This is a genomic window from Bradyrhizobium sp. MOS003 (genome assembly GCF_003020125.1).
GTDB lineage: Bacteria > Pseudomonadota > Alphaproteobacteria > Rhizobiales > Xanthobacteraceae > Bradyrhizobium.
In genome coordinates, this window is record NZ_PYFW01000001.1 from 1066436 (window position 1) to 1122824 (window position 56389).

The window sequence follows — 56389 nt, forward strand, 5'->3', positions numbered from 1 at the left end:
CGAGTGTTCCGAAAGCTTCGTTGCGAATTCGAACGCGCCGATTTTCTCGACGGCAGCCTGACAATAGATCATCCCTGTCCTTTTTCAGGGACGTTGGATCTCAAGAAATCGAAAGGATCATTTCCTTTCGCGCATCAATTCGCAGAGCTTTTCGCGCAATGAGGTCTGCTTGATTCGGGCATTGCGAAGGGCCGGCTCGGGTTGAATTGTGGTGACCCCCGGGGTATTTCCCAGACCGGAAGCACGTTCCTCAAAAGAGAGCAGCAAGTTTGCAGATCTCGCCAAGGCGCTTTTCCGTGGCTCCCATGATGGACTGGACCGACCGCCATTGTCGGGTGTTCCACCGCCATCTGTCCCGGTCGGCGTTGCTCTATACGGAAATGCTCACGACCGGCGCCGTCATTCATGGCGATCGGGCGCGGCTGCTTGGGTTCGACCAGATCGAGCACCCGGTCGCGTTGCAGCTCGGCGGCTCGAATCCCAGCGACCTCGCGGAGGCAGCGCGGATCGGCGAGGGCTTCGGCTATGACGAGATCAATCTCAATGTCGGCTGTCCGTCCGATCGGGTGAAGGACGGCCGCTTCGGTGCCTGCCTGATGGCGGAGCCGCAAGTGGTGGCCGAGGGCGTCGCCGCGATGAAACGGGCGGTCGCCATTCCGGTCACGGTGAAATGCCGCATTGGGATCGACGACCAGGATCCTGAAGTCGCGCTGGATACGCTGGCCCGGGCAGTGGTCGCCGCTGGTTGCGATACGCTGATCGTGCATGCACGGAAAGCCTGGCTCAACGGCCTGTCGCCGAAGGAGAACCGTGACATCCCGCCGCTCGACTATGACCGCGTCTATCGTCTCAAGCGCGCAATGCCGGACGTGCCCATCATCATCAATGGCGGCATTTTGAGCATCGACGAGGCGAGAGCGCATTTGGCGCATGTCGACGGCGTGATGCTCGGCCGCGCGGCGTATCAGGAGCCGTGGCGGTTACTCTCGGTGGATGCCGACATCTTCGGCGAGGTGCCGCCTCACGAAACCATGCAGGATGCGCTCGAGGCGATGATACCCTATGTCGAGCGGCAGCTTTCACGCGGCACGCGGCTGCACGCGATCACGCGGCATTTCGTCGGCGCATTCCACGCGGTCCCCGGCGCGCGATCGTTCCGCCGACATCTTGCCGAGCAAGGGACCCGGCCAGGGGCAGACGTCAGCGTATTGAGAGACGCGATCGGCAAGCTGGGGTTCACGCAGGCTGCTTAGCCCGTCGTCAGTGGCCTGAAAAACTTCGCGCTTCGCCGGCTGTACTGTTGTCGCGATAACAGCCTGACCAGTCTGCCGGCCCGTGCGCCCGGCATCGATGATGCACTGGTGGAACCAGCGATAGCAGGGTGTGCAAGATCGGTCCGTCGAGCAGCCCGGTCGCAACTTGTTGCGCGGGCGGCCGCAACGGACCATTTCATTTCACATCGGCGAGGCAGGCGCCGCCCGTGTCGGAGGCATTCGCTTTCGCGGGCCTAGGGTAGGTGATCAGTCCTTGTACGGACAGACCATCGTCAGATAGAGCAGCGTCGGCTTGTCCGAGCCCCTCTTGTATTCCCATTCCAGCCGGATCTCGTGCCGGTGGGCATAGGCGTCGCTCGGCGCGTGGACGATGATGTTGGTCTTCATCGGGATCGGTGGCTCGGAGTTGAAGCATTTCCGGACGCAGGCATCGAGCAGATCGCACCGCGTCAGGGGAATCACGCCTGGCTCGTCCCTGGACAGCGGCACCGTGTTCGGCTGGGTGCTGAGGTCGAGGCGGGCCCGGCCCTTTTCCTTGTGCCAGTACTTGGCGCTTCCCTGTGGCCACCTCGATGGCGGGTTCAGGATCAAATGGTATTGGCCGTACTCCAGGGTCGGCAGGTCGATGTCGTCGGATGCCTTGAGCTTGGCCACGCTCTTTTTCATGTTTGCCAGGGGATAGTAATTGGCGTTCATCAAGTCTCGAAATGCCTTACCGCTATAAGTCCTTCCGCCCATCGTCTTGTCCTTCGAAACGATCTAATCAATCAGGGAATCGTGCAGCCCAGCAAAAGCTCGTCGGCCGTTATGAAAGCCTAGGCGCCCCACCAACGCGCGGCCCCATTTTCGCGCGACGATGAAGCTACCACCCGAAAATGCATTGCGTCCAGAGAGCCACCTTGGACGACACAGCTATGTTTCGCTGCAAGTTCGATTGCCATGCATGTCCCGATAGGTATTCTACGCGAGGCTCCGCCGCGAGCACCGGTCGGCATAGGATGCCGTCGTGACTTTTGAAGGCTCAGGAATGCATTGTGTCGCATGTCAGGCGACGATCGACCCGAGCGATAGCTGGTGCGCGAAATGCGGGCTGGCCGTGCGACGTTCCGATCCCGATAGCGAACGCCGGTTCGTCACCATTCTCCGTGCCGACGTCATAGATTCGACCGGGCTGGTGGCCGAGCTGGAGCCGGAGGAGGCGATCTCGCGCCTTGAGCCGGCCCTGGCCGCGATGAGAGGGGCGGTGCGTCAGTTCGGGGGCATTGTCAGCAAGGAGCTCGGTGATGGGATCGCCGCGGTGTTCGGCGCTCCCATCGCGGACGACAACCATGCCCCGCTGGCCTGCCATGCGGCGCTCGAACTCGTCCGGCGCGTCGGAAGCCTCGGCGATTCCAGCCTGCAGGTGCGGGTTGGCCTCCATTCCGGACATGTCGTCGCCTACATGGTCGCCAGCGAGTTTTCCAAGGTCTACGAGATCGGCGGGGCCGCCCAGCATCTGGCCGCGCGGCTGGAATCGGCGGCGGAAGCGAATCAGATCTATGTGTCGGAAGCCTGCCAGAAGCTTGCGGATGGGCATGTCCGTTTCGAATTCCTGGGCGACAGGACCCTGCGTGGCTTCAACCAGCCTCTGCCGGTCTATCGGATCGTCGGCGCCAGCGATCTTTCGAGTTGGCGGGTGCGGCGCGCGCGCAGCGTTTCGCGGTTCGTCGATCGTGTCACAGAGCGCGCGCTGCTCGGCCGCGCCGCAGCCAGCGTGGGTGCCAGCCGTCAGACGGTCCTGCTGCTGGGTGATGCGGGCATCGGCAAGTCGCGGCTGGCGCACGAGTTTGCCCAGGAACGCAAGGCCGAGGGCTGGCGCCTGGCCGATGCCGAATGCAGCCCGAACCTCCAGGGCGCTCCGTTCAGTACGCTGAAGCGCCTCTTGCTCTCGTTGCTTGAGGCGGCCGCGAAGGATCCGGATGGCTCCTGGGACCCGCGAAGCGATCTGCCACCGATCCAGCAAAGCGCCCTCGACGCCGTGCTGGACCTGCCGATCTCGAAGCCCGAGTGGAATGAGCTCGAGCCTCATGCGCGGGGGCGCGCGATTTCCGATGCGAGCTGCGCCGTCGTCGAGGGCCTCGCTCGCCGTCAGCGAGCGGTACTCTTGCTCGAGGATCTGCATTGGATCGACCGGGCCAGCGATACGGTCGTGGCCGCGATTGCTTCGTTGCAGGCGCCCGGTCTTCTCGTGCTCCTCACCTCCAGGCCGAACGGAATGCCGGTGTGGATCGCGCGCTGCCACGCCGAAATCGTGGCGATGCGGCCCCTCGATGACGATTCGGGGCTGGCTATGCTGGCAGATATGCTCGGTCCCTCTACCGCCAACGACGATCTCAAGAACCGGATCATCTCGCACACGGCCAATGTCCCTCTGTTCATCGAGGAGGTCTGCCGCGGGCTGAGGGATAGCGGAACGCTTCGCGGCCAATGGGGCGATCTCGCGCTCATGCGTCCCATCGACGAACTCGGCATCCCCTCGAGCATTCAGGGCGTGATCGCAGCACGCCTCGATCGCGTGTCGCGGCAGGAACGTTCCGTCTTGCAGATCGCGGCAGCGCTTGGGCCGCGATCGACCGTAGCCATGCTGCGCAAGCTCGTCGAGTTTCCCGAGGGGCGCGTCCAGGATTGCCTTTCCGCGCTCGATCGCGCCGAGCTGCTGGTCAGGATCGACAGCGAATTGGGCGATGAACTCGAATTTCGGCACGAGATGGTTCGCCAGGTCACATACGACTCGATGGTCGAAAAGGTACGCGAGGAGATTCACGCGCGCATTCTTCGGACGCTGGAGAGCGACGAAACCTGCGCAGATGAGCCCGATACGCTGTGCTATCACGCGGTGCGCGCCAAGGATTGGCACAAGGCCTTTGTCCACGGCAGAAGTGCCGGACGAAAATGTTTGAGCCGGTCGGCTTTTGCGGACGCGGCCAATTATTTCGAAATCGCGATGGGCTCGCTCGACAAGACGCCGATGAGGGTGTCGCGGGAGGCCGACGCGATCGATCTGCGGATGGAGGCGCGCTCGGCGTTCATCGCGTCCGGTCATGTCGCCGAATGGCTGGACTTGGGAAAGGAGGCCGAACGGCGGGCCGACGCGATCGATGATATCGGACGCAAGGTCGCCGCGATGACGGTCAGGGCCGGCGCGCAGAACTTCTATGGAGCGCCGGTCGAAGCGGTCGCGGTCAATGAAGAGGTCGTCCGCCTCGCGGAAGGGTGGGGCAATCTGGGTTGGCTCAATCTCGCAAGATATGGTCTCGGGCAAGCCTATTTCCTTGCCGGCCGTTACCACGAAGCAGAGCGGACGGTGGCATTGGCGCACGCTCAATTGGCGGGACCGGAAGCCAGCGCTCCGATAGGGACGACGCCAAGGTATTTGCTTCTCCTTTGCTGCATGATGAAGAGCTTTACCCACACGGTCATGGGCGAGTTCGACGCCGCCGAGCAGCTCCAGCGCGAGGCCGCCGCGATCGCGGCAGAGACCAATCGCCCATATGATCTTGCGGGAGCCGCCTATAGCGGCGGCTGGCTGATGCTCGGTCGGGGCGAACCGGCGGCGGCCGCCGCCATTCTCGAGGACGGTTTTGTCCTGGCGCAGAAGCACGGCATCCGCCTGTTCGTGCCGGTGCTCGCCTGCCACCTCGGCATGGCCTATCTGGAGCAAGGGCTGTTCGACCGGGCGCGCGGCGTGCTGGCCGAGGCGCGCGAGGAGGCCAAGGCGGTCGGCTATACCTCGGCGGTGCTGCGCAGCTCGATCTATCTTGCGCTCGCGACCTGCCGCCTCGGCGATGTCAGGGCCGCGCAGAACATGCTGCGCGAGGCCCGCAACACCGCCCGACAGCAGGGGTTTTCGGGCCTCGAGGCCGAGGCCCTGTTCGGCGAGGCCATCGTGACGCCGGCCTCCAGTGCGGAGAGCAGGGCGGCCATGCTCGCGTCCCTGCGCGCCGCCATCGCGATCGCCTCCGAGAGCGGCGCGCGGCCGCTCCAGCGCAAGGCCGAGGCGATGCTGACCGAGGTGCTCGGCCAGGGCAGCGAGCTCATCTGACGCCGCGTCCGATCGGGGCTGCGCCGCCGCGGACCGCACCGTCTAAAATGCCCAAAATGCCGAATAAATCTTATAGACAACACAAAGGGTTAGCTACTGTGCATGGGGTTGTTTTCGAAAATTTTGATCGGGCCCGTCGCCAGGCGGCTGCGACAGGCAGCCTCGCTCACCGCAGTGCCGAAGACCTTGCACCGAAGCCAAGGTCGGTTACCGTCGGTACCAGTCGCAAGGCCAGGTGACATTTAATGTGCATTTTTTAGCATCGCATTTTGCCGGCGCCGCCATGGCGCGACGCCCATCTGACGAGGCGGGGCCATGATCACACGGGACCAGTCAGCTTTGTTGGCGCCGGTCGAGCGCGACCTCAGGCTCGATCTCTTCCGCGGCATCGGTCTGTGGATGATCTTCCTCGACCACATCCCGCACGACGTCGTGGCCTGGTTGACGCTGCGCAATTACGGTTTCAGCGATGCCGCCGAATTCTTCGTCTTCATCTCCGGCTATCTGGTCGGCTGGATCTACGGCCCGATCGTCGCCGGCGGCTGGTTTGTCCCGGCCCTGAAGCGGCTGTGGCGGCGCGCGGCCGAGCTGTATGTCGCCCACATCATGCTGTTCCTGCTGTTCACCGCGCAGATCGCCCGCACCGCGCGCCGCTTCGATAATCCGATGTACCAACACGAGTTCAACGTGTTCAACTTCCTGTCGCATCCGGACGAGCTGATCGGGCAGGCGATCGTGCTGAAATACAAGCCGGTCAATCTCGACGTGCTGCCGCTCTACATCATGCTGGTGCTCGCCTCGCCCTTCGTAATCTGGTGCCTGGTGCGCCGGCCGAACCTGACGCTCGCCGCCTCCGTCGTGCTCTACGTGCTGTCGCGCTGGTTCAACTGGAACATCGCCTCCTATCCGCCTGGCACGACCTGGTACTTCAACCCGTTCTGCTGGCAGCTGATGTTCGTGTTCGCGGCCTGGTGCGGCGTCGGACAGATCGACAAGGTCGCCAGATGGGTGTGGTCGAGGGCCGCGATGGGGCTGGCCGCGGCCTGGCTGGTGTTCGCGCTGCTGATCGTGATGACCTGGCACGTCCCCGCGCTCGAGGCGCTGATCCCGAAATGGATGATCAAGGCGATCTACCCGATCGACAAGACCGACCTCGACATGCTGCGCTTCACGCACTTCCTAGCGCTGGCGATCTGGGTGACCCATTTCATCTCGCGCAAATGGCGGGTGCTGCACGGGGCCTGGCTGCGGCCCGTCATCCTCTGCGGCCAGCATTCGCTGCCGATCTTCTGCCTCGGCGTGTTCCTGTCGTTCTCGGCGCACTGGATCCTGACGCAATACACCAAGGGCGTCTGGGAGCAGCTCGCCGTCTCCATCGTCGGCATTGCCGTCATGATCGGCGCGGCCTGGCTGCTCGACCGCGCCAAGCGCGTGCCGGACCTGTTCGTGAAGGTGACCGAGGTCGAGGAGCCGGAGACCGTCGAGAGGGCGCAGGCCGCGACCGCCGGTGCGGCTCCCGCGAACCGCTGAAGCATCGTCCGCATGTCCTGGAGAGCACCATGTCCAAACGCTTGTTGACGATCGCCGGCACGCTGCTGTTTCTCGTCTGCGGTGCGTCGGCACAGGCGCCGCCGCCGGAGGCGATGAGCGCGGCGCGCAAGCTCGTCGTCACCTTGAAGGTCGCGGATCAGTACCGCGCATTGCTGCCGCAGCTCCTGCTCAAGCTTCGGCCCGTGGTTGCGCAGGACAGGCCGGAGATCGAGCGCGACTACGATGCGGTGACGGCACCCGGCTCCGAGATCTATGCTCCGTTCGTGGCGTCCATGGTCGAGCGGATCGCAATGGTCTATGCCCAAAGTTTCAGCGTGGACGAGCTACGCCAGATCGACGCCTTCTACGCCCAGCCGGCCGGGAAGAAGCTTTTGGAGAAGTCGGACGCGCTGGCGCAGGCGAGTGCGCAGATTGGACAGGACGCCAGCCAAAAGGCTGCCGACGAACTGAAGCAACGCCTGATCGAGGCGCTGCGCCAGAAGGGGCACAAGCTCTAAAGCCGAGGCCTAAGCCAGGAACGCGCGGAAGCGCCGCAGCGCGATCACGAAGAAGACGCCGCCGATCACGGCGAGCGCGACCAGTTGGGGCCACACGGCCTCGAGGCCCGCGCCACGGAACAGGATCGCCTGCGCGAGCATCACGAAATGCGTGTTGGGCGCCGCCAGCATGATGTCTTGGACGAATAGGGGCATGCTCTCCCGCGGCGTCATGCTGCCCGATAAGGTCTGCAACGGCAGCAGGATCATGATCAGCAGCAGCCCGAACTGCGGCATCGATCCGGCGACGGTGGCGAGAAAGATGCCCATGCTGGTGGTGGCAAACAGTTGAAGTGCCGTCCCCAGGAGAAACAGCGCCACCGAGCCGTCGATGGTAACCTCCAGCCAGCCCTTGACCACGAAGGCGATCGACAGAGCGGAGGCGACCAGCACCACGGCTCCCATCGACCAGACCTTGCTCACCATGATCTCCAGCGGCGTCACCGGCATCACCAGGAGGTGCTCGATCGTGCCATGCTCGCGCTCGCGGATCAGCGCCGCGCCGGTCAGGATGATCGAGAGCATCGTGATCGACATGATGAGGTGGTCGATCGCGCCGAACCAGGACCTCTTCAGTTCCGGATTGAAACGGACGCGCAACGCGAGGTCGATCTGCGGCTTCCGAGCTTCGCGGGCGCGCGCCAGGAACTCCGCGATCTCGGCATCGACGATCTGCTCGACATAACCGCCGCCGTTGAAAGCCTGCGAGATGCGCGTCGCGTCGACATTGAGCTGAATCGTCGGTGCCTTCCGCGCCAGAAGGTCGCTCTGAAAGTCCGGCGGGATGTCGAGGGCGAAAGTGTCGAGGCCGGCATCCATCCGTCGGTCCATCTCATATTGCGAGATGAGCCGAGGCGTGGAGAAGTAGGGGGCGATGAACGCCATCCCGATGCGCGTCGAGATCGGCGAATGGTCTTCGTCGACAACGGCGATCGCGGCGCGGTTCAAGGTCTCCGGCAGCGTGTTGGCACCCTCATAGACCGCAAACGTGAAGGAATACGCGATGAGCACGAGCAACACGGGGTCGCGCGCTAGGCCGCGCACTTCCTTGATTCCGAGCTGGAGCAAGTTGTCGAGACGCATGGTCAGCGAGCCTGTTTCTTCAGGAGCAGGGCACCCGCGGTCACGAGCACCGGTATCATGACAGCGAGCGCCAACAGCTCGTTGTGAAGCGTGGCAAATCCGAGCGCCTTCGAGAACGTTCCGCGCGAGATCGTCACGAAATAGCTGGTCGGATAGACAAGACCGATCATCTTGCCCGTCCCCTGCAACGAGGAGACCGGATCGATCAGGCCGGAATACTGGATCGCGGGAATCAACGTGATCAGCACGGTGCCGAACAACGCGGCGATCTGGCTCTTCATGAAGGCCGAGATCACGAGCCCGATGCCGGTGGTAGCCGTGACGTAGAGCAAAGCGGCAACCGCATAGGTCGGGAAGCTGCCGGTGAATGGCACGCGGAACACGGTGATCGCAAAGCCGACCAGCAGCAGGAAGTTGGCAAACGCCAGCACGACGTAGGGCAGCTGCGTGCCGAGCAGGAATTCAAGTCGCGTCACGGGGGTCACGTAGAAATTGACGATCGAGCCGAGCTCCTTCTCGCGCACGACGGCGAGTGCGGCGAGGACCGCGGGAATCATGATCAGAAGCAGCGGAATGATGCCGGGCGCCATGGCGACGACGCTTCGGACGTCGGGATTGTAGCGGTAGCGCAGCTGGAGCTGATAGGCGCCGGCGATCGCGGCTTCGCCATAGAGCTCGCGGCCCTTCTGCGCGAGCCAGGTGGCGTGGATAGCCTGGGCATAGGAGCGCAGCGTTTCGGCCCGCGTCGGATTGGCGCCGTCGACCCACGCGCCGATCTCGACATGCCGGCCGCGGCTGACGTCGCGGCCGAAACCGGTAGGCAGCTCGATGGCGAGGCCGATCTCGCCGGCGCGCATCCGGCTGTCGAGATCGGCATAGTCGATGATCGGGGATTTCTGGGTGAAATAGCGCGAGCCCGCGATCTGGAGGCTGTAGTCGCGGCTGATCGCGCTGTCGTCGCGGTCGAGCACGGCGAAGGTCAGGTTCTCGACGTCCATGCTGATGCCGTAGCCGAGCACGAACAGCAGCAGCACGCTGCCGAGGATCGCGAGCGTGGCGCGGATCGGATCGCGCCGCAGCTCGAGTGCTTCGCGCCGGGAATAGGCGAGCATGCGCGTTGGATTGAATGTCGCGCCGCGCTTGCGTAATGGCTCCGCCGTTGCGGCCGGCAGGGGCGAAGCGATCGAAGGTTGGCCGGCCGGCTCCGGCGTGTCCGCAATCGCTTCTTCCAGGCAGGCGATGAAGGCCTGTTCCAGCGTCGTGGTACCGCGCGCAGCCACGATCGCGGCGGGCGTGTCCGACGTCAAGACCTTGCCCGCATGCATCAGCGAGACCCGGTCGCAGCGTTCGGCCTCGTTCATGAAATGGGTCGAGACGAAGATGGTGACGTTGTCCTTGCGGGAGAGTTCGGCGAGGATTTGCCAGAAACGGTCGCGGGCGACCGGATCCACGCCCGAAGTCGGCTCGTCGAGGATGAGGATGTCGGGCGCATGGATCATGGCGACCGCCAGCGACAATCGCTGCCGCAGCCCGAGCGGCAGGGCATCGGGCAGGGCGTCGATGACGCCGGCGAGGTCGAACCGGGCGACCATCTCGTCGACACGCGCGGCGATGGCTTGCGCCGGCAGCTCGAACAGCCGCGCGTGCAGGTCGAGATTTTGCGCGACCGTGAGCTCCGAATAGAGCGAGAAGCCCTGCGACATGTAACCGATGCGCCGCCGCACCGACATGTCGCGGGCATCGATGGTGTTCCCGAACAGCCGCGCGGTGCCCTCGCTGACCGGCAACAGGCCGGTGAGCATCTTCATGGTCGTGGTCTTGCCGCATCCGTTCGAGCCGAGGAAGCCGAAGATCTCGCCCTTCCTGATACGAAAGCTGACGTCGTCGACGGCAACGAAGCCGTTGAACCGTCGGGTCAGGTGGTCGGCCTCGATCGCGATCTCATCGTGGTCGTCGTTCCGCGGCGGCATCACCACGGCGGTATGGTTGGCGCGATCCGAGTCGGGCAAGAGGCGGATGAAGGCCTCATCGAGCGTATCGGCCCCGGTCTGCTGCTTGAGCTCGGCGGGCGTTCCAGTCGCCAGCACGCGGCCTGCGTTCATCGCGACCAGGACGTCGAACTGCGCGGCCTCTTCCATGTAGGCGGTCGAGACGATCACGCTCATGCCGGGCCGCCCTTGCCGGATCGAGGCGATCAATTCCCAGAACTGCCGGCGCGACAGCGGATCGACACCGGTGGTCGGCTCGTCCAGGATCAGGAGCTCTGGATCATGGATCAGCGCGCAGCACAGGCCGAGCTTCTGCTTCATACCGCCGGAGAGATTTGCCGCCGGCCGGTCGGCGAAGGGTGCCAGCCCGGTGTCGCGCAGCAGGCCGGCAATCCGCCTGCTGCGCTCGACCTTGCCGTGTCCGAACAGGCGGCCGAAGAAGTCGATGTTCTCGAACACTGACAGCGTCGGATACAGATTCTTGCCGAGGCCCTGCGGCATGTAGGCGATGTCGGGGCACACGTTGCGGCGATGGCGCGAACTCGCCATATCGCCGCCGAGCACGTTGACACGTCCCTGCTGGATCGCGCGGGCCCCGGCGATCAGCGAGAGCAGGCTGGATTTGCCGACGCCATCGGGGCCGATCAGTCCGACCATGCAGCCTGACGGAAGGTCGAGCGTGATGGCATCGAGCGCCCGGGCCTTGCCATAGCTCAGGCCTAAGCCTTCCAGCTGCACCACGCTGCCGGTGGCAGCCGATGCATCGGCTGTGCCAGTCGCGCTCATCGGGTCAGCTTTATCTTGAGATTGTCCGGCCATGTCGCTGCCGGATCGAGCTGCACATAGGCCATGCCGGGCAGGCCGGTCTTCACATGCTCGATGTGCTGGCGCAGCAGCTCGGGTGCGATATGCGCCTTGATGCGGAACATCAGCTTCTGGCGTTCCTCCTCGGTCTCGACGGTTTTGGGCGTGAATTGCGCGACGTCGGCGACGAAGGTGGCCTTGGCGGGGATCACATATTGCGGGATGGCGTCGAGCACGAGGCGGACCTCGGCGCCGATCGCGACGCGGCCGGCATCGGCCGTCGGCAGGAAGAACGTCATGTAGACGTCGCCGAGATCGACCATGTTGAGGACGCGGCCGCCGGCGGCGAGCACTTCGCCCGGTTGCGACACGCGATATTGGACGCGGCCGTCACGCGGCGCCTTCAGCACGCTGTCATTGAGGTCGGCGTTGATGCTTTCGATTGCGGCCTTCGCGGCGTCGACTGCAGCGCCGGCATCGATCACCATGGCGCGGGAGGAGCTGATCGCGGCTTCCGATGCCGCGACCTGGGCGTGGGACGCGGCGAGCGCCGCCTTCGCCGTGGCGTTGGCGGCGCGGTCGTCATCCAGCACCTGCTGCGACACCGCACTCGTCTTGATCAATTGTTCGGAACGATCGAGCTTGCGGCTCGTGGTGTCGAGTTGGGCAATACGCTGGTCGACCACGGCCTCGGCGGCCTTGCGTTCGGCCTCGCGCTGGTTCACCAGGCTCTTCGCGGTCTCGACATTGATCGCCGCGCGCTGGAGCTGCGCCTCGGCTTGGCGGCGCTGAGCCTGCAATTGCTCGGTGTCCATGCGCGCCAGAACCTGGCCCGCACGCACGAAGTCGCCTTCGTTGACCAGGATCTCGCGAATCCGGCCCGGTGTCTTGGTGGCGATGTCGATCTCGACCGCTTCGATCCGGCCATTGCCGCGGGCGAAGCCTGCCGACAGTGTGTTGGTATCGCGGTGCTGCCAATAGTAATAGCCCCCGCCCGCAACGAGAACGGCGATCGCGGCGATGACGCGACCCGGAGTGAAGTTCATCTGTTCAAAACGCCGTGAAGCGGCGCCCACTGTTGAGACACGCGCGCCTAGCCGCTGATTTTGCGGAAGGGCGACCTCAACATTGCAGCCAAACTTTGCACCGCAACTTGATGCAGATCAGACGCCGGCGCGAAGCGTTCTTGCCTCTAATTTGAGCTACGTGTCGCCGTTGCAGCTCGTCCGCCCCGATGGGGTGAGCGGAAGAGCAAGGCTTACTGAACGGATTGCGATCGGCGCGATCGGGGCGGCTTCATTTCACCAAGGGGCAGCCGCCTTCCTTCAGGGGACGAAACGCCTGGTCGGCCGGTACCTCGGCGAGCAGCTTGTAATAATCCCACGGTCCCTTCGATTCTTCCGGCTTCTTCACCTGGAACAGGTACATGCTGTGCACCATGCGGCCGTCCTCGCGGAGTGTGCCGTTGTCGGTGAAGGCGTCCTTCACCGGCAGCTCGCGCATCTTCGCCATCACCGTCTTGGTGTCGCGGGTGCCGACGGCCCGCACGGCCTTGAGGTAATGCAGCGTCGCGCTGTAGGTGGCGGCCTGGTTCATCGTCGGCATCCGCTTGACGCGCTCCATGAAGCGCTTGCCGAAGGCGCGGGTCTTGTCGTTGAGATCCCAGTAATAGGCCTCGGTGATGATCAGGCCTTGCGCGAGCTTCAGGCCCAGGCTGTGCACGTCGGAGATGAACATCACGATCGCCGCCAGGTTCTGCCCGCCGGCGACGATGCCGAACTCGCCGGCCTGCTTGATCGCGTTGATGGTATCGCCGCCGCCGTTGGCGAGGCCGATGATCTTGGCCTTGGAAGCCTGGGCCTGGAGCAGGAACGAGGAGAAATCCGCGGTGTTGAGCGGATGCTTGACGCTGCCGAGTACCTTGCCGCCCGCGGCCTTCACGACATCGCCGGTGTCGCGCTCGATCGAGTGGCCGAACACGTAGTCGGCGGTCAGGAAGAACCAGCTGTCGCCACCGTTCTTGACGATGGCGCTGCCGACGGTGTGGGCGTTGGAGTAGGTGTCGTAGGTCCAGTGCGCGGTGTAGGGCGAGCAGGATTTTCCGGTGATGTCGGAGCTCGCCGCATCCGTCACGATCATGATCTTCTCGTACTGCTTCGACAGCTCCATCACCGCAAGCGCGGTCGCCGAGGTCGGCAGGTCGATGATCATGTCGACGCCCTCGGTCTCCCACCATTTGCGGGCGATGGTGGAGGCGACATCGGGTTTGTTGAGCACGTCGGCGCTGACCATATCGATCGGCTTGCCGAACATCTGACCGCCGAAATCCTCGATCGCCATCTTGGTAGCCTCGACATTTCCCATGCCGCCGATATCGGAATAGACCGACGAAAAGTCGGAGAGCACGCCAATCTTGAGTGGCGCCTGCTGGGCCGAAGCCGAACCGACCGAGGACGTCAACAGCAATCCAATCGCAACGGCAACGCCCGCATTCCGCTTCATGAACATTTCCCCCGTGCAATTATTGATGGCGCACACACCTAGATTCGCACGCTGATGTGCCAAGTCTTGCGTGATGGCGCCGGAGCGAGCCGATTTGACGCGGCCTGTTGCGGCCATTACGCTTTGCGAAGATCCAAAAGGGCGCACATGCCGAGGCTGCCCAAGCCGGCAGCTGCGTCGACAACAAAATTCCAGGGGAACGGAAATGTCGAGCGACACTGCAGCCACCATCGCGAAGGCGCGCGAGCATTCGATCGGCGATCTCCTGCGCCGTTCTGCAGGCCGCGAACCGGACAAGCTTGCGGTGAGCTGCGGTCGTGTCTGCTGGACCTTTGCCGAGATGGACGCGATCTGCAACCGGCTCGGCCGTGGTCTGCTCGGCCTCGGCGCCAGGAAGGGTGACCGCATCGCGGTGCTCTCGCGCAATTCGCATGCCTTCGCGGCGCTGCGCTTCGCGGTGGCACGGATCGGCGCGGTGCTGGTGCCGATCAACTTCATGCTCAATCCGGACGAGATCGGTTTCATCCTGAAGAGCTCCGGGGCGAAACTGCTCGCGACCGGCCCCGATTTCGTCGAGCCGGCGCGCGTAGCCAGCGCCAAGGATTGCGCGGTCGAGAAGATGATCTGGCTGCCGGGCGAGGATCCCGCGTCGGCGCCCGCGGGTCTCGTCACCTTCGACGATCTGCTTGATGCCGACGGTTCGTCCTTGGAAGCCTCGGTCGATAGCCGCGATCTCGCCCAGATCGTCTACACCAGCGGCACGGAATCCCTGCCCAAGGGCGCGATGCTGACCCATGAGGCCGTCATGTGGCAGTATGTCAGCTGCATCATTGACGGCGGCATGAGCGTGGACGACAAATTTCTCCACGCGCTGCCGCTCTATCATTGCGCTCAGCTGGACGTGTTCCTGGGGCCGCAGATCTATCTCGGCGCCTCCGGCGTCATCACCGGTAAACCGACCGCCGACAACATCCTAGCTCTCATCCAGGCCCACAAAATCACATCGTTCTTCGCGCCGCCGACGATCTGGATTGCGATGCTGCGCTCACCGAACTTCGACAAGACCGATCTGTCAACCTTGCAGAAGGGCTATTACGGCGCCTCGATCATGCCGGTGGAAGTCCTGCTCGAGCTTCAGCGCCGCCTGCCCAAGGTTAAATTCTGGAATTTCTACGGCCAGACCGAGATCGCGCCGCTCGCGACCGTGCTGCGGCCGGAGGACCAGCTGCGCAAGGCGGGCTCGGCCGGCAAGCCGGTGCTCAATGTCGAAACGCGTGTGGTCAACACGACGATGGAGGACGTCAAGGTTGGCGAGGTCGGCGAAATCGTGCACCGCTCGCCGCATCTGCTCTCCGGCTATTATAAGGACCCTGAAAAGACCGCGGCGGCCTTCACGGGCGGCTGGTTTCACTCCGGCGATCTCGCCACCGTCGATGACGAGGGCCACATCACCGTGGTCGATCGCGTCAAGGACATGATCAAGACCGGCGGCGAGAATGTCGCCAGCCGCGAGGTCGAGGAGATGGTTTATCGCATCCCAGAGGTCTCCGAGGTCGCCGTGGTCGGCCTGCCCGATCCGCGCTGGATCGAGGCGGTGACCGCGATCGTCGTCGTGAAGAGCGGCGAGAAGCTCGACGAGGAAGCTGTCATCAAGCACTGCGCCGGCCAGATGGCGCATTTCAAGGTGCCCAAGCGCGTCATCTTCGTGGATGCCTTGCCGAAGAACCCCAGCGGCAAGCTGCTCAAGCGCGAGCTGCGCCAACGCTTTGTCGGCGGCGAGACGCTGGACAAGGCGGTACAGAAGAGCTTTGGCACCTGAGAGGGAGCGCTTCCCATGAAAGCATGGCAGGTCGCGCGCGACTGGTCGATCGAGGGGATGGAACTGGCCGATCTGCCGGAGCCCGCGCCCGGACCGGGCCAGGTCGCGGTGCGGATGAAGGCGGCAGCGCTCAACTACCGCGATCTGCTTACGATCAGCGGCAAGGGCGGCGTCACCCGATTGCCGCTGATCCCGTTCTCGGACGGTGCGGGCGAGGTGGTCGCAATCGGCGAAGGCGTCACCCGCGTTGTGACAGGCGATCGCGTCTGTCCGATGTTCTTCCAGTCCTGGATCGACGGACAGGTTTCGGCGGCCAGCCGCCGTTACGCGCTCGGCGGCACGCGGCCCGGCGTGCTGCAGGAGGTGATGGTGCTCGATGCCGAGGGTGTCAGCCGCATGCCCTCCCATCTGTCGTTCCGGGAGGCCGCGACGCTGCCCTGCGCCGGGCTCACCGCCTGGCGTGCATTGTTCGAAGAAGCGCATGTCAAGCCTGGCGATACCGTGCTGGTGCAGGGCACCGGCGGCGTCTCGATCTTCGCGCTGCAGTTCGCGAAGCTCGCCGGCGCCAGCGTGATCGTGACGTCGTCGAGCGACGAGAAGCTCGAACGCGCCAGGGCGCTCGGTGCCGACCACACCATCAACTATCTTTCAGTGCCGGAATGGGGCAAGGCCGCGGCGGAATGGACCCGCGGAGGGGTCGATCACGTCGTCGAAGTCGGCGGCAAAGACACCTTCGCGCAATCGCTCGAGGCCGTGCGCGTCGGTGGCACGATCCTGGTGATCGGCGTGCTCACGGGCTTCTCGCAGCAGATCGCGATACCGAGCCTGTTCGCCAAGAACCTGCACGTCATCGGCCTCTCGGTCGGAAGCCGCCGGATGTTCGAGGGGATGACGGCCGCAATCAAACGCAACGGCATGAAGCCGGTGATCGACCACGTGTGCAGTTTCGATGCCGTGCCCGACGCGTTGCGCCTGATGCAGCAGGGTGGTCATTTCGGAAAGATCGTGGTGGAGTTTCCCTAAACGGTAATCGATGACGGTGGCGGCGAAAGCTCGTTCGCAATGTCATCCTGCGATCTTCCCACGGAGCTCCGGTCATGCCTCTCTGGACCTGCGAAACCTGCGGCGCGCAATTCCCGAATGTTGCAAATCCGCCCGCCTCCTGCGTAATCTGCGAGGACGAGCGGCAGTTCGTGAACTGGAAAGGGCAGACCTTCCTCACGCGCGAGGAGCTCGCGCGGGGACACCGGCTGGTGCGACGCGACGATCTCGGCCTCACCGGAATCGGCCTGGAGCCGAGCTTCGCCATCGGGCAGCGCGCACTGCTGGTGCCTCAAGGCGACGGCTGCGTGATGTGGGATTGCATTCCGCTCGCAACCGACGACGCCATCCCATACGTCGCAGCGCTCGGCGGCCTGAAGGCGATCGCGATCTCGCATCCGCACTACTACGGCGCGGCCGCCGACTGGAGTGACGCCTTTGGCGGCGTGCCGGTCTATCTGCATGCCGACGATCGCGCCTTCGTCACGCGGCCGCATCCTTCCATCGTGCACTGGACCGGTGAGAGCCTCCGCATCTCCGACGATGTACTGCTGCTGCGCACCGGCGGTCATTTCGCCGGCGCCACCATGCTGCACTCGGCGCGCAGTGCGGATGGCAGGGGCGCGCTGCTCACCGGCGACATTGCACAGGTGACGATGGACCGCCGCTTCGTCAGCTTCATGTATTCCTACCCCAACTACATGCCGCTCAATGCAGCCGCGGTGCGGCGGATCGCGGCCGCCGTCGAGCCGCTCGCCTTCGACCGCATCTATGGCGCCTGGTGGGGCCGCAACATCGCTGGCGGCGCCAAGGCCGCATTTGCGGTGTCGGTGGAGCGCTATCTGGCGGCCATCGCGTGAACGGGCCGGCGTTCGGATTTATCTTGCTGGCTGATTATAACTGTACTAAAAGTACAATTATTGAGCGTGGCGCAACGGCGCGTCCGCGGGGCCCGGCATGATCGATGCATTGCCGCGTCAGCGGCGTATTCTTTGGCTGCGGGCGGAGTTCGGTTCATGGCGGCGCACTACGAGATCTTCGAGGCTGGCGACGTCACCCTCCAGGCAGGGACCGCGTTCCCCTCGATGAAGCTCGCCTACAAGACCTACGGCACGCTGAGCCCGGCCAAAGACAATGTCATCCTCTATCCGACCTCGTTCAGTGCGCAGCACACCGATATCGAATGGCTGATCGGTCCGGACGGCGTGCTCGACCCCACGCGCTACTTCATCGTCATCCCGAACCTGTTCGGCAACGGCCTGTCGTCTTCGCCGTCGAATACCGCGGCGCGGTTTCCCGAGGTGAGTTATCACGATGCCATCGCGGTCCAGCACCGGCTCCTTACCGAGCGCTTCGGCATCACGAAGCTTGCTCTCGTCTATGGCTGGTCGATGGGCGGCATGCAGGCCTATCACTGGGCGGCGCTGCACCCCGATATGGTCGAGCGGGCAGCCGTGGTGTGCGGCAGCGCGCGTTGCGCGCCCTACAATTACGTCTTCCTGGAGAGCGTGAAGGCTGCGCTCACCGCCGATCCCGCCTTCCGCGACGGCCGCTTCGTGGAGAAGCCCGTCGCCGGCTATCGTGCCATGGGGCGGGTCTATGCCGGCTGGGCGATGTCGCACGGCTTCTATCGCGACGAACTCTGGCGCGAGGCCGGCTTCACCTCGCTGGAGGATTATCTCGTCCATGTCTGGGACGCGACATTCGCCCGCCGCGACGCCAATGACCTGCTGGCGCAGATCGGCATCTGGCAGAATGGCGACATCAGCCGCTGTGCGACCTTCGCCGGCGATTTCGATCGCGCGCTGGCAGCGATCAAGGCGCACATGCTGCTGATGCCGGGCGCGACCGACCGCTATTTCGACGTCCGCGACAACGAGGACGAGCTCGTCCGGCTGACTGGCGCGAGATCGGCGGTGCTGCATCCGATTCCGTCGCTGCATGGCCATCGCGCCGGCAACCCCATTGGCAATCCGCGCGACCAGGCATTTCTCAAGGCCGAGGTCGCGGCGCTTCTCGGCAAGTAAGGCAGGCATCGATCATGACCGACGCGACCGCTTCAGAGTCCGGCCACCGCCTGAAGCCGCTGACGCCGGCGATGCTGCGCGAGCTATCGGTCCGCTCCGATCTCAGGGGCGCAGCGCAGAGCCTCGGCCATTATGGCGTGATCGTCCTGATGGGGGTGCTGATCTGGAAGCTTTCGTCGACATGGGGCGTGCTCTGGGCGCTGCCGTTGATGGCGGTGCAGGGCTATGTCGTCGCCTTCCTGTTCATGGCGGTGCACGAGACCGCGCACAAGACGGCGTTCAGGAGCCGAAGCCTCAACCTCGTCGTCGGTTATCTCTCGGCCTTCCTCATCGGATTGCCTTACGAATATTACTGCCTGTTTCACTGGGACCATCACCGCTACACCCAGGATCCGGACAAGGATCCCGAACTGATCGTCGGGGTGAAGCCGGCATCCGACACGCAGCTCGCGATCGCCTATAGCGGTGTGCTCCAGGTCGCCGGCCGCCTCCGGCTGATGCTCGGCCATGCGATCACCGGAGAGGTCACCGTGCCCTGGATCCCCGAAAACAAGCGCGCGGTCATCGTGAGGGAGGCGCGTGTCTATGTCGCGCTCTACGTGCTGCTGCTCGCGCTCTCGCTGTGGTGCTCCTCGGCCTTGCTGCTCTGGGTCTGGGTCGTTCCGCTCGTCATCGGGCAGGTCTTCCTGCGGCCCTATCTCTATGCCGAGCATACCGGCTGCGAGCGCACCCGCAGCGCTTTCCAGAATACCCGGACCACCTACACCGGGGCGGTGGTCAAATGGTTTGCGTGGAACATGCCCTACCATGTCGAGCATCACGCCTATCCCTCGATCCCGTTTCACGCGCTGCCGAAGCTGAACGAGATCGTGGACGGCGAGATCGTCCATCGCGGCCGCGGTTACATCAGGACGACGCGTGAGACCTGGGCCTGGTTTCGCCGGCAGCGGCGGGCGGGCTAGTCGGGCGCACGCATTTGCCAGCTTCCGATAGAGAGCTTCACGACGCGTTCATTGCAATTGCGCATGGCGCGGAATATTCCGCTACCGTTGCGTCGAGCTTCACGAAAACACCATGAGAATCAATCGCTTGAAGCCCGCAAAAACGTGCCTAACGTTTCCTTCCGGATCTGGAAAGTTTTAGCCGTCTTGTATTCATGACCAGGCGAGGGCGCTGCCCTAGGTTGACGACATCAACGCCGCCGACGTGTGGAGAGATGGGTGATGAGTTCGACGAGAGGCCGTCTACTGGTGGTCGACGACGATCTGGTGCAACGCGTTTTGATCGGCAAGATCGGGGCGAAGCTCGGCTACGAGACGGTGGTTGCTTCCTCCTACGAGGCCGCAACCGAGCTGCTCGGCCGCGAAGCCTTCGAAATCATGGCGCTCGATCTGTCGCTCGGCGAGAGGGACGGAGTGGAGCTGCTGCGCTTCGTCGCGGAAGCCGGCTTGCGCGCCATGTCGATCGTGATCATCAGCGGCTGCGATGATCGCGTCATGAAGGCCACGCGACGGGTCGCAAACGGGCTGAAGCTGTCGGTTGGTGGATGCCTGACGAAGCCGCTCGATCTGAACCGCCTGCGCAGCGCACTGGAATTGCCGCACCGTGCGCCGCCGGCCCCGACGTCCGCCTCGCCGCAGGTCCGGATTACGCCGGAGAGGATTTTGCGAGGCCTCGCGGACGGCGAATTCTTCGCCGAGTTTCAGCCGAAGATCGCGCTTCAGACCGGCAGGGTCGTCGGCGCCGAAGCACTGGCGCGCTGGCGCACGGCCGAATTCGGAATGGTCTCGCCGATGGTCTTCATTCCGATCGCCGAGGTGGCCGGTCTGATGCGGGAGTTGACCGATTGCATCCTGTCGTCGGCGATGTCGCAGGGCCGCAAGCTGATCGAGCGCAATCCCGGTTTCACCGTCGCGGTCAACATCTCGGGCTCGCTGATGTCGGATCTGGCCCTGCCCGAGCGGATCGAGGAGATCCTGCGGCGCGAAAACGTCCCCCCGTCATCGCTGACGGTGGAGATCACCGAGACCTCGGCGATGGCCGACGTCGACCGCGCCAACGACATCCTGGTGCGGTTGCGGATCAAGAGGATCGGCACGGCCATCGACGATTTCGGCACCGGTTATTCGTCGCTGGCGGCCTTGGCGCGGCTTCCGTTCAGCGAATTGAAGATTGACCAGTCCTTCATCAAGGGCTGCGAATCCGACGACGACATGATGAAGATCGTCGATGCCTCCGTGGCGCTCGCGAAGGCGTTCAACATGAAAGTGGTGGCCGAAGGCGTCGAGAGCCCGGAGGCGCTCGAGATCGTCCGTCGGATCGGCTGTGACGTCGCACAGGGCTTCCTGTTTGCGCCCTCGCTGCGGCGCTCGCGGGCGGAACGATGGATCGCGGAACGCAATGCTCTCGCGGACGACCGGGCCGCATCCGCGACGCCGACGGCTCTCGCGAGCTGAAACGGCGAGCCCCGGTCGCGGAACGACCGGGGCTGCGTCAACCGATGCAGGCGGGCTCAGTAGATCCCGTAGGCGCAGACATTCACGACGCGCACGCGCAGGCCGTGGCGGGTCCGGACGAGGCGCTCCTGGTAGCAGTTGCTGACGCCGGTGTTGAGGTAGATGCCACCGCCGTAGCCCCAGCCGTGACCCCAGTGATGATGAGGATAGAAGCCGCCGGCCGACGCCGCGGTGGGCGCGAGAGCGGCGACGCCGAGCGAGCCGGCAGCGATCAGACCAAGAGCAAGCTTACGAAACATTTTCATTCTCCAGTGTGGCGCTAAGGCCGTTGTTGTGTCCCTGCATCTCGGTCGGGCCGAAACGCGAATGCGTTCACACGGCAAGGGGAGAATCGTGTTTCAGGACTGTTTCGTGGGCGTCGGCGAAATATGCCGGCGTCATGTTTTTCGCGCCGCGCGATATCGCGCAGCCATCACCTCCGTCATCTCGGCCATCTTGTCGCGGAGATCGACGGGCTCCAGCACCTCGACCTCGGAGCCGAGCCGCAGCAATTCGGACGCGGCGTGCCAGGACGTCTTGCCGACAGGCACGCGCGCAATGCGCCAGCCGTCCACGTCCGTCGTCTCCTCGAACTGCGTGCGCGCCTTGACGTAAGGCTGGCTCAGCGCGTCCAGAAGTTTGACGCCGAACGGCGACAGCCTGACGATCGCGATATTGGGGTGCATCTCCGCTTCGAGGCGGAGCGTCGCGGCCTGCCAATAGCCGGCGAGATCGAAATCGGCGGGACGATCGAAGCGGTCGTCGAGCGCGGTGCAGTCGAGCACGCGCGCGATGCGGTACGTGCGCACGCTGGTGTCGACTTGTCCGGCCAGATACCAGCTGCCGCCCTTCAGCACGAGGCCGAGCGGCGCGAGGCGACGCTGCTTCTCCGCGCGCCAGCTCTGATAGCGGATCTTGATCAGCGTCCCGCGCAGTACGGCGCCCGCAATCGTGCGTAAATGCTTCGGCTCTTCGGCCTCGCCGAACCAGCCCGGCGCGTCCAGATGAAAGCGTTCCTGCATCCCCCTGGCATCCTGGCGCAGGTGGACGGGCAGCGCCGCCATCAGCTTGTTCTGCGCGGCGATCATTGCCGCATCCAGCCCGAGCGCCGCCGCCGGGCCCGGCAAGCCCGCCAGGAACAGCGTCTCGGCCTCGCTCGGCGACAGGCCGTTCAGCCGCACGCGATAGCCGTCGAGCAGCCGATAGCCGCCCTCCGCGCCACGGTCGGCGTAAACGGGAACGCCGGACGCGGCGAGCGCGTCGATATCGCGATAGATCGTCCGGACCGAGACCTCGCAGGCCTCCGCGAGCTCAGGCGCGGTGACCTGCCCTCTGGCCTGGAGGGTGGTGAGGATCGACAACATCCGGCTCGCGCGCATGATTGTTTAAACCATACCTGACACAGGATGTCAGGTATGGCCCGCTACAAGCTGCGCCATCGCCAGCAGGCCAGATAGGATCCGCCATGACCGATTCGAACCGCGTTACCTTGTATTACTCGCCGCAAAGCCGCGCCACGGGCACGCGGGTGCTGCTGGAGGAGCTGGGCGCGCCCTACGATCTGCATGTCCTCAACATGAAGGCCGGCGAGCAGCGTCAGCCGGCTTATCTCGCCATCAATCCGCTCGGCAAGGTCCCGGCGATCAGCCACGGCGGTGCCCTGGTGACCGAGCAGGTAGCGATCGCCATCTATCTCGCCGACCTCTTCCCGCAGGCAGGTTTGACGCCCGCACTGAACGATTCCTTGCGCGGGCCCTATCTGCGCTGGATCGCCTATTACGGCTCATCCTTCGAGCCGGCGCTGATCGACAGGTTCATGCAGCGCGAGCCGGCGCCGATCACGCAGTCACCCTATGCCGACTACGACACCATGCTCGGCGCGCTGGAAGCGCAGCTGTCGAGGGGGCCGTATCTGCTCGGCGAGCGGATGACGGCCGCGGATGTGCTGTGGGGGGTGGCGTTCAACTGGACCATGATGTTCGGCATCGTGCCGAAGAAGGACGTGTTCGTTCGCTATGCCGAGCGCATGACCGCGCGGCCGGCATTCCAGCGCATCAATGCGGCGGACGAGGAGATGGCGGCGCAGCATGCCGCGGCTATTGGTGGTTGAATGATCCAGGGCTGCAGATGACGAAGCCGATGCACACGACCAACTGCTTCCATACCTTCATCCGGGTTGCCGAAGACTGTCCCGCGCGGGTTGGGGAGCAGCCGCCGCTGCGCGCGGGAAAGCCGACGGTCGCGTGCCTGCAATATGCTATGATCGCGAAGTCGCCCTACAAATACACCTCCGATGACGTGATCTTCGCGACGTCTGCGCCGGGACGCGAGCTCGATGCGAAGGCGACGAAGGCGGAGAAGCATGCGGCGCGTGAAGCGTTCTTCTCCCGGGGGCAGGCGTGCATGAGGGCGTCAAGCCTCGGCAAGCGCTTCGGCTGGGGCGTTCATGCCGATGGCGAGGGACGGATCGCGATCTACGCCGTCGAAAGCAAGCGTTACCAGGCGTTCTTGCGCGATCCCAAGCTCACGCAGGTGCGCGCGATGCGGTCGAAGCGGGGGTGATCAAAACCGCGGCGCTCGCTTCTCCGCGAACGCCTTGATGCCTTCCTTGATCTCGTCGCCGCGCATGCTGTCGCGGTGACGCTGGTCGGCGGCGGCTACATCGAGCTCGCCGCGGGCGAATTCGTTGATGGCGCGCTTCATTCCGCGCATCGCCTGGGGCGCGTTTCCGGCGAGGATGTTGGCGAGCCTGTCGACTTCCTCGTCGAGCGCCTCCTCGGGCACCATCGCGGTGAGATAACCGATGCGCAGCATCTCCGGCGCGCTGATCCTCTGCGCCGTCAGGAACAACTTCTTCGCATTGTCGACGCCGAGCCGGGACACGTAGCGCTTGATGCCGCTCCTGTAATAATGCAGCCCGAGCCGCGCCGCCGGCATGAACATCTCGGCGGTGTCGATGCCGATGCGGAAATCGCAGGCGAGTGCAAGATCGGTCGAGCCGCCATAGACGCCGCCGTTGAGCCGGCAGATCGTCGGCACGCCCAAATCCTCAAGACGGTTGACGACCACCTCGAAGGCGGAGCCCACGCTCGGTTGCGCGTTTGCGCTCACCGCGCGCTCGGCGACCGAATTGAGGTCGTAGCCGGCGGAGAAGGCGCGGCCGGTACCGGTCAGCACCAGCACGCGAATCGCAGGATCGGCCTCGACCTGGTCGAACAGCTTGACAAGCTCTACCAGATCCTCGGCTTGCAGGCGGTTGAGATGCTTGGGCCGGTTGAGGCGAATGGTGGCGCGTGCGCCGTCGCGTTCGAGCACGGGGCCGGTGGCAGCGTCGGTGATGTCCGACATTCTCGTCTCCTTTTACCTGTTTTCGAGTGCGCGCCGTTTCGCCTCGGCGTCGATGGTCTCGGCGAGATCGGGATGCCGTGCCATCAGCACGCGGAAGTCGACGAGGTCGAGCACCAGAAGCCGCGACACTTTCGTGGTCGAGACATTGGCGCCGCGCATGTTGTTGCCAAGCAGCGCCATCTCGCCGAAGAAGGAGCCTTCGCCGAGTTGCACCTTCTTGCCGGGCAGGTCGACCTCGACCTCGCCGGCGGCTATGAAATACATGCAGTCGCCCGGCGCGCCCTTGCGGATGACCAAAGTGCGCGGCGGCAGCTCCATTGTCCGCAGCATGTGGGTGACGTCGGCAATCGCTGAGGGCCCGAGGGCCGCGAAGAACGGCACCTTGCTGACAGCCTCCCAGGTCTTGAGGAAATTGTCGCGCCGCGTCTCGGCGGCAAATCCTGTCGCCAGGATACCGGTCCAGAGGCCGAACACGCCGAGGCCGGAGATCATCACCGCCGCCGCCACCAAGCGCCCGAGCGGCGTGACCGGCACGGCGTCGCCATAGCCTGTCGTCGTGAGCGTGACGACGGCCCACCACAGCGCGGCCGGCACGCTGCCGAAGGTCTGCGGCTGCACGTCCCGCTCCAGGAAATATTCGGCGACGGAGGCGAGGAAGACCACCATCAGGAAGATCACGAGCACGCTGAGCAGCGGGCCCGATTCGAGCACCAGCACGCGGCGAAGCTGCCGCAGGCCGGGGATGCCCGGCACCACCTTCAGCACCCAGAGCACGCTGAGCAGCCAGGCCGTCCTGGGCTCGGCGCCAAGGAGAAGCGCGACCGGCACGGCCAGCGCCCCGATCGCATCGACCAGCCCGGCCGAGGAGGACACATAGAGCGACAGCCGTCCTTGCCGCGCCATATGGCGCAGCCGGACCAGCCATTCGAACACGAAATAGGCGAGGCAGGTCCAGAGCAGGCCGCTGACCCAATTGTGCGCATCGTCGGCCCGCTTGTCTGTCAGCAGCACCATACTGAGCACGCCGCCGGTCACCGCGACGTAGGCCGCCTTGGTCATGTTGCGGCCGGCCGTGGCGGCCGTGAACTGGGCCAGAGCGGTGGTCAGCGGCTTGGACATGCGGGCAGGCGGCTCGGTATCGGGACTTGTCTTACGAGGTCCCGGCTGGGACGGCGGCGCCAAAGTGCCTGCCTGTGCGGAGGCCGTCAACGAGGGGTAGGCTTTATCTGCGCCGCAGCGGGCGGCCGACCGGCTTGCCGTCAGGCGCTCTGGGCGGTCTTCACCACCACGACATTGCTGTCGTCGTGCTGGGCAGGGCCGGCCTCGCGCACCGTCTTCTCGGTTTCGCCGGCATGGCGCTTCAGATAGTCGCGGCGCATGCCGATCTCGTCGCGGACGAATTCATAGCCGAGCTTGAAGGTGTCGAGCCCATCGGTACTTATCGTGCCGTCCCTCAGGCCGATGACGGCGCCGCGCAGGATGCCCTCCAGCTCGTCCTGCAGACATTCGAGCTGGTCCAGGGAGTGGGCGTGCTCGATCCGCTCGCCGACGTCGAGGATGGCGGTGGAAAGCTCGCTGGCCTTCTCCGGCGCGATGCGGGTGATCTTGGCGTAGATCGCCGCGAAGATCGAGCCGATGACGCTGAGCGCGGCGGCGCCCAGATACATCAGGTCGCTGTACTTATCCATGAACGACTTGGTGTCGTCGTTGATGTAGTCGGCCGCCCCCTGGTGCGCCATCACGAAGGCGTCCTTTTCGGTCGAGGCCGGTTCAATTCTGCTGGCAAAGCCGTTGTCGAGCCCGAGCGCGGATTTGTTTTCGTAGATCGTGCGCGCCAGTTCGCCAGCTGTGGAGGCCGCCATCCTGGATTGCGCGACCAGCAGCCATTCGAGCCCGACCGTGTCGAGGTCGTCGTCGGGAATCTGGGGCGAGGTCGACAGCGTGCCTGCCGTCAGCGTCTCGCTGGAAATGCCGGGAAGCCTGCGCGCCAGCGCCTTGGCCTCGTCGATGGCGTTGAGCGTGAAGCCGCCGCGCTTGGCGACCTGTTCATAGGCCTTGTCGCGCACGGCCCTGGATGTATGGACGATGGCGATCACCGCGCCAAAGCCGTTTGACGGGGCAAACAGCTTGTCGAGCGTCATGCCCTGCGGCGCCATCTGGATCTTCGCGGCGTCGGGACCGTCGGGGATGTCGAGAATGCTGCGGACGAAAGCGAGCGAGGCTTCGCTCTCTGCGACAACGGCAATCTTCTTTTTCTTCAGCTCGGCGATCGACTTGATCTTCTTGTTGCCGGGACCGAGCAGAAGCACGAGATCGTGCTCTAGAATTGCGAGCGTGCGCGCCCGCAGCGGCACCTTGGCGTCCGTGCGCAGCACGGCGAGATCTGCCTGCTTGCGGTCGAATTGCGCGAGCGCCTTGGCGTTGTCAGGGTTATTGACGACCTTGATCCGGAAGCGCGAGGCGTTGGCCTTCAGCACGGCAGCGAGCTTGGCCGCGAACAGCGCCTCGTCGCTGTTGGGGGCGCCGACGGCAAAGGTCAGCGTCTCCGAATTGTGCAGCAAGGCGCGGCCGCCCCAGACGGTAGCGAGCGACAGCAGCAGGGTCAGCACGACGTAGAGGAGGACCTGTTGCTGATTGGTCTTGATAACCTTGGGGCGCCGCGGCGGCTCGATCGGAGATGCGGTGGGGCCGTCAGTACTCATGGTCAGTACTCATGGCTGCACTCTGGCCTTATTCATGGGTGACGGGCGGCTCGCGGACGTGATCGCGGCGGGTGCCCTGCAATTCCTAAGCTCTGAAAAAGAACGATATTCTGTGCCGGCAATGATAGCGCGCCAGGTCCGGAAAGCAAATTTCGAGCCGAGGGTAACCTTACTCGTCGCGGCCTCGGCGAAAGGGCATCCTATCACCGGTTAGCCACACTTGGCGATTTTCCGGTTCCCCCCGGCTGCATTCCGACACGGGAGATGTCATAAATCAGAGGTCCCGGCGATTTGACCGGTCCAAGAAGAAGTTGCGCTGAACGCTCCAATTTTTCTTGCTAGCTCAATGAGGGCGTCGGCCTTGTCGTTTCCACCCATGTCATCGGCGGTTCCGGTCGAAGCGCTCATTGGCTGGATGTTGCTGCTCACCTTCAAGCACATCATCGCCGATTTCGTCCTTCAGACCGCCTGGATGGCGCACGGCAAGGACCAGAAGCACGGCTGGGCCCTGCCGCTTCTGGTGCATTGCCTGATTCACCTTGCGGTTGCGCTGCCGCTTATTCTGATCGTGGCGCCGAAATTCTGGTTCGTGGCCTTCATCGACTTCGTGATCCACATCACGATCGACCGCGCCAAGGGGCTGGTCTCGGCTAATTTTGGGGTCGACCTTTCGCATCCCTGGTTCTGGACCCTGATCGGCGTCGACCAGGCGCTGCATCATCTCACCGGCTTCGGCTTGTCCATCTTCATGGCGGCGAACTGACGGGGGTGGCCTCGGGCGACGGTCGGGCCTGCATGGTTCGAGACGGCGCTGCGCGCCTCCTCACCATGAGGGATAGAGTCTGTCAGCAGATCCAGACCTCACCCTGAGGAGCCCGCCAAAGGCGGGCGTCTCGAGGGATTACCGCAACCGCAGTCCCGGCCGGCGCCTCTGATTCGCGGCGCGCGCGCAAGCACACCGGGTGACTACCGGGCAGGGTGGTTAACCTTTCATTAGAGAATTGCACTGCATCTTCGGCGTCGAGGGAGAACTGCAATGTTTTCAAGCCGCGACGCCATTGAAAGCGATTTCTGCCCGGTTCAGGACGAACTCCTTGGCGCGATGTATCGCGCCAGCGAGAGCGGCCTGCCGAGGTTGGTTGAGAGTGTTTCTCCAGACGCACGCGCGAAGCTGGCGCTGTTCTGCTATCGCCGCAGCCATTTGCATTCGCTGGCGGTCGCGATCGCGGGCAGCTGTAACGAGCGCGACCTGATCGAGAACGGCGGCCGCGTCGGCTCGACGCTCTATGCGCTGTCGCGCGAAGGCACGCTGAAATCCTCGCCGTCGCTGTCGGGCGGGCGCAAGCCGATCACGCTGTCGACCAAGCCGCTCTCGGTGCTCGCACCGCTGGACGACGAGATCGACGACGACATCAGCGAAGCCGTTCCGGCCTAACTTGCTTCGATCGCCGGAAGCCTGAACTTCCGCCGCGCCATCGTGCATTCGGCGTCGCCCGGCATGCAGGTGCGGCACACCTCCGGCCGCACCGCGTAGATGCCGCATGCGGTCGCTTTTCCAATATCCCCCTGCAAGGCCGAGCAGCGATCGCCCTCGCAACGCATACCGGATTGGCGGTCGTTGACCAGCGCTTCCGGAATCGCGGCGAGCTCTTCGTCGCTCTCGATCGAGAAGCGCGGCCAGTTCGCCGAATAGCCGCAGCAAGCGCCGCAACTCTGGCAAAGGCTCGACAGATCGATGGGGGAGCTCTCTTCCATCCTCGTCACGTATCCCTCAGGTGTCTTTGGGCGGGCCCCAGACCAGGCTCTGCCGCCATTTCGCACGCAACACGTCGCGCCGTTCCGGATATCTCTCGTCGAGATAGCTGGCATCGACCACTCGGTCGGTGCGGAAGCTGCGGAAGTCGCCGCGTAGCTCGCACCAGGCCGCCAGCAGCCGCACGGCCTCGAGATAGCCGACCGAGATCGGCCAGATCATGCGCTCGCTGGCGCGGCCCTGCTCGTCGCGATAGCGCAGCATGATCTTCTTGCCTTCGTGGATCTGGGTGCGCGTGCGTACCATGTCCAGGCGGTCCGGCTCCCTGTTCCAGCTCGGCCGCGCCCGGCTCGCCGGCTCCAGCACGAAGGGACGCAGGCGCTCGGGCACGGTGTCGGCGATCTTGGCCATCAGATCCTCGGCCGCGCGTGCCAGTGCCGAATCGGCATGGCCGGCGACCCATTGTGCGCCCAGCACCGCGGCCTCGATCTCGTCGGGCGTCAGCATCAGCGGCGGCAGGTCGAAACCCTTCTCCAGAATGTAACCCATGCCGGCTTCACCGCGGATCGGCACGCGCTGGCCGATCAGCGTCGCGATGTCGCGATAGATCGTGCGCTTCGAGGTCTCGAGCTCGGCCGCGATGGCGTCCGCCGTCAGCGGCTTACGCGTGCGCCTCAGCACCTGGATGATCTGAAACAGCCGGTCGGCGCGTCTCATGACGGGTCTCTCGTTGGTGTTCTTTTCAGAAAGCGGCGCACGGCTGCTGACAGGATGTTGGCAGCAGGGGGGTTCTATACCGGGACAACACATCGACTGAAGGGGATTTGTCCATGATCATTCCGACCCATTTCGGCCCGGCCATTCCGATGCTGCGGGCACAGGCATGGTCCGCATCGGCGTTCGGCCGCCTCGTTTCACTCGATCTCATGGCCGTCGACCTCCGGTTTGCGCTCGCAAGCGTGGTGGCACGCTCGCTGATCCAGGCTGCGGACGCGCTGGCCCGCCATGTGATGAGCCGTGCCTGGCGGGGGGCCCGTTTCGCAGAAGATATCACGGCTGCTGCCACCATGGTGGCAGCAGCTCGTCACTAGGTTCCGTCAACTGGTTCAGGAGAAGCTTCATGATCACGCTCTACGGATTTGGCACCGGCTTCGGCCTGCCGGAAATCAGCCCCTTCGTCACCAAGACGGAAGTGCAGCTCAAGATGGCGGGATTGCCCTATCGGAAGGAGCGGGCGATGCCGCCGGCCTCGCCCAAGGGGCAGTTGCCGTTCATCGACGACGGTGGTGAGGCGGTGGCCGATTCCACCTTCATCCGCGCCCATATCGAGCGCCGCTACGGCTTCGATTTCGACGCCGGCTTCTCTGTGCAGGAGCGGGCGCAGGCTTGGGCGTTCGAACGCATGATCGAGCACCACGTCTATTGGGGGCTGGTCGGCGCGCGCTGGGTCGATCCGGTCAATTTCGCCAAGGGGCCTGCGCATTTCTTCGACGGCGCACCGGAGCACAATCGCGAGAAGCTGCGCGAGGATGCGCAATTCCGCGTCGCCGAGAACTATCTGCTCTCGGGGCTCGGCCGCCACGGGCCCGATGACGACGTCGCCCTCGCCGTGCGCTCGTTGTTCGCGCTCTCGGTGCAGCTCGGCGACAAGTCTTATCTAATGGGCAGCAAGCCCTGCGGCGTCGACGCCACCGCCTTCGGCATGCTCGCCGGCATCCTCTCGCCGTTTTTCGAATCGGCCCTGCGCGAGCGTGCCGAGGGCTTTCCGAACCTCACCGCCTATGTCGATCGCATGATGGGCAATTACTATCCGGAGTTCGCCTGGACCCCGCTGCGGCAGGCGGCTTAGCGCTGGTAAGACGGCCGCGCTCGGGCATGACGACCTGTTGTGACGTCGGCAACTCATCCCAAGCACAAAGCAAAAGAGCCGGCCCATCGGGCCGGCTCTCGTTGTCTCAGAACTGCTGCTGCGCTTACTTCACCAGCGAGTACTTGCCGTCCTTCACCGTCAGCAGGATGCGCGAGCGGTCGTCGAGGCCGTAGCGGTCCTTTTCGGTGAAGTTGTAGACGCCCTGGCTCGCCGCCAGCTCCTTCTCCGACAGCAGCGCCTGGCGGATCGCTTCGCGGAATTCCGGCGTGCCGGGCTTTGCGGTTTTCAGCGCCGCGGGAATGATGCGCTTGAGGATCTCGAATGCATCGTAGGAATGGCCGGCGAACTGGCTGCGGCTGTTCGGGCCGTATTTGGCTTCATAGGCCGAGTTGAGCGCCAGACCCGGCTTCTTGGTCAGCGCACTGTCCGGCTGGTCCTCGGGATCCATGACGGGACCGGAGGCCATAAGCACGCCCTCCGCCGCCTTGCCGGCGATGCGGATGAAATCCATGCTGGCGGCGCCGTGGGTCTGGTAGATCAGACCCTTGTAACCGCGTTCGCGCAGTTCGGTCTGCGGCAGCGCGGCCGCGGTGCCGGATGCGCCGACCAGGATCGCGTCGGGATTGGCGGCAACCAGCTTCAGCACCTGTCCGGTCACTGAGGTGTCGGGACGGGCGAAGCGCTCCTCGTCGACGATGGTCATGCCCATCGGCACGGCCTGTGCCTTCAAATCGTTGAACCAGAGGTCGCCATAGGAGTCGGAATAGCCGATGTAGCCGACCGTCTTCACGCCCTTGCTCTTCATGTGCTCGTACAGCACCTTGCCCACGATCGGGATCGGCTGCGGCATTGCCACCGACCACTTCATGCGTTCCGGCGTGATTGGGAACGGCGCCAGGCCGAAATGCGGAATGCCGGCTTCGTTGGCGACGTTGGAGACCGCGATCGTCGGCGGCGTCAGCGCCGAGCCCATGATGATGTCGGCCTTGGATTCGGTCACGAAGCGGCGCGCGTTGGTGGTCGCGGTGGTGGGATCGCCGCCGTCGTCGAGCACGATCACCTTCAGCGGCACGCCGCCGATTTCTTTCGGCACGAATTCCAGCGCGTTACGCTCGGGAATGCCGAGCGCTGCGCCGGGGCCGGTCGTGGTGGTGGTGATGCCGATGGTGACTTCGGCGGTCTGGGCAAACGCGGGCAGCGCCGGCAGGGCAAGCGCCGCCGCGGTGATGGCGGCGGTCAGGTAAAAGCGTTTCATTTATTCCTCCCTTTACGTGTTTCTTTGAAAGCAGAAATCGGGGGGTAATTCAGCCCCCTCTTTTGGTGATGCGGCGATTTAGCTCCGGACTAGCTCCCTGTGAACTTGGCTACCATTTCCGCCGGGAACGGTGCCGATTTCAGCTTGTCGGGGTTAACGGGATCGCGGCCGACCAGAACGCGGGTTTCGAAACCCTCGATCGCCAGCGCATCGCCCTTGTAGACGTTGTGCTTCACCTCGAAGCTCGAGCGCTTGATGCTCTCGATCTTGGTTTCGATGGTGATCCAGTCGCCATAGGTCGAGGGGATGTAGAACTTGGACCGTGTGTCGACCATGGGGATGCCCACCAGGCCGTATTTGCGGACCAGGTCCTGCTTGGAGAACCCGGCGACCTCGAACAGGGTCGAGGTCGAATCGTCGAACATCGCGAAATAGCGCGGGTAGTAGACGATATTGGCGGGGTCGCAATCGCCCCACTGGATCTGGACCTCGCGCCGGTTCACGAACATGTGTCGCGGACCTTATTTCGGCGCCATGCGCAGCGAGCCGTCGAGGCGCACCACTTCGCCGTTCAGGTACGAATTCTCGACCATGTGCAAAGCGAGCGCGGCGAATTCGTCGGCATGGCCGAGCCGGCGCGGGAAGGGGATCGCGGCGGCGAGCGAGTCCTGGGCTTCCTGCGGCAGGTTAGCCAGCAGTGGAGTCAAGAACAGGCCGGGTGCGATGGTCAGCACGCGGATGCCGAACTGTGCGAGCTCGCGCGCGATCGGCAGCGTCATGCCGACGATACCGCCCTTGGACGCGGAATAGGCGGATTGGCCGATCTGGCCGTCATAAGCGGCAACGGAGGCCGTGTTGATGATGACGCCGCGCTCGCCAGTCGCTTGCGGCTCCAGCTTGGACATCTCGGTGGCGGCGAGGCGCAACATGTTGAAGGTGCCGATCAGATTGACCTTGATCACCTTGTCGAAATCGGCGAGCGCCATCGGGCCGTCGCGGCCGACCACGCGCTTGGCAACGCCGATGCCGGCGCAATTGACCAGCACGCGCGCCGGGCCGTGGGCCTTGGCGGCCTGTGCGACCGCGGCTTCGGCGGAGGCGGCATCGGAGACGTCGCAGGTGATTGCGACGCCCTTGATCTCGGCGGCGACGGTCTCAGCGAGCTTGGCGTTGAGGTCGAACACCGCGACCTTGGCGCCCTGCGCCGCCAGCTTTCGCGCGGTGGCTGCGCCCAGTCCCGATGCACCGCCGGTGACGATGGCTGCCTGATCCTTCAACAACATGGCGTTCTCCTGGTGCGGTGATTTCTTACCCGACCGATATCACACGGTCCGATGGATTGGCAGCGTAGAGCTCCTCGATCAACTCGGTGCGGTGCTCGAGCACGGCACGCTGGTTGATCGAGCCCTTGTCGGTGACTTCGCCCTTGTCGATCGAGAGCGGCGCGTCCATCAGGATCGCGCGCGTGATCCGGGTCGAGGAGCCGGTGGCCGAAGAAAGGAAACGGGTCAGGCGCTCGCGAAAGGCTTCGCGGACCAGCCGGTCGCGCGTCGCGACGACGAGATCGTCGGTCGGCAACGTCGGGTTGATCAGCCGGCAGCCGTCGAGGTCGAGCACCACCAGCGCCGAGACCTCGTCACGGTTGATGCCGGCGATGACGACGTCGCGCACAAGCGGTGCGCAGGCAGCCGTGACGCGCGCGCGTAAGGGGCCGACGCTGACCCAGGTGCCGCTGGCAAGCTTGAAATCTTCGCCGACGCGGCCGTCGAAATCGAACCCGGCGTTGAAATCGTGGGGATCGGACGGCTTGAGCGCGTCGCCCATCTTGTAAAATCCTTCCTCGTCGAAGGATTTCGCGGTGATGTCGGGCTGGCGCCAATAGCCGGGCATGACGTTCGGCCCCTTGGCGCGCACTTCCAGCTTCCCGTTGTTCGGCACCAATTTGGCGTCATTGCCCGATACGGGCAGGCCGACATGGCCGGAGCGGCTGGTGCGTGGATTGACCGACATGAAGAACGGCGCGGTCTCGGTCGCGCCCAGGCCGGTCAGCATCGGCACCCGATAGCCTTTTTCCTTCACGGCGAGGTCGTCGAGGCTGTCCCAGATGAACGGCGACAGCGCGGCGCCCGAGAAGAACATCGCGTGCAGGCGGTCGAAGAATTTTGCGCGCAGGCCCTGGTCGTCGCGCAGATAGGGCAGCAGCGATTCATAGCCCTTGGGCACGTTGAAATAGACCGTCGGCGAAATCTCCTGGAGATTGCGCACGGTCTCCTCGATGCCGCCGGGCATCGGCTTGCCGGCGTCCAGATACATCGAGCCGCCGTTGTAAAGCGTCAGCCCGATATTGTGGTTGCCGCCGAAAGTGTGATTCCAGGGCAGCCAGTCGATGATGACGGGCGGCTCGTCCTTGAGGAAGGCCAGCGTCTCGCGCAGCATCACCTGGTTGGCGCAGATCATGCGCTGGGTGTTGATGACGGCCTTGGGGTTGCCGGTCGAGCCGGAGGTCAGCAGGAACTTTGCGATCGTGTCCGGGCCGATCCTGCCATGGACATCGTCGAGATCGCTGCGGATCGGCGTCGCCATGAGGTCGGCGAGCAAATTGACGTCGCGCCCCGGCACGTGGCCGTAGGATGCGGCGATCTCGGTGCCGAGCGAGACGTTGGCGGCGAGCGCATCGGCGAACTTGTCGGCATCCTCGGCGAAGACGAGGCCGGGCGTCAGCAGCTTCATCAGATAGGCCAGCTTGCCGTAGTCCTTCGACACCAGCGAATAGGCCGGCGACACCGGGCAGAACGGAATGCCGGCATAGAACGCGCCGAACGCGAGCAATGCGTGATCGATCGAATTGCCCGAGAGGATGACGACCGGCCGCTCCGCCGACAGGCCGCGCGCGATCAGGCCCGATGCGATGTGACGGCTTGCGACGAGCAACTCGGCATAGGTGATCTTGCGCCAGAACCGCCCGCCTTCGCGCTCGGCCATAAAGACGCGGTCCGGCGTCGTGGCGGCCCAATGATGCAGGCGGTCGGTGAGGCGCACGGGATAGTCGCCGAGCGGCTGTGTGGGCCTGAGGTAAATCGTGCCGTCGTCACGTCGCTCGATGTTGACGGCGGGATCGCCGAACGAGATGGGCCGCAGCGGGAAAGTGCTCGCGCCGCGCTCCATGCTGGAAGAGGACGGCTGCACGCTCATGACTTTGGCTTCACCTTTGCGGTCTTGTGTTCGAGGAATTCGCGGATCCTGCGCTTTGCCTCCTTGTCGCTCTGCGCGACGGTCGCCATCAGCGATTCCATCAGCAGGCCGGTCTGCGGATTGGCCTCCGCGATCATGGGCAGCGCCTGGAGCACGGCGAAGTTCGTCAGTGGCGCGTTGGAAGCGACTTTGGTTGCAAGCTCCATCGCCTTGCCGAGCCCGTTGCCGGCTTCCGTGACATATTGCGCGAAGCCGTAGGACGCGCCTTCGGTCGCGCTGTAGACGCGGCCCGTCAGCATCATGTCCATCATCCTAGCAACGCCGATCAATCGCGGCAGCCGCACCGAGCCGCCGCCGCCGACGAAGATGCCGCGCTGTCCTTCCGGAAGTGCAAAGTAGGTCGAGGGCTCGGCGACGCGGATATGCGCCGAGCAAGCAAGCTCCAGTCCGCCGCCGATCACGGCGCCCCTCAGCGCCGCGATCACGGGGACGCGGCTGTACTGGATGCGGTCGAACACCCGGTGCCACATCTGGGAATGCAGCAGGCCGCCGGTCGCGTCATGCTCGGTCAACTCGGACAGGTCGAGGCCCGAGGAGAAATGATCGCCGATGCCGTGGATGACCACTGCGCCGACATCCTCGGGCAGGGACGCAAAACACTCGCCGATTTCCAGGATGATGCCGTCGTTGAGCGCATTGCGCTTTGCCGGCCGGTTCAGACCCACGGTCAGAACCCGGTCCGCCCTCTCGATCCGGAGTAGCCCGGAGGCGCCCGCGTCAGCGGTCTCGGCGTTTCCCTGTGTCATTTGCGTCCTTGTTAGAATAGTTATGTTGTATAACGAATTCCGGGGGAGTCAAGGAGGGGCGGGACGATATCACCCCCCGGGGCAGGGGCTTTGACCCGGCGTCCAGAGGACTTGCAGGCATTTGAGGCGCTGCTATTGCCCCACCCTCCGTCGTTACGAGCGCAGCGAAGCAATCCAGAATGTTTCCGCGGACGGAACTCTGGATTGCTTCGCTGCGCGCAATGACGCGGTGAGGGCCTTCCTCACACCACCTGATGCACGTCGATCACGACGCGATCCGCATGCCGGGCGGCCGATCCGACGAAGATGCGCTCCATCAGCCAGCGATACTTCTCATGCCCGGTCTCGAATTTCGGCACGGTGCGGAAGTAGATCAGCTTGGGATCGACCGGCTCGCCGCGCTTGAGCTTCTGCAGCAACTCGACGGGGCCGAAGCGCATGCCCTTGTTCTCGACATAGACAATGGCGCCGTCGTCGGTTTCGAAGGCGTATTTGGCCTCAAGGTCGATCAGTTCGTTGGGGCGAATGGTCTGGAAGTCGGCGCCGAACGGCAGCACCTTGCCTGATATCGCGCCTGTCACTTCGCCGCCGATGATCGGGATGATGCGGCGAACGCCGATGCCGGTCTCGCCGGCGGTGACGACGTCGCCGATGCGCGCGGTGACGGTGAAGACGTATTTGGTCTCGAGCGTCGGTGTTGTCATCCCTTCACCTCTTCAATTCGCCATCATCCGCGTCGGCAGCCAGGTCGCCAGCAGCGGGAAGGCGATCAGGATCACGAGGCGGATCAGGTCCGTCACGACGAACGGAATCACGCCCTTGAAGATCGTGGAGAAGGAGACATCCTTCACCACGCTCTTGATGACGAAGACGTTCATGCCGACCGGCGGGTGGATCAGGCCGAGCTCGACGGTCATCACGATGATGACGCCGAACCAGATCGGGTCGAAACCGAGATGCGTGATCACGGGGAAGATGATCGGCACCGTGAGGATGATCATCGCCATGGCGTCCATCAGGCAGCCGAGCACGAGATACATCACCATGATCAGCGCGAGCACACCGTAGGGGCCAAGGCCGAGGCCGGTCAGGAACTCGGTCACTTTCTGCGGCGTCTGCGTCACCGTGAGGAAATAGCCGAAGATCAGCGCGCCGATCAGCACGGTGAAGACGGCGGCCGCGGTGCGCGTCGCCTGCAGCAGCGAGGCCAGGATCTTCTCGCGGTCGAGCCGGCCGGTCAGCACGCCGATGATAAACGCGCCGGCGGCGCCGACGCCGCCGGCTTCCGTCGGCGTGAAGCGCGGCAAATAGGGCAGGCCGTAGAGGCCGCCGATCACGAAGATGAACAGCAGCACCGGCGCCCAGATCTCCTTCAGGCCCGCAAAGCGCTCGCGCCACGGCGTCGCCTTGCCCTTGGGCAGGAAGTCGGGACGAAAATAGCCGATCAGGAAGATCGTGATCATGTACATGGACATCGCCAGGATGCCCGGGATGATGCCGGCGATGAAGAGCTTGCCGATGTCCTGCTCGGTGATGATGCCGTAGACCGCGAGCACGGTGGAGGGCGGCAGCATAGCGCCCAGCGTGCCGCCGGCCGCGATCACGCCGGTAGCGAACGATTGCGGATAGCCGAAGCGGCGCATCTCGGGATAGGCAACGGCGGAGAAGGTCGCGGCCGTCGCGACCGAGGAGCCGCAGATCGCGGCAAAGCCGCCGCAGGCGCCGACGGTGGCGATGCCGAGCCCGCCGCGCAAATGTCCGACGAAACCGTTGGCGGCACGAAAAAGCTCGCGGCTCATGCCGGAATTGGACACGAACGAGCCCATCAGCAGGAACATCGGGATGACGCCGAAAGTGTAGTCGGTCACCGTGCGCATCGAGGTCTGGCCGACCAGCTTCAGCGCAGCATTGCCGTTGACGAGATAGGCGAAGCCGGAGACGCCGACGAGGCCCATGGCCATGCCGACGGGCACGCGCAGCAGCATCAGGACGAACAGGGAAACGAAGCCGATTAAGGCGACGGCATCGGTGCTCATGATTACTCCGTCGCCTTTAATTTGGGATCGTGCATGTCTTCGGGATGGAAGATCAGGCGGTAGGTGCGGATCGCGATCAGCAGCACGGCCGCGGCATCGCCGATCCATGCGATCGCAAAGAACGGCCATGTCGGCATGTGCATGTCGAAGGTCTGGACATTGTCGTTGTAGGTGCCGCGCACCTTGTCGAACAGCGTCCAGGTCTGCACGGTCACGACGAACAGCAGCACCAGCGTGGCGAACACGTCGATCCAGCGCTGCTGGCGCGGCCCGACATTGCCCCAGACGAGGTCGACCGTGATGTGGGTGCCGCGATAGGAGGTCGCGGCGATCCCCCAGAAGATGAGGATGCCGAGCAGCAAGCGGCCGATGTCGAAGCTGTCGGGGATCGAGTAGTTCAGCGTGTTGCGCAGCAGCACCGACAGGAAGATGTCGAGCGCGACGATGCCGACGAAGCCGGCCGCGATCCATTCGATGGTGTCGATGACGCGGTCCATCCAGGAGCGCTTCATGGGGAAAGAATCCTTCCGACGGGTTTGCAATGTGTCCGCGATCGAGGTGCGCTCCCTCCCCCGCTTGCGGGGGAGGGCTGGGGGGAGAGGGTGTCTCCACAGCGGGACAATCCCCTAGAGGAGAAAGCCCTCACCCGGCGCGCGGGTCGATGCTTCGCATCGCCCGATCGCGCCGACCTCTCCCGCAAGCGGGAGAGGTGCAGCGAGTGCGTGGCCGCAGTTCGCCGTCACTCCGCCAGCGCGTTGTACTTCTTCAGCGAGGCCTTGAGCTCCGCCATCGCGGCATCGGGATCGGCGCCGGCCTTCTTGGCGCCCTCGGACCAGGTCTTGACCAGCGGCTCGGCGGCCTTCTTCCAGGCGGCGGTCTGCTCGGGCGTCAGCTTGTAGACCTCGTGGCCGGATTCCGCCTTCACCTTGTCGATGCCGGCATCCTCGAACTTGCCCCAGTGCTCGCCGACCACGCCGGCCATCTCGACCGAGCAATTCTTGTCGATCGCAGCCTTCTGCTTGTCGGACATCGCATTGTACTTGTCCTTGTTGATCACGAACACGAAGGTCGTGGTGTAGAGCGGCGCCTCCATGTCGTACTTGGTCACCTTGTCGATGCCGAAAAGCACCAGCGACCCCCAGGGGAAGGTGACGCCGTCGGCGACGCCGCGCTCGATGATGTCGCGGACCTCAGGCGCGGAGGACTGCACGTTGGTGCCGCCGAGCGATGTGACGAAGTTCGCCATGGTGGCGTGCGCCGGGCGGATCTTCATGCCCTTCACGTCCTCGGGCATCACGATCTTCTTGGTCTTGGAATGGAACGAAGAGGGCGAGTGGACGAACGCCAGGCAATATTTGACGTCCTTCATCTCCTTCTCGGCATATTTGCGATACCAGGCGTCCAGGCCCATCGAGCCGCCCTTGGCATCCGAGATCAGGAACGGCAACTCGCCGGCGCCGACGATCGGAAAGCGGCCGGGCTGGTAACCGGGATTGACATAGGTGACGTCGGCGATGCCGTCGCGCGCCATGTCGTAATGGTCGAACGCCTTGCCGAGCTGCTGGGCCGGAAACACCTTGCTCTTGATGGTGCCGCCGGAATCCTTCTCGACCGCGGCGGCCCAGTCCTCCAGCGATTTCTGCAGCGGGTGCGAAGCCGGCACCCAGTGCGAGATCTTCAAATCGAAGGTCTTGTCCTGCGCGAACGCGGGCGTCACGCTTGCTGCCAGCAGCAAAGCCAGACAGGCTTTCCTCATCACACGTCTCTCCCTCTTTCGACGGCGGGCTTCGATGGCCCGGTCTCGTTAATTAACATGTTATCTAATTGGCCGGCCGGTTCAAGCCGGAACTGGCGCGGCGTGCCGCCGCGTCATCTACGTCAGCCATGTTGCATGGATTTGTCGCGCTGCGGCGCACTCCCCTTTTGCCCAACCGTTATATGATATAATTATCTTGCGCGAGGCGCCGCGACAAGCGAGCCGCGGCGAAAGACTACAGGATTGGAAGGAGCAAGTATTGCGGACAAAAGTCGCAATCATCGGGGCGGGACCGGCTGGATTGTTGCTTGGGCAACTGCTGCACGCTTACGGCATCGACAATGTCATTCTGGAGCGGCAGAGCCCCGACTACGTGCTTGGCCGCATCCGCGCCGGTCTCCTGGAAGAAGGAACCGTCTCGTTGCTCGACCGGATCGGCGCTGGCACCCGGGCGCATGCCGAGGGCTTGGTGCATGAAGGCATCGAGCTCGCCTTTTCCGGCCGCCGGCACCGCATCGATATGAAGGGCGCGACCGGCAAAACGGTGATGATCTACGGCCAGACCGAGGTCACGCTCGACCTGATGAACGCGCGCAAGGCTGCCGGTCTCACCACGATCTATGAAGCCAAGGACGTGCAGCCGCACGATTTCGACGGTAGTCACCCGCGCGTAACCTATGTCAAGGACGACGTCACCCACACGCTGGATTGCGATTTCATCGCCGGCTGCGACGGCTTCCACGGCGTCAGCCGTGCCAGCGTCCCGACGTCCGCGATCGAGGAGTTCGAGCGGGTCTATCCGTTCGGCTGGCTCGGCATCCTCTCTGATACCCCGCCGGTCAGTCACGAACTGATCTATTCCAACCACGCCCGCGGCTTTGCGCTTTGCACCATGCGCTCGACCAAGCGTAGCCGCTATTACGTGCAGTGTTCGCTCGACGACCATGTCGGCCAATGGCCGGACGACCGCTTCTGGGACGAACTGAAACGCCGGCTCGACCAGGAGGCGGCCGACAGCCTCGTCACGGGCCCCTCGATCGAGAAGAGCATCGCGCCCCTGCGTAGCTTCGTTGCCGAGCCGATGCGTTTCGGCCGGATGTTCCTGTGCGGCGACGCCGCCCACATCGTGCCGCCGACCGGCGCGAAGGGGCTGAACCTCGCCGCCAGCGACGCGCATTATCTCTCGAGCGCGCTGCGCGAATTCTACGACGAGAAATCCAGCGCCGGCCTCGATGCCTATTCCGCGACGGCGCTGGCTCGGGTCTGGAAAGCGGTGCGCTTCTCCTGGTGGATGACCTCGATGCTGCACAAATTTCCCGATAACGGCAGCATCGGTGCGCGCATCCAGCTCGCCGAACTCGATTACGTCACGCAGTCGCAGGCCGCGATGACGTCGCTGTCGGAGAATTACGTGGGGCTGCCGTTTTAGGACAGTGCCGTAGGGTGAGCAAAGCGAAGCGTGCCCACCAGCGTTGCTTTCGCGGCGAGATGGTGGGCACGGCGCTTCGCGCCTTTGCCCACCCTACGGGATCGGCGCTCACAACGACGGGCATCATTTCAAACACCCACGCAAATCCCGTTTAAAACTTTGTAGGCGGTGAATCTGTCATCCACATCGCGTTCAATGGTGGCGACCAACGACGCGAGACCGCCATGACCGACACCGACATTCCCGCCGACTTCGAGCCGCATTTCCGCAAAGCGCCGCTCACTGATCCCTGGGAGCCGCTCTATTCCAGGAAGACCGACAAGGCCGTGATCATCGGACTGCGCCTGGCAACACCGCACACCAATGCGCGGGGATTGATCCATGGCGGTCTGATCGCGGCGTTGGCCGATGCGGCGATGGGCTACAGCTGCGCGCAGGCGACGGGCTGGACGACGTCGTTCGTTACGATCTCGCTCTCGGTCGACTACGTCGGCTCCGCCGAGATCGGCCAGTGGCTCGCGATCGAGGGCGAGGCGATCAAGACTGGCAGCACGATCTGCTTCGCGCAGTGCCTGGCGAAGGCCGACGATGCCGTGATCGCGCGGGCCAGCGGGACGTTTCGCGTGGTGCCGAAGAAGGCGTGATGCTCTCGTGCCCCGGACGCAGCGCAGCCCTTCTCAGCGGTGCGCTGCAGGGCCGGGGCCCACTCTATCCGCAGCTTTGGTGCGGTCTTCTGGATCCCGGCTCTGCGCACCAGCGTTGCACGCTGCAGCGCGTCCGGGAAACGAGACCGTCACCCGAACCTCCACTCCGCCGTTTCCACCACGAGATCGACGAATGCGCGCACCTTGGCCGAGAGCAGGCGCGAGGTCGGGTAGATGATGTGGATCGGCAGCGCCGGCTGCTCATATCTCGCCAGCACGATCTTCAGCCGTCCGCGCTTCAGCCCTTCGGCGGCCTGATAGGCCAGCACGCGCGTCACTCCGCCGTCGGCCTCGGCGTATTGCAGGGCGGCGTCCGCGCTGTTGCTGGTGAAGCGGGGGGATGGCGTGACCTCGATGTCGCGGCCGTCCTGCACGAAGTGCCAGCCGGCGGTTGGGCCGAACTGGATGGTCTGGTGTTGGAGCAACGCGTCCGGCGTCTTCGGCTCGCCGTGGCGCTTCAGATAGCCCGGCGTCGCCACCACGATCCGCCGCATCTCGCCGACCTGGCGCGCCACCAGCGAGGAATCGGCGAGATGACCGATCCGCACCGCGACATCGACGGCGTCCTCCACGAGATTGACGAGATGGTCGGACAGGCGCAATTCCGCGCCGACCTCGGGATAGCGCTTGAGATAGGCCGTCATGACCGGCCCGACATGCAGCCGACCGAAGCCGACCGGCGCCGAGACCACCAATCGTCCGCTCGGCCGGTTGCGCTCCTGCCGCGCAGCGCCGTCGGCCTCCTCGACATCGGCGAGGATCCGCCGCGCGCGCTCCAGGTAGCGCGTGCCCACGTCAGTCAATCTCACCTGCCGGGTGGTCCGCTGCAACAGTCGGGCGCCGAGATGGTCCTCCAACGCCGCGATCAGCCGCGTCACGGCCGAGGGCGACAAGCGCAATTTGCGCGCCGCCGGCGCGAAGCCGCTGAGATCGGCGACGGTGATGAAGACGTGCATGGCTTCGAGGCGATCCATTTCATTATTGCATATATTGCAATTATGAAGTGTCAAGCGAGTAGATTGTTTTGATCGACGAAAGGTCCACCTTGGGAGGCGAAAGACGCAGCAATGCGCCGGAATTCAGGAGATGTTCCGATGACGACAGCAGTCCATACCTATGCCAGCGACGTTGCCTTCACCCCCGCTGTGAAGGCGATTCAGGCGCGCAAGGGTTCGCGCGAGGCCTATGGCCGCGTAGAGCAGCGCGGCTGGCGCACCGAGGTCGATGAAAACCTCGAGGCCTTCCTCACGGACGCAAACAGCTTTTACTTCGCCACCGCATCGGCCGATGGCCAGCCCTATATCCAGCACCGCGGCGGCCCGAAGGGCTTCCTCAAGATCCTGGACAAGCAGACGCTCGCCTTTGCCGACTATGCCGGCAATCAGCAGTTTATCACCCAGGGCAATCTCTCGGAGAATCCCAAGGCCTATATCTTCGTGATGGACTACGCCCATCGCCGCCGGGTGAAGCTCTGGGGCGAGGCGCGCGTTGTCGAGGACGACGAAGCGTTGACCTCGTCGCTGATGCCGAAGGGCTACCGCGCCCGGCCCGAGCAGGTGATCCTGTTCAAGATCGAAGCCTGGGACACCAACTGCCCGCAGCACATCCCCCAGAAGTTCGACGCGAGCGATGTCGCCGCGGCGCTGGCGGCGAGGGATGCAAGGATCGCGGAGCTGGAGGCAGAGGTGGCGGCGTTGAAGGGAGAGAAGGCGGCGGGCTGAGCGGCCTTCTCAGCCTATCCCCGAATCCACTGGTGTCATGCACCGCAAAGGCGGGGCATCCAGCACGCCGCGCCCTGTCGGTCAATAACGACTGCCTCGGAGTACTGGATCGTCCGCCTTCGCGGACGAGGACAGCTCCGAACTAAAGCACGCTCTCGCCTTCATGCTGGAAGCCGAGATAGCTCGCCGCGACCCGCTCGTTCGCCGCGATGTCGCTCGCCTTGCCGCTAAGCACGAACTCGCCGAGTTCCATCACGTAAGCCTGGTCCGCGATCTTTAGCGCGGCCTGCGCATTCTGCTCGACCAGCAGCACGGAGACGCCGGCGGTGCGCAGCTCGGTGACGATGCGGAAGATGTCGGCGACGATGATCGGGGCGAGGCCGAGGCTCGGCTCGTCCAGCATCAGGAGCTTTGGCGCGCCCATCAGCGCGCGGCCCATCGCCAGCATCTGCTGCTCGCCGCCGGAGAGCGTGCCGGCCAACTGCTTGCGCCGCTCCTTCAATCGCGGAAACAGCGTGTAGACGCGCTCCATCGAGGTCTTCGCCTTGCTCCGCTCGATCCGGAAAGCGCCGAGCTCGAGGTTGTCCTCGACATTCATGGTCACGAACAATTCGCGGTGCTCAGGCACGAGGCCGAGCCCCATCGCGACGCGGTCCTCGATGTCGAGCCGGGCGAGATCCTGCCCCGCAAAGGCGACGCGGCCTTTCAGCGGCAGGATGCCCATGATGGCGGACAGCAGCGTGGTCTTGCCGGCGCCGTTGGCGCCGACGATCGTGACGATCTGGTTCTGGCCGACATCGAGCGAGACCGAGCGTACCGCCTCGACCTTGCCATAGGCGACGTGGGCGTCGGTGACGGACAACAGCGCGCTCATGCCGCCACTCCGAGATAGGCCTTGATCACTTCGGGATTGGTCTTGATCGTGGCGGGCGTGCCCTCCGCGATCTTGGTGCCGAAATCGAGCACCACGATGCGGTCGGCGAGGTTCATCACGAAGCCCATGTCGTGCTCGACCAGGAGCACGCTCATACCGCCGTCGCGCAAGTCGCGCAGCAGCTTGGCGAGCTGCTGCTTCTCCATGTGGCGCAGGCCGGCGGCCGGTTCGTCGAGCAGCAGCAGCATCGGATCGACGCAGAGCGCCCGGGCGATCTCGACGATGCGCTGCTGGCCCAGCGAGAGCGAGCCCGCGAGCTGATGCATCTGGTCGGCGAGGCCGACGCGTTCGATCTGGCGCGCGGCTTCCGCGAGCAATCTGGCCTCGTCGGCGCGGTCGAGCCGCAGCATCGAGGCGATCGGCCCGGAATGACCGCGCAGATGCGCGCCGATCGCGACGTTCTCGAGCACGGTCATGTCAGGGACCAGCTTCACATGCTGGAAGGTCCTGCTGATGCCGAGCTTGACGATCTCCTGCGGCGGCGCGTTGTCGACCTTCTTGCCCAGCACCGAGACCGAGCCTGACGTGGCCGACAGCACGCCGGTGATCAGGTTGAAGGTCGTGCTCTTGCCGGCGCCGTTCGGGCCGATCAGCGCGACGATCTCGCGGGCCTGGACGTCGAAGGAGACGTTGTTGACCGCGACCACGCCGCCGAACTGTTTTCGCGCCTTGTCGACCTGGAGCAGGATGCCGGACTGGCCGGGCGCGCGGGGACGCTGCTCGAGCTTCAGCGAGGTGTCCGGCTTCTTGCCACTGGTCCGCTCCGGCAGGAACGACATCAGCCAGGGCCAAAGGCCGCCGGGTGCAAGTTGCAGCAGTGCTACCAGCATGATGCCGAACACGATGGTCTCGACCTGCCCGGAGCCGGGCAGGATCAGCGGCAGATAGCTCTGCAGCACCTCTTTCAGCACCACGACGATCGCCGCGCCGAGCACGCCGCCCCAGACATAGCCGGCGCCGCCGACCACCGCGATGAAGAGATACTCGATGCCGGCCTGCGCGCCGAACGGCGTCGGGTTCACCGCGCGCTGGAGATGCGCGTAGAGCCAGCCCGAGAGCCCGGCGAGCACCGCGGCATGGATGAACACCAGCAATTTGGCGCGCGGCGTGTGCACGCCGAATGCCTCCGCCGCGACATGGCCGCGCCGGAGCGCGCGGATGGCGCGGCCGGTGCGGGAATCCAGCAGGTTCATGGTCAGCAGGGCCGAGACGATCACCGCGACCCAGATCGCGTAATAGATCGAACCGGGCGAGAGCATCTTGAACGTGCCGATCGACAGCGGCGGAATCGCCGAGATACCGTCGTTACGGCCGAGAAACTCCAGCTTGCTGAAGAGATAGAATAAGCCGAGCCCCCAGGCGAGCGTGCCGAGCGGCAGATAATGGCCGGAGAGGCGCACGGTGATCAGCCCGAGCAGCACCGCCAGCGATCCGCTGACTACAAGCGACAGCGGCAGCGTCAGCCACGGCGACAGGCCGTAGGCCGTCGACAGCACCGCGGTGGTGTAGGCGCCGAAGCCGACGAAGGCTGCCTGTCCGAACGAGGTCAGGCCGCCGACGCCGGTCAGCAGCACGAGGCCCATCGCGACGAGGGCCGCAAGGCCGATATTGTCGAGCAGCACGATCCAGAACGGCGGCATGCCCGGGACGAACGGAATCGCGGCCATGACGAGTGCGAAGACGATGATGGGAAGGCGGCCCTGCATCTTAAGCCTCAGTCCTTCTCTTCTTCGACGGCGGGCGCAGCGAGCGAACGCAGCAGCAGCACGGGGATCAGCAGCATGAAAACGATCACCTCCTTGTAGTTGGAGGCATAGAAGGACGAGAACGCCTCGACGAGGCCGACGACCAGCGCCGCGACGGCGGTGAGGGGATAGCTGACGAGGCCGCCGATGATCGCGGCGACGAAGCCCTTCAGGCCGATCAGGAAGCCTGAGTCATAGTACAGCGTCGTGATCGGCACGATCATGATGCCCGACAACGCGCCGATGACGGAGGCCAGCAGGAAGGCGATCTGTCCCGAAAGCGTGGTACGGATGCCGACGAGCCGTGCTCCCAACCGGTTCACGGCGGTCGCGCGCAGCGCTTTGCCGTAGAGCGTCAGGCCGAAGAACAGCCAGAGCGCGACGATGAAGGCGATGGTGATGCTGTAGACGGTGAGGCTCTGGCCGGTGAAGCGCAGCGAGCCCGCCGTGAACCCGCCGGACAGCACCGCGGGTCCGCGCTGGCCTTCGGCGCCGAAGAACAGAAGGCCGAGGCCCTGCAGCGCCAGATGGACGCCGACGGATGCGATCAGCAGCACCAGCACGGAGGTGTGTGCCAGCGGCTGGAATGCGACGCGGTAGAGATAGAGGCCGATCATCGCCACGATCACCAGCGACAGCGCGATCGAGACCGCGACCGGCGGCTTCTGGGCGGCGAAGTACACGGTCAGCGCCAGCACGATGGCCGGCAGCACGATATTGGTGAGGGCGCTGCGGACGATCAGGCGGCCATGCAGCGCCTTGCGCGCGACGAACAGGTCGAAAGCGAATGCGCCGATGCCCAGCGCCAGCGCGAGCTTGGCGGTGCCCGGCATCTGGCCTGCGGCCAGCGAGGCATAGGTCAGCGCGCCGTAGGTGACGAATTCGCCCTGGGGAATGAGGATGACGCGGGTAACGGCGAACACCAGCACCAGCGCCAGGCCGAGCAGCGCATAGATCGCGCCATTGGTGATGCCGTCCTGTACCAGGAACAGCATGATGGTGGTATTCAAGACCGGACGCTCCCCCTTAAGATAACGGACCGGTCCCCCCGATTGCGGTGGACGGTCTGCTCACAGCCATTGAAAAACGCTGACGATATTTGATATGGTCCATAACAATTATCAAATATAACATCAAGGGCGGGGAACGATCCCTCCCGAACTTAGCGGGATTACGAGCACGAGGCGATGACCGTTTCCAAAGCCGCCGAAAAGTCCTCCGATAAGCCGGCCGACACGGCCAAGGGCCGCAAGGACGCGGCCGAGCTGCAAGGTCAGGGGGCCGGCGAAGCGCTTCAGCTCGGCGAGCTCTCGGAGCAGCTCGGCTACGTGCTGAAGCGGGCGCAGCTCAAGGTGTTCGAGAACTTCCTGCGCTGCATGGCCTCGCTCCAGCTCACGCCGGCGCAGTTCTCCGTGCTGCTGCTGGTCGAGAAGAACCCGGGCCGTAATCAGACCGAGATCGCCTCCACCCTCGGCATCCTTAGGCCGAACTTTGTCGCCATGCTCGACAATCTCGAGAGCCGCGACCTTTGCGCGCGGATCCGCTCCACCAACGACCGCCGCTCGCACATCCTGGTGTTGACCGACAAGGGCAAGGCGGTGCTGGCCCGCGCCAAGAAGCTCGTCGCCACCAAGCACGAGGCCCGGCTGAACGAGCTGCTCGGGCAGGCCAACCGTGAAGCCCTGATCGCGATGCTCGCGAAGGTCGCGAACGAGTTTTGAGGAAGGCGTTCTACGACCCCGTCATGCCCGGGCTTCTACGTTCTTCGTGCAGTGAGAAGGCGTGGATGGCCGGGACAAGCCCGGCCATGACGGCAGAGATATCTCGGCCTCAATCCACCAGGATCACCCGGATATCATTCACGTTCGTGAGTGTGGGGCCGGGCTGCAGCAAGTCGCCCGTCGCCTCGAAGAACGTCGTGGCGTCGTTGTTGTCCAGGTACGCTTGCGGCTGGAGCCCCTGCGCCTTCATCTTTGCGAATGTCGTCGCATCGATCAGCGCGCCGGCGGGGTCGGTGGGATGGCCGGCGCCGCCGTCGGCGCCGTCGGTGTCGCCGGCCAACGCCGAAACATCAGGCGTGTCCTGCAGCAGGGCGGCCAGCGCCAGCGCGTATTCCTGGTTCGGTCCGCCGCGCCCATGGCCGCGCACGGTGACCGTGAGCTCGCCGCCGGAGAGGATTGCGAGGCGCTTGCCTTGCGCGCGCGCTTGCAGCGCCAGCCTGGCGTGATCGGCGGCCACCTCGCGCGCCTCGCCTTCGAGATCGGCGCCGAGGTCGATGGTCTCGTAACCGGAGGCGCGCGCGAGCTTCACCGCGGCGTCGAGCGACTGCTTCGGTCGCGCAATCAATTCGAAATGCGCGCGGGCGAAGGCGGCATCGCCGGGCTTGCAGCTTTCGTTGGCGGGATCGTCGAGCGCGCGGCGCACGGCATCGTCGATGTCGAGCCTGTATTTCGCGACGATGGAGCGCGCATCGGTCAGCGTGGTCGGATCAGGCACGGTGGGACCGGAGGCGATCGCGGAGGGATCGTCATGCGGCACGTCGGAGATCGCGAGCGTCACGATCTCCGCGGCATTCCTGCCGGCACGCGCGAGGCGGCCGCCCTTGATCCGCGACAGATGTTTCCTGACGACGTTCATCTCGCCGATCGGCGCGCCCGAGCGGAGCAGCGCCTTGTTGACCGCCTGCTTCTGCGCGAAGCTGATGCCCTCGCTGGGTGCGATCCAGTTCGCCGAGCCGCCGCCGGTTAGCAGCACCAGCAGCAGATCGTCAGGGCCGGCTTCGCCCGCAAGCGCGAGCGTATCGGCCGCGCCCTTGAGGCCAGCTTCATCCGGCACGGGATGCCCGGCCTCGACCACGCGGATGCGGCGCGTCGGCACGCCGTAGCCGTGGCGCGTGGTGGCAATGCCGGCCACGCGTTCCGGTGCGAGCTGCAGCGTATCGAGATAGTGCCGTTCGGCCGCCGCGGCCATGGCGGCTGCGCCCTTGCCGGCGGCCAGGCAGATCACGCGTCCTTTCGGCGCCGGCCGCAAGTGCGGCGCCAGCACCACATTGGGATGGGCGGCGGCAACGGCGGCGTCGTACAGCGCGCGGAGCAGGGGACGGCGGTCGGTCATCACGATGGCCTTCGGCAGACGAAAGAAACCGGCGGCCTTTGCCGCCGTCCACCTGCCTACCGCATCGGGCGCCAAAGCGTAAGCGGGCTTTGCCGTCATTCGATTGTGCAATCGCGTGATGACAATCGGCGGCCACGCAAAAGCCCCCTGCGAGGTCTCGCAGGGGGCTTTCCGTGGTCAAATCGTCAGGCGGTTAGCCGCCGACGTCGGCGCTGATCACGTCGCCGAACAGGTCCCAGCGCTCGCCCTTGAAGCGCTGAAGCTGCAGCGAGCTGATCGGCGCGAAGTCGGTCGCCGACGTGTTGATCTTGATGCCGGGCAGCAGCACCTCGGTGCGGAAGTCCTTCAGGCTGGCGGCCTGCTTCATGACGTTCGCGCGCGTGAGGTCGTCGCCGCAGTTCTTGAGCACCTGGACCAGTGTCTGCGCGACGCCGTACCCGACGATCGTGCCTCCATCGGTCTTGTCGCCCTCGGGGAAGTATTTCGTCATGAAGTCGACGAAGCCCTTCATGCCGGCGTCGTTCGCCCATTGGGTGTCCGTTGTGTCCTTCAGATAGGCCGCAGAGATGATGCCTTGCGCGTTGTCGAACCCTGCCGGCTTGATCACGCTGCCGACCGAGGCCGAGACGTTGTTGAGGAAATGAGTCGGTTTCCAGCCGATCTCGGCGTTCTTCTTGATCGCCTGTGCGGCGAATTTCGGCGTGGTGATGTTGACGAAGACGTCGGCACCCGTCGCCTTCAGCTTGACGATGTGGTTGTCGATGGTCGGCTCCGACGTCTCGTAGCTCTCCTCGGCCACGATCATGGTCGCGGCTTTGGCGCCGAGCCCGTCCTTCAGTCCCTTGAGATAGTCCTTGCCGTAGTCGTCGTTCTGAAACAGAACGGCGATCTTGGCGTTCGGCATCTCCTTCAGGATGTACTTTGCGTAGATCTGGGTTTCGCTCTGGTAGTTGGGCTGCCAGCCCATGGTCCACGGGAAGTCCTTCGGATCGTTCCACTTGGTGGCGCCGGTGGCGACGAACAATTGCGGCACCTTCTTCGAGTTCATGTATTTCTGGATCGCCGAGTTCGGCGGCGTGCCGAGCGAGTTGAAGATCAACAGCACCTCGTCGCTCTCGACCAGCTTGCGCGCCTGTTCCACGGTCTTCGGCGGCGAGTAGCCGTCGTCGTAGGAGATGAAGTTGATCTTGCGGCCGTTGATGCCGCCCTCCTCGTTGATCTTCTTGAAATAGGCGGCTTCGGTCCGCCCGATGATGCCGTAGGCGGAGGCTGGTCCGCTGTAGGGCATGATGTTGCCGATCTTGATCTCGGTATCGGTCGCGCCGGTATCGTATTTCTTCTGGGCCGATGCAGTTGAGGCCGAGGCCGCAATGAGCGCAAGCGCCAGTGACGCGGCCGCAAGTTTGCCGGTGACAGCGGGCATTCCTATCTCCCTATTTTCTTTGGTGTGTGTGCGCCCCTTTTCTTGTCTCGGTTTTTTTGGCGACGCTGCCGCAATTCAATACGATTTGGCCGATGCCTTCAACAGAAAGCCCCCGCGACGGCGTCGCGGGGGCTGCTTCTTTAGTAGTCAAGGGCGCCGCCGGTCCCGTGTGCGACTGCGAGAAGGTCCGGCTGTCTTGAGTTGCTTAACCGATCCCTGGGCGATTTTGAGTTGCGCTGCCTCAGTGGCCCATCTCGCTGGAGATGATGTCGCCGAACAGCTCCCATTTCCGGCCCTTGAAGCGCATCATCTGCAACTGTTCGATCGGGGCGAAATTGTCGGCTGCGGTGTTGATCCTGATGCCGGGTAGCAGCGTGTCGGGCTCGAAATCCTTCAAGGACGCTGCCTGCTTCATGACGTTCTCGCGGGTGAGGTCGTCGCCGCACATCTGCAGCACCTTCACCATGGTTTGAGCTGCGGCATAGCCGAACACGACGCCGGCGTCGAGCTTGTTGGCCTTGGGATCGTATTGGGCGACGAAGTTGTAGAACTTCTTCATGCCGTCGTCGGCATTCCACTGCGGATCGGAGCCGTCCTTGGTGTAGCTCGCCGACAGCAGGCCTTGCGAGATCTCCAGGCCCGCGGGCTCGATCACGCCGCCGACGGAGGCCGAGACGTTGGAGACGATGTGGACCGGATGCCAGTTGATCTCCGCCGCCTTCTTGATCGCCTGCGCGGCGAATTTCGGCGTGGTGATGCTGATGAAGACGTCGGCACCCGACGCCTTCAGCTTCACGACGTGCTCGTCGATCGCGGGCTCGGAGGTGTCGTAAGCCTCTTCCAGCAAGACCATCGGGGCCTTGGGCCCGAGGCCTTCCTTCAGTCCCTTCAGGTAGTCCTTGCCGAAATCGTCGTTCTGGTAGAGCACGCCGATCTTTCCGTCCGGCTTCTCCTTCATGATGTACTTGGCGTAGATGCGCGCCTCGCTCGCGTAGCTCGGCTGCCAGCCCATGGTCCATGGATACTGCTTGGGATCGTTCCACTTCGAGGCGCCGCTCGCCACGAACAATTGCGGCACCTTCTTCTCGTTCATGTATTTGCGGATGGCGCTGTTGGTTGAGGTCCCGAGCGAACCGAAGATCAGGAGAACGCCGTCGCTCTCGACCAGCTTGCGCGCCTGTTCCACCGTCTTCGGCGGCGAATAGGCGTCGTCATAGGAGATGAACTTGATCTTGCGGCCGTTGATGCCGCCCTCGGCATTGACCTTGTTGAAATAGGCTTCCTCGGCCTTGCCGATCGCGGCATAGGCCGAGGCCGGGCCGCTATAGGGCATGATGTTGCCTATTCTGATCTCGGTGTCGGATGCGCCGCTGTCGTACTTTTTCTGGGCCAGTGCCGGGCTGCTCATCGCAGTGCACAAAGCGAGCGCGGTCCAGAGGGCCGCAACCTGAGAGCGAACGGCAGTCATCTTTCTCCCACCCCGGAATGGATCGGTGCGCCGCATTGAGCAAGAATGAGGCCTGACGTCAACAAAAAGCCCCCGCGGGCTGCCCGCGGGGGCTCTGTCGTTTCAGACCGGATCCGGACTATGGCGTCAGCGTCACTCGGAGGCGACGTCGCCGCTGATGATCTCGCCGAACAGTTCCCACTTCTCGCCCTTGAAGCGCTGCATCTGCAGCTGGGCGATCGGGGCGAAGTCGGTCGGGCTGGTGTTGATTTTGACGCCCGGCAGCAGAGTATCCGGCGCAAAGTCCTTCAGGCTTGCGGCCTGCTTCATGATGTTTGCGCGGGTGAGATCGTCACCGCACATCTCCAGCACCTTGGCGAGTGTCGACGCCGCGCCGTAGCCGTAGACCATGCTGGTGTCGGACTTGTCGGCGCCGGGCATGTACTTGTCGACGAACTCGTTCCACTTCTTCATGCCGGGATCGTTGGCCCATTGCGGATCGGTGGAGTCCTTGGCATAGGCCGCCGACAGCACGCCCTCTGCGGCTTCGAAGCCGGCCGGCTTCATCACGCTACCGACCGAGATCGACACGTTGGTGAGGATCTGGAGCGGCTTCCAGCTGAGCTCGGCCGTCTTCTTGATGGTCTGGGCCGCGAACTTCGGCGTGGTGTAGATCAGCAGCACGTCGGGGTTGGCCGCCTTGATCTTGACGATGTGTCCGTCGATCGAGGGCTCGGACACTTCATAGCTCTCTTCCATGATGATCATGGAGGAGGCCTTGGCGCCGAGGCCGTCCTTGGTGCCCTTCAGGTAATCTTTGCCGAAATCGTCGTTCTGATAGAGGATCGCGATCTTGGCGTTGGGCTTCTCCTTCATCAGCCATTTCGCGTAGATCTGCGCTTCGCTCTGGTAGGAGGGCTGCCATCCCATGGTCCAGGGGAAGTTCTTCGGATCGTTCCACTTGGTGGCGCCGGTGGCGACGAACAGCTGCGGGATCTTCTTGGCGTTGAGGTACTTCTGGATCGCGCTGTTCGAGGGCGTGCCGAGCGGATTGAAGACGACGAGAACCTCGTCGCTCTCGACCAGCTTGCGGACCTGCTCGACGGCCTTCGGCGGCGAATAGCCGTCGTCATAGGTGACGAAGTTGATCTTGCGGCCGTTGATGCCGCCCTTGTCGTTGATCATCTTGAAGAAGGCTTCTTCGGTCTTGCCGATCACGCCATAGGCCGACGCCGGACCGCTGTACGGCATGATATTGCCGATCTTGATCTCGGTATCGGACGCGCCGGTGTCGTATTTCTTCTGGGCGAATGCTGCGCTGGAGGCGAGGGCAATGGCCGCCGTTGCCGTGACCAGCGCGGCGGCTCGGAGTGTTCTTCCAAACGTCAATTCGATCTCCTTCTCTAATCTAACGGGTCTTCAGTTCTTCCTGAGCTTGCCGACCAATTGCTGGCCCAGGATCGCGATCTGCCTTGCACCGTGCGGCACGAGGTAGATGACGAGGAACAGCAGCACGCCGAACACGGCGCCGGAGAGGCCCTTGGAAATGCTCTCCGCCATGTTCGGCACGAAGATGATGAAGGCCGCACCGACGAACGAGCCGGGCAGCCAGCCGACGCCCCCGACCACCATGCCGAGGAACAGCGAGATCGCGAGCGTGATGGTATAGCTGTCTGGGGCCACGAACTGCACGGCGATGGCGCCGAGCGAGCCGGCGATGCCGGTGACGGCGGCGGAGACGCCAAAAGCGAGCGTCTTGTAGCGCGCGACGTCGACGCCCATGGCGGAGGCCGCGATCTCGTTGTCGCGGATCGCCATGAAGGCGCGGCCCGAGCGGGAGCGCAGCAGGTTAACCGCGAAGATGTAGATCGCGACCGTCACGAGCAGCGTGAAGTAATACAGCCACGTGTCCTGCGACATCGGCAGGCCGAACGGCGCGTCCGGCTTGGTGACGACGAGGCCCTGTACGCCGCCGGTCCAGTGTTCGAGGAAGTTCAGCTTGAGCAACTGCGGCATCGCGGTGGCGAGCGCGAACGTCGCGAGCGCGAGGTAGACGCCAGACAACCGCAGGGCCGGTTTGCCGAACAGATAACCGAATCCGAAGCAGACCACGGCGGAAATCGGCAGGGTCAGCGCGTAGTTGAGGTTGGCGTGCTCCATCAGCACTGCCGAGGTATAGGCGCCGACCGCGTAGAACGCGCTCTGGCCGAGCGAGAACTGGCCGGAGCCGCCGGTCAGGATATTCAGCGCCAGCACGGCGAGCCCGTAGATCAGGAGCATCGTCATCTGGAAGATGATGAAGTTCTTGACGAGCAGAGGCACGATCAACAGCGCCGCCAGCACCACCAGCGAGGTGCCGGTGCCCAGCGTCATGGCCCGCTTCGGAACGGCCTCGACCGCCTGGTGGCCTTCGGCAACGACTTCTTCTGCTGCGCTCATGATCAAACTCGCTTGACGATGTGCCGGCCGAACAGGCCAGCGGGTTTGACGACCAGGACGGAGATGATCAGCGCGAGCGCGATCGGGAGTTTCAGCTCGTTACCGACGCCCGGGATGTAGGTGCCGGCCAGGTTTTCGAAGATACCCATGAGAAAGCCGCCGACGACGGCGCCGAACGGGCTGGTCAATCCGCCGAGCACGGCGGCTGCAAAACCGTAGATCAGAACGCCGCCCATCATGTTGGGCTCCAGGAACACGACCGGCGCGATCAGCATGCCGGCGATGGCACCGATCGCCGAGGCCATGCCCCAGCCGAGCGCGATCATCCAGCTCGTATTGATGCCGACGAGGCGGGCGGATTCAGGCACCGAGGCAGCGGCTCGCATGGCGAGGCCGATCCGCGTGTACTGGAAGAAGAAGTAGAGCGCGATCAGCAGCAGCACGGTGACGCCGATCATGCCCGCCTGGTGGGTCGAGATCAACTGGCTGCCGAGGAACGGCGAGGAGCCGAACGGGGTCGGGTACTGCTTGATGGTGAAGTCCCAGATCAGGCCGGCCGAGGAGTTGATGATCGCGAACAGCGCGATGAAGCCGGCGACATTGGTCAGCACCGGCGCCTTGGCGAGCGGCTTGAACAGGATACGCTCGATCGCGACGCCGCCGACGAAGGCGAAGGCCAGCGTGATCACGAACGACGCCCAATAGGGCACGCCCCACTGCATCAGCTGCCATGAGATGAAAGTCGCAAACATCGCCATCTCGCCTTGCGCGAAGTTGAGATGGTCGATGGCCTGGTAGATCATCACGACGGCCAGCGCCATGCAGGCGTAAATGGCGCCGGTGGCGATTCCAGCCAGGACCTGGTTGGTGAAAAGCTCCATTTGTCCCGGCTCCCTCAGTAACCCAGATAGGATTTGCGGATTTCTTCGTTGTTCGCGATGTCCTTGGCGTTGCCCGACATCACGATGCGGCCGGTCTCGATCACATAGGCCTGGTCGGCGAGCTCGAGCGCGAGCTGGGCGTTCTGCTCGACCACCAGGATCGACACCTTGTCCTCGCGGTTGATCTTGCCGAGGATGCCGAACAGGTCGCGCACCACCAGCGGCGCGAGGCCGAAGGAGGGCTCGTCCAGCAGCATCAGGCGCGGCCGCAGCATCAGGGCGCGCGCGACCGCGAGCATCTGCTGCTCGCCGCCGGAGAGCGTGCCGGCCTGCTGGGTGTGGCGCTGCTTCAGCACCGGGAAATGCGCATACATGCGCTCGATGTCGGAGACGATCCCGGCGCTGTCCTTGCGGGTGATCGCCCCGAGCTGGAGGTTTTCCTCCACCGTCATGGTGGTGAAGGTGCCGCGGCCCTGCGGCACATGGGCGATGCCGAACCGCACGATGCTCTCGGTGGAGCGGTTGTTCAGCGGCTTGCCGTCGAACTCGATGCCGCCGGTGGAGCGCACCATGTTGCAGATCGCGCGCAGCGTGGTGGTCTTGCCGGCGCCGTTGGCTCCGAGCAGCGTCACG

52 protein-coding genes (1 of these 52 only partly in view) are annotated in these 56389 nt (G+C 64.3%); 20 read left to right on the plus strand and 32 right to left on the minus strand.

The genetic code is table 11. From position 1 onward, the window contains the following. Positions 1 to 275 precede the first annotated feature (275 nt). The gene (gene dusA, locus C7G42_RS05145; RefSeq protein ID WP_283809846.1) at positions 276 to 1253 is read left to right on the plus strand and encodes a tRNA dihydrouridine(20/20a) synthase DusA; all 978 of its coding nucleotides are present in this window, start codon (positions 276 to 278) and stop codon (positions 1251 to 1253) included. A 267-nt stretch (positions 1254 to 1520) separates the two neighbouring features. Here the strand turns inward: dusA and C7G42_RS05150 are convergent, their stop codons facing one another. Further along, positions 1521 to 2012: a hypothetical protein gene (locus C7G42_RS05150; protein WP_106947943.1), complete on the minus strand. Its 492-nt coding sequence runs from the start codon at positions 2010 to 2012 to the stop codon at positions 1521 to 1523. 289 nt (positions 2013 to 2301) lie between these two features. Here C7G42_RS05150 and C7G42_RS05155 point away from each other — a divergent pair, with 289 nt between their 5' ends. The 3 genes from C7G42_RS05155 to C7G42_RS05165 all read left to right on the plus strand — a co-directional run bounded on the left by C7G42_RS05155 (position 2302) and on the right by C7G42_RS05165 (position 7403). Further along, entirely contained in the window at positions 2302 to 5355 is a 3054-nt protein-coding gene (locus C7G42_RS05155; protein ID WP_106947944.1) for an ATP-binding protein, read from the plus strand. Between the two features lie 315 nt (positions 5356 to 5670). Then, positions 5671 to 6885, plus strand: coding sequence for an OpgC domain-containing protein (locus C7G42_RS05160; protein ID WP_106947945.1), 1215 nt, complete (start codon positions 5671 to 5673; stop codon positions 6883 to 6885). A gap of 29 nt (positions 6886 to 6914) precedes the next feature. Then, a complete protein-coding gene (locus tag C7G42_RS05165) occupies positions 6915 to 7403 on the plus strand; it encodes a DUF2059 domain-containing protein (RefSeq protein ID WP_106947946.1) in 489 nt (162 codons plus the stop codon). Between the two features lie 9 nt (positions 7404 to 7412). Here the strand turns inward: C7G42_RS05165 and C7G42_RS05170 are convergent, their stop codons facing one another. From C7G42_RS05170 to C7G42_RS05185, 4 genes are all read right to left on the minus strand, one after another. Beyond that, positions 7413 to 8525: an ABC transporter permease gene (locus tag C7G42_RS05170; RefSeq protein WP_106947947.1), complete on the minus strand. Its 1113-nt coding sequence runs from the start codon at positions 8523 to 8525 to the stop codon at positions 7413 to 7415. Positions 8526 to 8527: 2 nt separating this feature from the next. Then, on the minus strand, positions 8528 to 11299 hold the full coding sequence (rbbA, locus tag C7G42_RS05175; RefSeq protein ID WP_199580657.1) for a ribosome-associated ATPase/putative transporter RbbA: 2772 nt from the start codon (positions 11297 to 11299) through the stop codon (positions 8528 to 8530). Beyond that, complete coding sequence (locus C7G42_RS05180; RefSeq protein WP_106947949.1) at positions 11296 to 12363, minus strand: HlyD family secretion protein; 1068 nt, start codon at positions 12361 to 12363, stop codon at positions 11296 to 11298. Before C7G42_RS05180 ends, rbbA begins: the two co-directional genes overlap by 4 nt. A 250-nt stretch (positions 12364 to 12613) precedes the next feature. Next, positions 12614 to 13819, minus strand: coding sequence for an ABC transporter substrate-binding protein (locus tag C7G42_RS05185; protein WP_106948860.1), 1206 nt, complete (start codon positions 13817 to 13819; stop codon positions 12614 to 12616). 205 nt (positions 13820 to 14024) lie between these two features. On the opposite strand from C7G42_RS05185, the gene C7G42_RS05190 reads away from it, so the two are divergent. From C7G42_RS05190 to C7G42_RS05215, 6 genes are all read left to right on the plus strand, one after another. Then, on the plus strand, positions 14025 to 15638 hold the full coding sequence (locus tag C7G42_RS05190; protein WP_106947950.1) for an acyl-CoA synthetase: 1614 nt from the start codon (positions 14025 to 14027) through the stop codon (positions 15636 to 15638). Positions 15639 to 15653: 15 nt separating this feature from the next. Beyond that, a complete protein-coding gene (locus tag C7G42_RS05195) occupies positions 15654 to 16661 on the plus strand; it encodes a zinc-dependent alcohol dehydrogenase family protein (RefSeq protein WP_106947951.1) in 1008 nt (335 codons plus the stop codon). 74 nt (positions 16662 to 16735) lie between these two features. Then, entirely contained in the window at positions 16736 to 17539 is an 804-nt protein-coding gene (locus C7G42_RS05200) for an MBL fold metallo-hydrolase (RefSeq protein ID WP_106947952.1), read from the plus strand. Positions 17540 to 17695: 156 nt separating this feature from the next. Further along, entirely contained in the window at positions 17696 to 18706 is a 1011-nt protein-coding gene (locus C7G42_RS05205) for an alpha/beta fold hydrolase (RefSeq protein ID WP_106947953.1), read from the plus strand. A 14-nt stretch (positions 18707 to 18720) separates the two neighbouring features. After that, complete coding sequence (locus C7G42_RS05210; protein ID WP_106947954.1) at positions 18721 to 19668, plus strand: fatty acid desaturase; 948 nt, start codon at positions 18721 to 18723, stop codon at positions 19666 to 19668. Positions 19669 to 19929: 261 nt separating this feature from the next. Then, on the plus strand, positions 19930 to 21162 hold the full coding sequence (locus C7G42_RS05215; protein WP_106947955.1) for an EAL domain-containing response regulator: 1233 nt from the start codon (positions 19930 to 19932) through the stop codon (positions 21160 to 21162). Between the two features lie 56 nt (positions 21163 to 21218). Here the strand turns inward: C7G42_RS05215 and C7G42_RS05220 are convergent, their stop codons facing one another. Both C7G42_RS05220 and C7G42_RS05225 read right to left on the minus strand, forming a co-directional pair. After that, positions 21219 to 21461: a hypothetical protein gene (locus C7G42_RS05220; RefSeq protein ID WP_106947956.1), complete on the minus strand. Its 243-nt coding sequence runs from the start codon at positions 21459 to 21461 to the stop codon at positions 21219 to 21221. 138 nt (positions 21462 to 21599) lie between these two features. Further along, on the minus strand, positions 21600 to 22580 hold the full coding sequence (locus C7G42_RS05225; RefSeq protein ID WP_106947957.1) for a helix-turn-helix transcriptional regulator: 981 nt from the start codon (positions 22578 to 22580) through the stop codon (positions 21600 to 21602). A gap of 86 nt (positions 22581 to 22666) precedes the next feature. Here C7G42_RS05225 and C7G42_RS05230 point away from each other — a divergent pair, with 86 nt between their 5' ends. Together C7G42_RS05230 and C7G42_RS05235 are read left to right on the plus strand one after the other, a co-directional pair. Then, positions 22667 to 23311, plus strand: coding sequence for a glutathione S-transferase family protein (locus tag C7G42_RS05230; RefSeq protein ID WP_106947958.1), 645 nt, complete (start codon positions 22667 to 22669; stop codon positions 23309 to 23311). 17 nt (positions 23312 to 23328) lie between these two features. Continuing rightward, positions 23329 to 23763 carry a DUF6157 family protein gene (locus C7G42_RS05235; protein WP_199580658.1) on the plus strand — a complete coding sequence of 145 codons (435 nt, stop codon included), beginning with the start codon at positions 23329 to 23331 and terminating at the stop codon, positions 23761 to 23763. Here the strand turns inward: C7G42_RS05235 and C7G42_RS05240 are convergent, their stop codons facing one another. The 3 genes from C7G42_RS05240 to C7G42_RS05250 form a co-directional block, all read right to left on the minus strand. Next, positions 23764 to 24549 carry an enoyl-CoA hydratase/isomerase family protein gene (locus tag C7G42_RS05240; RefSeq protein ID WP_106947959.1) on the minus strand — a complete coding sequence of 262 codons (786 nt, stop codon included), beginning with the start codon at positions 24547 to 24549 and terminating at the stop codon, positions 23764 to 23766. Positions 24550 to 24561: 12 nt separating this feature from the next. Continuing rightward, complete coding sequence (locus C7G42_RS05245) at positions 24562 to 25668, minus strand: cyclic nucleotide-gated ion channel (protein WP_106947960.1); 1107 nt, start codon at positions 25666 to 25668, stop codon at positions 24562 to 24564. 140 nt (positions 25669 to 25808) lie between these two features. Then, positions 25809 to 27251, minus strand: coding sequence for a TAXI family TRAP transporter solute-binding subunit (locus C7G42_RS05250; RefSeq protein WP_106947961.1), 1443 nt, complete (start codon positions 27249 to 27251; stop codon positions 25809 to 25811). A gap of 415 nt (positions 27252 to 27666) precedes the next feature. Here C7G42_RS05250 and C7G42_RS05260 point away from each other — a divergent pair, with 415 nt between their 5' ends. Together C7G42_RS05260 and C7G42_RS35175 are read left to right on the plus strand one after the other, a co-directional pair. Continuing rightward, a complete protein-coding gene (locus tag C7G42_RS05260; RefSeq protein WP_199580789.1) occupies positions 27667 to 28014 on the plus strand; it encodes a DUF3307 domain-containing protein in 348 nt (115 codons plus the stop codon). Between the two features lie 273 nt (positions 28015 to 28287). Then, on the plus strand, positions 28288 to 28686 hold the full coding sequence (locus C7G42_RS35175; RefSeq protein WP_199580659.1) for a hypothetical protein: 399 nt from the start codon (positions 28288 to 28290) through the stop codon (positions 28684 to 28686). Here the strand turns inward: C7G42_RS35175 and C7G42_RS05270 are convergent. Together C7G42_RS05270 and C7G42_RS05275 are read right to left on the minus strand one after the other, a co-directional pair. Further along, positions 28683 to 29006, minus strand: coding sequence for a YkgJ family cysteine cluster protein (locus C7G42_RS05270; protein WP_106947965.1), 324 nt, complete (start codon positions 29004 to 29006; stop codon positions 28683 to 28685). The genes C7G42_RS35175 and C7G42_RS05270 overlap by 4 nt on opposite strands. 16 nt (positions 29007 to 29022) lie before the next feature. Further along, positions 29023 to 29721: a helix-turn-helix transcriptional regulator gene (locus C7G42_RS05275; protein ID WP_106947966.1), complete on the minus strand. Its 699-nt coding sequence runs from the start codon at positions 29719 to 29721 to the stop codon at positions 29023 to 29025. Positions 29722 to 29834: 113 nt separating this feature from the next. Here C7G42_RS05275 and C7G42_RS05280 point away from each other — a divergent pair, with 113 nt between their 5' ends. Both C7G42_RS05280 and C7G42_RS05285 read left to right on the plus strand, forming a co-directional pair. Continuing rightward, positions 29835 to 30095, plus strand: a complete 261-nt coding sequence (locus C7G42_RS05280) for a hypothetical protein (protein ID WP_106947967.1) — start codon at positions 29835 to 29837, stop codon at positions 30093 to 30095. A gap of 29 nt (positions 30096 to 30124) precedes the next feature. Then, a complete protein-coding gene (locus tag C7G42_RS05285) occupies positions 30125 to 30853 on the plus strand; it encodes a glutathione S-transferase family protein (protein ID WP_106947968.1) in 729 nt (242 codons plus the stop codon). Positions 30854 to 30977: 124 nt separating this feature from the next. Here the strand turns inward: C7G42_RS05285 and C7G42_RS05290 are convergent, their stop codons facing one another. From C7G42_RS05290 to C7G42_RS05330, 9 genes are all read right to left on the minus strand, one after another. After that, a complete protein-coding gene (locus C7G42_RS05290) occupies positions 30978 to 32129 on the minus strand; it encodes an ABC transporter substrate-binding protein (protein WP_106947969.1) in 1152 nt (383 codons plus the stop codon). 89 nt (positions 32130 to 32218) lie between these two features. Continuing rightward, positions 32219 to 32638, minus strand: a complete 420-nt coding sequence (locus C7G42_RS05295; RefSeq protein ID WP_106947970.1) for an acyl-CoA thioesterase — start codon at positions 32636 to 32638, stop codon at positions 32219 to 32221. A 12-nt stretch (positions 32639 to 32650) separates the two neighbouring features. After that, positions 32651 to 33412 carry an SDR family NAD(P)-dependent oxidoreductase gene (locus tag C7G42_RS05300; RefSeq protein ID WP_106947971.1) on the minus strand — a complete coding sequence of 254 codons (762 nt, stop codon included), beginning with the start codon at positions 33410 to 33412 and terminating at the stop codon, positions 32651 to 32653. Positions 33413 to 33437: 25 nt separating this feature from the next. Continuing rightward, entirely contained in the window at positions 33438 to 35321 is a 1884-nt protein-coding gene (locus C7G42_RS05305; RefSeq protein WP_106947972.1) for a feruloyl-CoA synthase, read from the minus strand. Beyond that, positions 35318 to 36127: a crotonase/enoyl-CoA hydratase family protein gene (locus C7G42_RS05310; RefSeq protein WP_106947973.1), complete on the minus strand. Its 810-nt coding sequence runs from the start codon at positions 36125 to 36127 to the stop codon at positions 35318 to 35320. Before C7G42_RS05310 ends, C7G42_RS05305 begins: the two co-directional genes overlap by 4 nt. A 242-nt stretch (positions 36128 to 36369) precedes the next feature. Continuing rightward, positions 36370 to 36831 carry a DUF3237 domain-containing protein gene (locus tag C7G42_RS05315; RefSeq protein ID WP_106947974.1) on the minus strand — a complete coding sequence of 154 codons (462 nt, stop codon included), beginning with the start codon at positions 36829 to 36831 and terminating at the stop codon, positions 36370 to 36372. A 12-nt stretch (positions 36832 to 36843) separates the two neighbouring features. Then, complete coding sequence (locus C7G42_RS05320; protein ID WP_106947975.1) at positions 36844 to 38163, minus strand: TRAP transporter large permease; 1320 nt, start codon at positions 38161 to 38163, stop codon at positions 36844 to 36846. Positions 38164 to 38165: 2 nt separating this feature from the next. Then, positions 38166 to 38675, minus strand: coding sequence for a TRAP transporter small permease (locus C7G42_RS05325; protein WP_106947976.1), 510 nt, complete (start codon positions 38673 to 38675; stop codon positions 38166 to 38168). A 227-nt stretch (positions 38676 to 38902) separates the two neighbouring features. Then, positions 38903 to 39919, minus strand: a complete 1017-nt coding sequence (locus tag C7G42_RS05330; protein ID WP_106947977.1) for a TRAP transporter substrate-binding protein — start codon at positions 39917 to 39919, stop codon at positions 38903 to 38905. Between the two features lie 259 nt (positions 39920 to 40178). Between C7G42_RS05330 and pobA the strand changes: the two genes are divergently transcribed. After that, on the plus strand, positions 40179 to 41348 hold the full coding sequence (pobA, locus tag C7G42_RS05335; RefSeq protein ID WP_106947978.1) for a 4-hydroxybenzoate 3-monooxygenase: 1170 nt from the start codon (positions 40179 to 40181) through the stop codon (positions 41346 to 41348). Between the two features lie 224 nt (positions 41349 to 41572). Next, positions 41573 to 41992: a PaaI family thioesterase gene (locus tag C7G42_RS05340; RefSeq protein ID WP_106947979.1), complete on the plus strand. Its 420-nt coding sequence runs from the start codon at positions 41573 to 41575 to the stop codon at positions 41990 to 41992. Positions 41993 to 42141: 149 nt separating this feature from the next. Here the strand turns inward: C7G42_RS05340 and C7G42_RS05345 are convergent, their stop codons facing one another. After that, positions 42142 to 43026, minus strand: coding sequence for a LysR family transcriptional regulator (locus tag C7G42_RS05345; protein WP_106947980.1), 885 nt, complete (start codon positions 43024 to 43026; stop codon positions 42142 to 42144). Between the two features lie 120 nt (positions 43027 to 43146). Between C7G42_RS05345 and C7G42_RS05350 the strand changes: the two genes are divergently transcribed. Next, entirely contained in the window at positions 43147 to 43773 is a 627-nt protein-coding gene (locus C7G42_RS05350; protein ID WP_106947981.1) for a pyridoxamine 5'-phosphate oxidase family protein, read from the plus strand. A gap of 142 nt (positions 43774 to 43915) precedes the next feature. Here C7G42_RS05350 and C7G42_RS05355 read toward each other — a convergent pair whose 3' ends face one another. The 3 genes from C7G42_RS05355 to C7G42_RS05365 are packed head-to-tail and all read right to left on the minus strand — an operon-like array spanning position 43916 to position 47462. Further along, entirely contained in the window at positions 43916 to 44647 is a 732-nt protein-coding gene (locus C7G42_RS05355) for an ABC transporter ATP-binding protein (RefSeq protein WP_106947982.1), read from the minus strand. Further along, complete coding sequence (locus tag C7G42_RS05360) at positions 44644 to 46413, minus strand: branched-chain amino acid ABC transporter ATP-binding protein/permease (protein ID WP_106947983.1); 1770 nt, start codon at positions 46411 to 46413, stop codon at positions 44644 to 44646. Before C7G42_RS05360 ends, C7G42_RS05355 begins: the two co-directional genes overlap by 4 nt. Before the next feature lie 8 nt (positions 46414 to 46421). After that, positions 46422 to 47462, minus strand: coding sequence for a branched-chain amino acid ABC transporter permease (locus tag C7G42_RS05365; RefSeq protein WP_199580660.1), 1041 nt, complete (start codon positions 47460 to 47462; stop codon positions 46422 to 46424). A 177-nt stretch (positions 47463 to 47639) separates the two neighbouring features. Between C7G42_RS05365 and C7G42_RS05370 the strand changes: the two genes are divergently transcribed. Then, positions 47640 to 48173 (plus strand): MarR family winged helix-turn-helix transcriptional regulator, encoded by a 534-nt coding sequence (locus C7G42_RS05370; protein ID WP_106947985.1) that lies wholly within the window; start codon positions 47640 to 47642, stop codon positions 48171 to 48173. Positions 48174 to 48282: 109 nt separating this feature from the next. On the opposite strand, the gene C7G42_RS05375 is transcribed toward C7G42_RS05370, so the two are convergent. The 7 genes from C7G42_RS05375 to C7G42_RS05405 all read right to left on the minus strand — a co-directional run. Beyond that, complete coding sequence (locus tag C7G42_RS05375; RefSeq protein WP_106948862.1) at positions 48283 to 49566, minus strand: glycerate kinase type-2 family protein; 1284 nt, start codon at positions 49564 to 49566, stop codon at positions 48283 to 48285. Between the two features lie 193 nt (positions 49567 to 49759). After that, on the minus strand, positions 49760 to 50989 hold the full coding sequence (locus C7G42_RS05380) for an ABC transporter substrate-binding protein (RefSeq protein WP_106947986.1): 1230 nt from the start codon (positions 50987 to 50989) through the stop codon (positions 49760 to 49762). Positions 50990 to 51230: 241 nt separating this feature from the next. Beyond that, positions 51231 to 52457, minus strand: a complete 1227-nt coding sequence (locus C7G42_RS05385) for an ABC transporter substrate-binding protein (protein ID WP_106947987.1) — start codon at positions 52455 to 52457, stop codon at positions 51231 to 51233. Between the two features lie 132 nt (positions 52458 to 52589). Continuing rightward, complete coding sequence (locus tag C7G42_RS05390; RefSeq protein WP_106947988.1) at positions 52590 to 53825, minus strand: ABC transporter substrate-binding protein; 1236 nt, start codon at positions 53823 to 53825, stop codon at positions 52590 to 52592. Positions 53826 to 53855: 30 nt separating this feature from the next. Beyond that, positions 53856 to 54875 (minus strand): branched-chain amino acid ABC transporter permease, encoded by a 1020-nt coding sequence (locus C7G42_RS05395; RefSeq protein ID WP_106947989.1) that lies wholly within the window; start codon positions 54873 to 54875, stop codon positions 53856 to 53858. Positions 54876 to 54877: 2 nt separating this feature from the next. Further along, the gene (locus C7G42_RS05400) at positions 54878 to 55756 is read right to left on the minus strand and encodes a branched-chain amino acid ABC transporter permease (RefSeq protein ID WP_106947990.1); all 879 of its coding nucleotides are present in this window, start codon (positions 55754 to 55756) and stop codon (positions 54878 to 54880) included. Between the two features lie 14 nt (positions 55757 to 55770). Next, positions 55771 to 56389, minus strand: the 3' portion of a protein-coding gene (locus C7G42_RS05405; RefSeq protein WP_018318824.1) for an ABC transporter ATP-binding protein. It continues 95 nt past the right edge of the window; the window shows 619 of its 714 coding nt (coding positions 96-714); the start codon falls outside the window, past its right edge; its stop codon occupies positions 55771 to 55773.

Bases quoted from the DNA above. Each gene is read 5' to 3' on its own strand.
- C7G42_RS05150 (WP_106947943.1), bottom strand. From the start codon at position 2,012: ATGGGCGGAAGGACTTATAGCGGTAAGGCATTTCGAGACTTGATGAAC.
- C7G42_RS05155 (WP_106947944.1), top strand. From the start codon at position 2,302: ATGCATTGTGTCGCATGTCAGGCGACGATCGACCCGAGCGATAGCTGG.
- C7G42_RS05160 (WP_106947945.1), top strand. From the start codon at position 5,671: ATGATCACACGGGACCAGTCAGCTTTGTTGGCGCCGGTCGAGCGCGAC.
- C7G42_RS05165 (WP_106947946.1), top strand. From the start codon at position 6,915: ATGTCCAAACGCTTGTTGACGATCGCCGGCACGCTGCTGTTTCTCGTC.
- C7G42_RS05170 (WP_106947947.1), bottom strand. From the start codon at position 8,525: ATGCGTCTCGACAACTTGCTCCAGCTCGGAATCAAGGAAGTGCGCGGC.
- rbbA (WP_199580657.1), bottom strand. From the start codon at position 11,299: ATGAGCGCGACTGGCACAGCCGATGCATCGGCTGCCACCGGCAGCGTG.
- C7G42_RS05180 (WP_106947949.1), bottom strand. From the start codon at position 12,363: ATGAACTTCACTCCGGGTCGCGTCATCGCCGCGATCGCCGTTCTCGTT.
- C7G42_RS05185 (WP_106948860.1), bottom strand. From the start codon at position 13,819: ATGAAGCGGAATGCGGGCGTTGCCGTTGCGATTGGATTGCTGTTGACG.
- C7G42_RS05190 (WP_106947950.1), top strand. From the start codon at position 14,025: ATGTCGAGCGACACTGCAGCCACCATCGCGAAGGCGCGCGAGCATTCG.
- C7G42_RS05195 (WP_106947951.1), top strand. From the start codon at position 15,654: ATGAAAGCATGGCAGGTCGCGCGCGACTGGTCGATCGAGGGGATGGAA.
- C7G42_RS05200 (WP_106947952.1), top strand. From the start codon at position 16,736: ATGCCTCTCTGGACCTGCGAAACCTGCGGCGCGCAATTCCCGAATGTT.
- C7G42_RS05205 (WP_106947953.1), top strand. From the start codon at position 17,696: ATGGCGGCGCACTACGAGATCTTCGAGGCTGGCGACGTCACCCTCCAG.
- C7G42_RS05210 (WP_106947954.1), top strand. From the start codon at position 18,721: ATGACCGACGCGACCGCTTCAGAGTCCGGCCACCGCCTGAAGCCGCTG.
- C7G42_RS05215 (WP_106947955.1), top strand. From the start codon at position 19,930: ATGAGTTCGACGAGAGGCCGTCTACTGGTGGTCGACGACGATCTGGTG.
- C7G42_RS05220 (WP_106947956.1), bottom strand. From the start codon at position 21,461: ATGTTTCGTAAGCTTGCTCTTGGTCTGATCGCTGCCGGCTCGCTCGGC.
- C7G42_RS05225 (WP_106947957.1), bottom strand. From the start codon at position 22,580: ATGCGCGCGAGCCGGATGTTGTCGATCCTCACCACCCTCCAGGCCAGA.
- C7G42_RS05230 (WP_106947958.1), top strand. From the start codon at position 22,667: ATGACCGATTCGAACCGCGTTACCTTGTATTACTCGCCGCAAAGCCGC.
- C7G42_RS05235 (WP_199580658.1), top strand. From the start codon at position 23,329: ATGACGAAGCCGATGCACACGACCAACTGCTTCCATACCTTCATCCGG.
- C7G42_RS05240 (WP_106947959.1), bottom strand. From the start codon at position 24,549: ATGTCGGACATCACCGACGCTGCCACCGGCCCCGTGCTCGAACGCGAC.
- C7G42_RS05245 (WP_106947960.1), bottom strand. From the start codon at position 25,668: ATGTCCAAGCCGCTGACCACCGCTCTGGCCCAGTTCACGGCCGCCACG.
- C7G42_RS05250 (WP_106947961.1), bottom strand. From the start codon at position 27,251: ATGAGTACTGACGGCCCCACCGCATCTCCGATCGAGCCGCCGCGGCGC.
- C7G42_RS05260 (WP_199580789.1), top strand. From the start codon at position 27,667: ATGTTGCTGCTCACCTTCAAGCACATCATCGCCGATTTCGTCCTTCAG.
- C7G42_RS35175 (WP_199580659.1), top strand. From the start codon at position 28,288: ATGTTTTCAAGCCGCGACGCCATTGAAAGCGATTTCTGCCCGGTTCAG.
- C7G42_RS05270 (WP_106947965.1), bottom strand. From the start codon at position 29,006: ATGGAAGAGAGCTCCCCCATCGATCTGTCGAGCCTTTGCCAGAGTTGC.
- C7G42_RS05275 (WP_106947966.1), bottom strand. From the start codon at position 29,721: ATGAGACGCGCCGACCGGCTGTTTCAGATCATCCAGGTGCTGAGGCGC.
- C7G42_RS05280 (WP_106947967.1), top strand. From the start codon at position 29,835: ATGATCATTCCGACCCATTTCGGCCCGGCCATTCCGATGCTGCGGGCA.
- C7G42_RS05285 (WP_106947968.1), top strand. From the start codon at position 30,125: ATGATCACGCTCTACGGATTTGGCACCGGCTTCGGCCTGCCGGAAATC.
- C7G42_RS05290 (WP_106947969.1), bottom strand. From the start codon at position 32,129: ATGAAACGCTTTTACCTGACCGCCGCCATCACCGCGGCGGCGCTTGCC.
- C7G42_RS05295 (WP_106947970.1), bottom strand. From the start codon at position 32,638: ATGTTCGTGAACCGGCGCGAGGTCCAGATCCAGTGGGGCGATTGCGAC.
- C7G42_RS05300 (WP_106947971.1), bottom strand. From the start codon at position 33,412: ATGTTGTTGAAGGATCAGGCAGCCATCGTCACCGGCGGTGCATCGGGA.
- C7G42_RS05305 (WP_106947972.1), bottom strand. From the start codon at position 35,321: ATGAGCGTGCAGCCGTCCTCTTCCAGCATGGAGCGCGGCGCGAGCACT.
- C7G42_RS05310 (WP_106947973.1), bottom strand. From the start codon at position 36,127: ATGACACAGGGAAACGCCGAGACCGCTGACGCGGGCGCCTCCGGGCTA.
- C7G42_RS05315 (WP_106947974.1), bottom strand. From the start codon at position 36,831: ATGACAACACCGACGCTCGAGACCAAATACGTCTTCACCGTCACCGCG.
- C7G42_RS05320 (WP_106947975.1), bottom strand. From the start codon at position 38,163: ATGAGCACCGATGCCGTCGCCTTAATCGGCTTCGTTTCCCTGTTCGTC.
- C7G42_RS05325 (WP_106947976.1), bottom strand. From the start codon at position 38,675: ATGAAGCGCTCCTGGATGGACCGCGTCATCGACACCATCGAATGGATC.
- C7G42_RS05330 (WP_106947977.1), bottom strand. From the start codon at position 39,919: ATGAGGAAAGCCTGTCTGGCTTTGCTGCTGGCAGCAAGCGTGACGCCC.
- C7G42_RS05340 (WP_106947979.1), top strand. From the start codon at position 41,573: ATGACCGACACCGACATTCCCGCCGACTTCGAGCCGCATTTCCGCAAA.
- C7G42_RS05345 (WP_106947980.1), bottom strand. From the start codon at position 43,026: ATGGATCGCCTCGAAGCCATGCACGTCTTCATCACCGTCGCCGATCTC.
- C7G42_RS05350 (WP_106947981.1), top strand. From the start codon at position 43,147: ATGACGACAGCAGTCCATACCTATGCCAGCGACGTTGCCTTCACCCCC.
- C7G42_RS05355 (WP_106947982.1), bottom strand. From the start codon at position 44,647: ATGAGCGCGCTGTTGTCCGTCACCGACGCCCACGTCGCCTATGGCAAG.
- C7G42_RS05360 (WP_106947983.1), bottom strand. From the start codon at position 46,413: ATGCAGGGCCGCCTTCCCATCATCGTCTTCGCACTCGTCATGGCCGCG.
- C7G42_RS05370 (WP_106947985.1), top strand. From the start codon at position 47,640: ATGACCGTTTCCAAAGCCGCCGAAAAGTCCTCCGATAAGCCGGCCGAC.
- C7G42_RS05375 (WP_106948862.1), bottom strand. From the start codon at position 49,566: ATGACCGACCGCCGTCCCCTGCTCCGCGCGCTGTACGACGCCGCCGTT.
- C7G42_RS05380 (WP_106947986.1), bottom strand. From the start codon at position 50,989: ATGCCCGCTGTCACCGGCAAACTTGCGGCCGCGTCACTGGCGCTTGCG.
- C7G42_RS05385 (WP_106947987.1), bottom strand. From the start codon at position 52,457: ATGACTGCCGTTCGCTCTCAGGTTGCGGCCCTCTGGACCGCGCTCGCT.
- C7G42_RS05395 (WP_106947989.1), bottom strand. From the start codon at position 54,875: ATGAGCGCAGCAGAAGAAGTCGTTGCCGAAGGCCACCAGGCGGTCGAG.
- C7G42_RS05400 (WP_106947990.1), bottom strand. From the start codon at position 55,756: ATGGAGCTTTTCACCAACCAGGTCCTGGCTGGAATCGCCACCGGCGCC.